Annotated in this window: 40 protein-coding genes and 1 pseudogene (2 of these 41 cut by a window edge); 35 read left to right on the top strand and 6 right to left on the bottom strand. The window is 50.5% G+C overall.

Going from position 1 to position 57,671, the window contains the following annotated elements; all coding sequences use genetic code 11:
- Both ABEA66_RS22145 and ABEA66_RS22140 read left to right on the top strand, forming a co-directional pair.
- Window positions 1–473 carry the 3' portion of a carbohydrate ABC transporter permease gene (locus tag ABEA66_RS22145; protein WP_345590850.1) on the top strand. 409 nt of this gene lie to the left of the window's left edge, so the window shows 473 of its 882 coding nt (coding positions 410–882); the start codon falls outside the window, past its left edge; its stop codon occupies window positions 471–473.
- A 38-nt stretch (window positions 474–511) separates the two neighbouring features.
- Window positions 512–2,023 (top strand): extracellular solute-binding protein, encoded by a 1,512-nt coding sequence (locus ABEA66_RS22140; protein ID WP_079908885.1) that lies wholly within the window; start codon window positions 512–514, stop codon window positions 2,021–2,023.
- A 130-nt stretch (window positions 2,024–2,153) separates the two neighbouring features.
- Here ABEA66_RS22140 and ABEA66_RS22135 read toward each other — a convergent pair whose 3' ends face one another.
- A complete protein-coding gene (locus ABEA66_RS22135) occupies window positions 2,154–4,448 on the bottom strand; it encodes a helix-turn-helix domain-containing protein (protein ID WP_345590845.1) in 2,295 nt (764 codons plus the stop codon).
- Window positions 4,449–4,712: 264 nt separating this feature from the next.
- On the opposite strand from ABEA66_RS22135, the gene ABEA66_RS22130 reads away from it, so the two are divergent.
- From ABEA66_RS22130 to ABEA66_RS22090, 9 genes are all read left to right on the top strand, one after another.
- A complete protein-coding gene (locus ABEA66_RS22130; RefSeq protein ID WP_345590843.1) occupies window positions 4,713–6,596 on the top strand; it encodes a stalk domain-containing protein in 1,884 nt (627 codons plus the stop codon).
- Window positions 6,597–7,008: 412 nt separating this feature from the next.
- Window positions 7,009–8,892: a sensor histidine kinase gene (locus tag ABEA66_RS22125; protein ID WP_345590841.1), complete on the top strand. Its 1,884-nt coding sequence runs from the start codon at window positions 7,009–7,011 to the stop codon at window positions 8,890–8,892.
- Window position 8,893: 1 nt separating this feature from the next.
- On the top strand, window positions 8,894–10,417 hold the full coding sequence (locus ABEA66_RS22120) for a response regulator (protein WP_345590838.1): 1,524 nt from the start codon (window positions 8,894–8,896) through the stop codon (window positions 10,415–10,417).
- A gap of 176 nt (window positions 10,418–10,593) precedes the next feature.
- On the top strand, window positions 10,594–11,919 hold the full coding sequence (locus ABEA66_RS22115; RefSeq protein ID WP_345590837.1) for an ABC transporter substrate-binding protein: 1,326 nt from the start codon (window positions 10,594–10,596) through the stop codon (window positions 11,917–11,919).
- A gap of 24 nt (window positions 11,920–11,943) precedes the next feature.
- Complete coding sequence (locus ABEA66_RS22110; RefSeq protein WP_345590835.1) at window positions 11,944–12,099, top strand: hypothetical protein; 156 nt, start codon at window positions 11,944–11,946, stop codon at window positions 12,097–12,099.
- Window positions 12,089–12,829, top strand: coding sequence for a carbohydrate ABC transporter permease (locus ABEA66_RS22105; protein ID WP_345590833.1), 741 nt, complete (start codon window positions 12,089–12,091; stop codon window positions 12,827–12,829). The genes ABEA66_RS22110 and ABEA66_RS22105 overlap by 11 nt, the downstream gene beginning before the upstream one ends.
- Window positions 12,826–13,662, top strand: a complete 837-nt coding sequence (locus ABEA66_RS22100; RefSeq protein WP_345590831.1) for a carbohydrate ABC transporter permease — start codon at window positions 12,826–12,828, stop codon at window positions 13,660–13,662. Before ABEA66_RS22105 ends, ABEA66_RS22100 begins: the two co-directional genes overlap by 4 nt.
- A gap of 196 nt (window positions 13,663–13,858) precedes the next feature.
- Window positions 13,859–15,160, top strand: a complete 1,302-nt coding sequence (locus tag ABEA66_RS22095; protein WP_345590829.1) for an ABC transporter substrate-binding protein — start codon at window positions 13,859–13,861, stop codon at window positions 15,158–15,160.
- A gap of 119 nt (window positions 15,161–15,279) precedes the next feature.
- Complete coding sequence (locus tag ABEA66_RS22090; RefSeq protein WP_345590827.1) at window positions 15,280–18,432, top strand: beta-galactosidase; 3,153 nt, start codon at window positions 15,280–15,282, stop codon at window positions 18,430–18,432.
- Window positions 18,433–18,667: 235 nt separating this feature from the next.
- On the opposite strand, the gene manA is transcribed toward ABEA66_RS22090, so the two are convergent.
- Both manA and ABEA66_RS22080 read right to left on the bottom strand, forming a co-directional pair.
- Complete coding sequence (manA, locus tag ABEA66_RS22085; RefSeq protein WP_345590906.1) at window positions 18,668–19,621, bottom strand: mannose-6-phosphate isomerase, class I; 954 nt, start codon at window positions 19,619–19,621, stop codon at window positions 18,668–18,670.
- Window positions 19,622–19,717: 96 nt separating this feature from the next.
- A pseudogene (locus ABEA66_RS22080) lies at window positions 19,718–20,602 on the bottom strand (ROK family protein); the annotation flags it as partial.
- Between the two features lie 100 nt (window positions 20,603–20,702).
- On the opposite strand from ABEA66_RS22080, the gene ABEA66_RS22075 reads away from it, so the two are divergent.
- The 16 genes from ABEA66_RS22075 (at window position 20,703) to ABEA66_RS22000 (ending at window position 42,563) form a co-directional block, all read left to right on the top strand.
- Window positions 20,703–21,746 (top strand): LacI family DNA-binding transcriptional regulator, encoded by a 1,044-nt coding sequence (locus ABEA66_RS22075; protein WP_345590825.1) that lies wholly within the window; start codon window positions 20,703–20,705, stop codon window positions 21,744–21,746.
- Window positions 21,747–21,794: 48 nt separating this feature from the next.
- Entirely contained in the window at window positions 21,795–22,592 is a 798-nt protein-coding gene (locus ABEA66_RS22070; protein ID WP_345590822.1) for a phosphotransferase family protein, read from the top strand.
- 160 nt (window positions 22,593–22,752) lie between these two features.
- Window positions 22,753–23,133, top strand: coding sequence for a VOC family protein (locus ABEA66_RS22065; protein WP_345590820.1), 381 nt, complete (start codon window positions 22,753–22,755; stop codon window positions 23,131–23,133).
- A gap of 379 nt (window positions 23,134–23,512) precedes the next feature.
- Window positions 23,513–24,946, top strand: a complete 1,434-nt coding sequence (locus ABEA66_RS22060; protein ID WP_079908897.1) for an L-fucose/L-arabinose isomerase family protein — start codon at window positions 23,513–23,515, stop codon at window positions 24,944–24,946.
- Window positions 24,947–24,958: 12 nt separating this feature from the next.
- A complete protein-coding gene (locus tag ABEA66_RS22055) occupies window positions 24,959–25,816 on the top strand; it encodes a transketolase (RefSeq protein ID WP_079908898.1) in 858 nt (285 codons plus the stop codon).
- Window positions 25,806–26,744 (top strand): transketolase family protein, encoded by a 939-nt coding sequence (locus ABEA66_RS22050; RefSeq protein ID WP_079908899.1) that lies wholly within the window; start codon window positions 25,806–25,808, stop codon window positions 26,742–26,744. The genes ABEA66_RS22055 and ABEA66_RS22050 overlap by 11 nt, the downstream gene beginning before the upstream one ends.
- An 11-nt stretch (window positions 26,745–26,755) precedes the next feature.
- Window positions 26,756–28,255 (top strand): glycerol kinase GlpK, encoded by a 1,500-nt coding sequence (glpK, locus tag ABEA66_RS22045; RefSeq protein ID WP_079908900.1) that lies wholly within the window; start codon window positions 26,756–26,758, stop codon window positions 28,253–28,255.
- 540 nt (window positions 28,256–28,795) lie between these two features.
- Window positions 28,796–29,659, top strand: a complete 864-nt coding sequence (locus ABEA66_RS22040) for an ABC transporter permease (protein ID WP_079908989.1) — start codon at window positions 28,796–28,798, stop codon at window positions 29,657–29,659.
- Window positions 29,659–30,528, top strand: a complete 870-nt coding sequence (locus tag ABEA66_RS22035) for a carbohydrate ABC transporter permease (RefSeq protein ID WP_079908901.1) — start codon at window positions 29,659–29,661, stop codon at window positions 30,526–30,528. Before ABEA66_RS22040 ends, ABEA66_RS22035 begins: the two co-directional genes overlap by 1 nt.
- Window positions 30,529–30,596: 68 nt before the next feature.
- On the top strand, window positions 30,597–32,138 hold the full coding sequence (locus ABEA66_RS22030; RefSeq protein ID WP_079908902.1) for an extracellular solute-binding protein: 1,542 nt from the start codon (window positions 30,597–30,599) through the stop codon (window positions 32,136–32,138).
- Between the two features lie 105 nt (window positions 32,139–32,243).
- The gene (locus ABEA66_RS22025; RefSeq protein WP_345590812.1) at window positions 32,244–33,542 is read left to right on the top strand and encodes a Gfo/Idh/MocA family protein; all 1,299 of its coding nucleotides are present in this window, start codon (window positions 32,244–32,246) and stop codon (window positions 33,540–33,542) included.
- 60 nt (window positions 33,543–33,602) lie between these two features.
- Window positions 33,603–35,780: a glycoside hydrolase family 88/105 protein gene (locus ABEA66_RS22020; RefSeq protein WP_345590810.1), complete on the top strand. Its 2,178-nt coding sequence runs from the start codon at window positions 33,603–33,605 to the stop codon at window positions 35,778–35,780.
- Window positions 35,781–35,873: 93 nt separating this feature from the next.
- Window positions 35,874–38,150, top strand: a complete 2,277-nt coding sequence (locus tag ABEA66_RS22015) for a helix-turn-helix domain-containing protein (protein ID WP_345590900.1) — start codon at window positions 35,874–35,876, stop codon at window positions 38,148–38,150.
- Between the two features lie 38 nt (window positions 38,151–38,188).
- Entirely contained in the window at window positions 38,189–40,240 is a 2,052-nt protein-coding gene (locus tag ABEA66_RS22010; RefSeq protein ID WP_345590808.1) for a glycoside hydrolase family 65, read from the top strand.
- Between the two features lie 26 nt (window positions 40,241–40,266).
- The gene (locus tag ABEA66_RS22005; protein WP_345590806.1) at window positions 40,267–41,406 is read left to right on the top strand and encodes an oligogalacturonate lyase family protein; all 1,140 of its coding nucleotides are present in this window, start codon (window positions 40,267–40,269) and stop codon (window positions 41,404–41,406) included.
- Window positions 41,407–41,423: 17 nt separating this feature from the next.
- The gene (locus ABEA66_RS22000; RefSeq protein ID WP_345590804.1) at window positions 41,424–42,563 is read left to right on the top strand and encodes a glycoside hydrolase family 88/105 protein; all 1,140 of its coding nucleotides are present in this window, start codon (window positions 41,424–41,426) and stop codon (window positions 42,561–42,563) included.
- Window positions 42,564–42,766: 203 nt separating this feature from the next.
- On the opposite strand, the gene ABEA66_RS21995 is transcribed toward ABEA66_RS22000, so the two are convergent.
- Window positions 42,767–44,005: an MFS transporter gene (locus ABEA66_RS21995; protein ID WP_345590802.1), complete on the bottom strand. Its 1,239-nt coding sequence runs from the start codon at window positions 44,003–44,005 to the stop codon at window positions 42,767–42,769.
- A gap of 139 nt (window positions 44,006–44,144) precedes the next feature.
- On the opposite strand from ABEA66_RS21995, the gene ABEA66_RS21990 reads away from it, so the two are divergent.
- Window positions 44,145–44,789: a TetR/AcrR family transcriptional regulator gene (locus ABEA66_RS21990; protein ID WP_345590799.1), complete on the top strand. Its 645-nt coding sequence runs from the start codon at window positions 44,145–44,147 to the stop codon at window positions 44,787–44,789.
- Window positions 44,790–44,946: 157 nt separating this feature from the next.
- Here the strand turns inward: ABEA66_RS21990 and ABEA66_RS21985 are convergent, their stop codons facing one another.
- Complete coding sequence (locus ABEA66_RS21985; RefSeq protein WP_345590898.1) at window positions 44,947–45,897, bottom strand: DMT family transporter; 951 nt, start codon at window positions 45,895–45,897, stop codon at window positions 44,947–44,949.
- A 434-nt stretch (window positions 45,898–46,331) separates the two neighbouring features.
- On the opposite strand from ABEA66_RS21985, the gene ABEA66_RS21980 reads away from it, so the two are divergent.
- The 5 genes from ABEA66_RS21980 (at window position 46,332) to ABEA66_RS36390 (ending at window position 53,488) form a co-directional block, all read left to right on the top strand.
- A complete protein-coding gene (locus ABEA66_RS21980) occupies window positions 46,332–50,852 on the top strand; it encodes a discoidin domain-containing protein (protein WP_345590797.1) in 4,521 nt (1,506 codons plus the stop codon).
- Window positions 50,853–51,072: 220 nt separating this feature from the next.
- A complete protein-coding gene (locus tag ABEA66_RS21975; RefSeq protein WP_079908911.1) occupies window positions 51,073–51,501 on the top strand; it encodes a MarR family winged helix-turn-helix transcriptional regulator in 429 nt (142 codons plus the stop codon).
- 37 nt (window positions 51,502–51,538) lie between these two features.
- A complete protein-coding gene (locus ABEA66_RS21970) occupies window positions 51,539–52,501 on the top strand; it encodes an acetylxylan esterase (protein WP_345590794.1) in 963 nt (320 codons plus the stop codon).
- 138 nt (window positions 52,502–52,639) lie between these two features.
- Window positions 52,640–53,257 (top strand): class I SAM-dependent methyltransferase, encoded by a 618-nt coding sequence (locus tag ABEA66_RS21965; protein ID WP_345590792.1) that lies wholly within the window; start codon window positions 52,640–52,642, stop codon window positions 53,255–53,257.
- Window positions 53,258–53,269: 12 nt separating this feature from the next.
- The gene (locus tag ABEA66_RS36390; RefSeq protein WP_377740585.1) at window positions 53,270–53,488 is read left to right on the top strand and encodes a DsrE/DsrF/DrsH-like family protein; all 219 of its coding nucleotides are present in this window, start codon (window positions 53,270–53,272) and stop codon (window positions 53,486–53,488) included.
- Here the strand turns inward: ABEA66_RS36390 and ABEA66_RS21960 are convergent.
- Complete coding sequence (locus tag ABEA66_RS21960; RefSeq protein ID WP_345590790.1) at window positions 53,463–54,668, bottom strand: hypothetical protein; 1,206 nt, start codon at window positions 54,666–54,668, stop codon at window positions 53,463–53,465. The two genes, ABEA66_RS36390 and ABEA66_RS21960, sit on opposite strands and share 26 nt — an antisense overlap.
- A gap of 749 nt (window positions 54,669–55,417) precedes the next feature.
- Here ABEA66_RS21960 and ABEA66_RS21955 point away from each other — a divergent pair.
- Entirely contained in the window at window positions 55,418–56,962 is a 1,545-nt protein-coding gene (locus ABEA66_RS21955) for an ABC-F family ATP-binding cassette domain-containing protein (protein ID WP_345590788.1), read from the top strand.
- Between the two features lie 111 nt (window positions 56,963–57,073).
- Window positions 57,074–57,671 carry the 5' portion of a HEAT repeat domain-containing protein gene (locus tag ABEA66_RS21950; protein WP_345590785.1) on the top strand. 818 nt of this gene lie beyond the right edge of the window, so 598 of the gene's 1,416 nt are visible here — the first part of the coding sequence; the start codon lies at window positions 57,074–57,076; the stop codon falls past the right edge of the window.

Here is a 57,671-nt window from a genome sequence, read left to right as displayed (position 1 = left end):
TGATCAATACGTACTGGTCCTTGCTGATCCCGGGCGCTATCAGTGCATTCAACTTAATTATTATACGGAACTTTTTTCAACAGCTGCCGGATGGACTGGAGGAGTCCGCCAAAATGGACGGATGTAATGATCTGGGCATCTTTTTCCGGATCGTCCTTCCGCTGTCTATGCCTGCGATCGCAACATTCTCGCTCTTCTACGCCGTAGGTCATTGGAATACGTTCTTCAGCGCTGTGCTGTATATCAACGATAGCGCCAAATGGCCGATACAAGTGCTTCTAAGACAAATTGTTATTCTTGCCTCAGGGGGGATTGGAGACTCCGCCAGTATGGGAACAGAATATGTTACTCCTCCGGAGCAATCGGTGAAGATGGCAGTCATTGTGGTATCTACTCTTCCGATCCTGCTGGTATACCCTTTTTTACAGAAACATTTTGCCAAAGGGGTACTGCTAGGCTCGGTTAAGGGATGAAGATATAATAGGAACATGGAAAAGGGAGGATTCACAAAATGAACAGAAGACATCAGAAGACACTTGTCAAAACAGGAGCCTTGCTCGCATCCGTGACTCTGGCTCTGACCGCTTGCGGCGGGAATAATCAAGGAGCTTCCCAGGGGGGCGAAGCAGGGGGCAATCAAGGTCCGTATCAGCTGACGATGATGCTGCCGAGCTACAATCCGGAGACTATGCCTGCGGACAGCTCAGTTTTAAAGCTGCTTGAGGAGAAGACGAATACGAAGCTTACGGTATCCTGGGTGCCTTCCTCGTCCTACACAGATAAATTAAGCGCCACCGTGGCTTCCGGCGAATTGCCGAAGACCTTTGTTGCGCTGGAGCCGAAGGCTTCCTTCATCGTGAATGCCGCCCGTACCGGTATGTTCTGGGAGGTCGGACCTTACTTGAAAAGCTATCCGAATCTGAGCAAGATGTCGGATATCGTTCTGAAGAACGTATCGATTGACGGCAAAATTTACGGCGTGTATCGTGAACGGGATCTAGCCCGCTTCGGTTTGATGATCCGTCAGGATTGGTTAAATAACTTGGGCTTGCAGCAGCCGAAAAATATGGATGAGCTGTATACGGTTCTGAAAGCCTTTACGACAGGGGATCCGGATAAGAACGGAAAACAGGATACCATCGGGCTTGCCGTAGGGATGCAAGGGGGAGTTATCGCCGGTTTTAAAGACATCCTGACCTATATGGGCGGCCCGAACGAATGGGAACTGAAGGACGGCAAGCTCATTCCGGCTCATATGACGGATGCCTATATGGACACCATGAAGTTCTACAAAAAATTGTATGACGAAAAGATCATCAATCAGGATTTTGCGCTAATCCCGGACGGCAGGGCCGTTATGAATAAAGGTCAGGCCGGGCTATGGATCGATAATATGCTGGACGGCCAAAATATCGAAAATAACATCAAGAAGGTTGATCCTAATGCCAAAATCAATCTAATCAACCGCATCTCCGGTCCGAAAGGCGAGAGAACCCGTGCCGGTGCCGGATACCTGGGCATGTATATGATTCCTAAGACGAGCGTGAAGACGGAAGCTGAGCTTAAGCAAATTTTGGCTTATTTTGATAAGGTTTCCGAAAAGGATATTCAGAACCTGATGAAGTATGGTATCGAAGGAAAGCAATACACGGTCGAGAACGGCCAATACAAGCAAAATACCGATGCGAAAATAAAGGCCGAAATCACAGACGGCAATCAGTTTATGATCCTGCAAAACGAAGTTATCAACTATGGAAACGAGCTGGAGAAGCTCAGTACCAAGCTGTTCCAGGATAACGCTACCTTCGCTCTGGCCAACCCTGCAGCGCCGTTTATCTCCAACACCGAGGTCGAAAAGGGCAAGGAGCTCTCCAAAATCATTCAAGATGCCACGGTAAAATTCATCATGGGTGCATTGACAGAAGCGGATTGGAAACAGGCGGTTGATAAATGGCTGCAAAGTGGCGGAAGCAAGGTCATTGAGGAAATCAATGCAGAATACGCCAAGGTTGCGAAGCCATAAGGCTTGATAATAAATAGACAGGCAGAAGAAGGTTCCGTTCTCGCGGTCCTTCTTTTCTGCCTGTCTAACTTCAAATGAGGATTCCTGAAAGAGACTCGCCCCCCATAAAGTGGACAGCATGGTCTGTTGACTAAATGGGGGCTTTTTTTTCCTCTTCCCGGTACTGTCCCGGTGTCATACCTACGATTTTGCGAAAGGAGCGGATAAAGTTTGCTGAGTTGTTGTACTGTAACCGCTCTGCGATCTCAACAATCTTCAGATCAGACTCCTTCAGCCATTTCTTGGCCATATCAATCCGATACTGCGCTAAATATTCTCCAAAATTAACCCCTGCCTCCTGACGGAAAACACGGCTTACGTAATGGGGATGGTAGTTAATGCGGGAAGCGCATTTTTCCAGCGTCAGCTCCGAATCAAATTCCCGCTGAATCATATCGATGACGGCTTCCGATATATGCTTGAACTGGGACTCCCGGCGGTTGCCGAGCTCTTGGATGTAAGGAAGGACGAACCTCGTCCAGAACCAGTCCTCCATCTCCTTGACATTTCGAAGCTTAAATAGAGCTGGGAACAAGGAGGCTTCATCCTCTGCAACCCGGTCCATGGGAATGGAAAGCTCCTGACCGAATTTGAGCAGGTCGACAAGAAATCGCAGCAGTGACAGCTGATAGCTCTGATGCTGCGTATGAGGCCGGAACAGCTCTCCGATAAAATGCTTCAAGGCTAGCTCCGACTGCTGCGGATCCCCCGCCCGAATCGCATCGAATAAGGCCTGCTCCCCTTCGTGAGGAAACCAGTACAGATTGCTCTTCTGCGGCTGTACATCTTCAATAAACAGAATCGATTCTTGCCCCAGTCCTGCCCTATATTTCAAAGAGGTCATAGCTTCATGCAGTGCCTGCTGGGTTTCTGAGAACGAATGGAAGGTACGGCTGATTCCTATGCTTATTTTGATCCCCAAATATTGAACAACCGCTTTCTGGATCTCATCGGACAGAGCGAAAATCTGTTCTTTAAAGTCCTGCCCTTCCTCGGAGGAACCGATCAGGGTCACTTGAAAGTCTGAGGAGACTACCGGCACCAGTCTTTGCTCAGCGAGTACAAGCTCACCGACGATATTATTGATGGCAAACATGAGTAAATCCCGGTTCGTCTCTTCATACCTCGTATCCTTCAGCGTGTCGATTTGGATGGCGAGTATGCACATGGAGGACCATGGCTCGTCCAAACCGTACAAGCCTAATTTTTCTTCAAATTCGGCCGGACGAATGGTCCCGTTAAACAATTTCTGCACGAAAAATTCCTTCAGCTGAACCTGCTGTCCTTTGAGTTCATTCATGATCAAGGACTGATTTCTGATCAAATAGTCGATCCGTTCTCCGATAACATGAAGCTCGCCGTTTGAATGTGCTGCATCCTTCCCTCCGTCGGCAGCGGAAGGAATGCCGACAAGAGTGGTATAAATGGATTGAATGGGGCTGTACATCCTCTTGGAACCTATCCATGCGAGAATCAGCGTAACGACAAGTATGGCCATACATACGAGCAATGTCATCCAACCAATCACTTTATTTTGTCCGTTTACTTGCTCGTTCGAGGCTAACGAGACATAGCTCCAGCCGTTGTATGAGGATTTCCGGTAGGTTACCGTCACTGCCTCGCCATCTATCTCATCCGTATATTGGCCAAGGGCATTGTTCGCTTCGAAAAGAGGCTTCAGATAAGGCTGGTTCGACATATTGCTTCGCAGCTTCGAACGGTCTTGATGATCTATGATCCGGAACTTTTGATCCAGAATAAACGAGCTGCCGAATTTGTCATTCTGATCCGGCGCAAATTCCTTCATCACATCGGAGGAAAGCACGACGCAAATGATCCCTTTCGGATTGACGGAGTTGAAGGGATATTTCTTGACAAAGTAGATCCTTTGGGAGGAGGATGCTGAGTCATCCGTTCCGCTTGCCCAGAAAGACCCGGCCGCTTCTTGGGAGAATGCCAGAAGCTGAGGCTTAAAGTCCGGTGAGCTGTATTCGTTAACCCCGGTGCTTGAGACCATCCAGTCCTTGCTCAGACTGAGCAGAAATACATCCTTGATGCCAAGCTCATAGGTTTGAATTTGGGAAATGCCTTTAAACAGCTCGTGTACCATTTCGAAATCATGGTTGGATATATCTTTATCGAAGGCGTTGGTAACGGTAGGGGACTGCAGCAGCTGCGTCGCTGAGTTATCAATTGTCCTAAGCGTTTGCTCGACACGCATCTGCATTTGCTGCAAAAGCTGTTTATTTCCCTCGTTTACCTTCTCCTGTACAGTTCGGGATGAATTGTAATACGCAAAGGTGCCCAGCACAATGACGGGCAGGGTGCCGATCAAGATGGAAAATAACATCAGCTTCAATAAATAGGAAGGGGATCGGAATTTCATTAGGGCCTCCAGGTGGTCGTTCATACATAACATATTAATTTTACATGAAGACCCTGTATTTAGCCATACATTCGAAAGAGATGGGGCCGTTCTATGGAAAAAGGATTCCCGGCCGCTTCCCGGTTTCCTTCCTAATTTTATCCCAAGCATCTCCCGGGCCGTGTCTCATGAAATAGGAGCGCTCGCGTTGTATGCTGGATTCAGGAAGCAAATTCCACAGTATCGGGATTTATAACCTGTTTATGAAAAGGAGAACGAAAGAGAATGATTAGAAGAAAACAAGTATCGGTAATTTCACTTTTACTGGCAGGCTGCTTGGCGTTCGGCGGCACAGCCGGCGCTTTTGGCGAGACACCGCCTGCAGGTGTGCAGATTAAGGAATTCAGCTTGCTCGATACGGCGTCGGATGTTGTCGGTTCGGCAGATTTTACACCGGAGGGCAAGAAGGACGGACACTTCAAGCTGCAGCTGAAGCTTGCTCAGAAGACCGTTATTCGTTCCGTCGTATTGCGTTCAACGGATGCTTACGGGAAGGACAATGATCAAGGGGTATGGCGAACCAACCGTGTAACTACCGGATGGCTGCTCGGTATCGTGCAGGATACAACAGTTACAACGGCAAGCGGTACAACCCATGAAAGCATCGTCGTCAACCCGGGTTTTCGCAAGGATGTGAAAGAGCCTGTCGGAGAATTTGAGGGGGATCTTACCTTCGATTTATATGCGAGCGATAACGGAACAATCAAGGAGACACAGTACTACGTGCTAGAGATAGAAACACCGCAGGGCACAGTTGCCTCCAAGCCGATCCGTTTTAAAAAGCCTATGGTTTCGGAGGGGACACCGGCGACTGTGCCAAGCCCGTCACCTTCAACTGGCCCGAATCCGACACCTGGCCCAACACCGGCTCCGTTACCGAATCCAGTGCCGACAACTGACCCAACGCCTGCTCCGGCCCCCGTTCCTGCTCCTGCAGATGGATCGAAGGATATTGCCATCCAAGTGTTTTTCAAAGGAACCGAGCTTCATTTCGACGATGCGCAGCCGATAGTGAAAGATGGGCGAACACTCGTTCCATTCCGGCTGTTGTTTGAAACATTAGGCTTTACGGTGAAATGGGTGGAAGAAGGAGCTGTCCGGAAAGCGATCGGAACCAAAGACGGACTCTCCATTGAATTGACGATTCATAGTATGAATGCGATCGTAAATGGAAAAGCGGTCACTCTAGAAGTACCTGCACAAATCATTGACGGTCGCACCATGGTGCCTTTACGCTTCGTTTCGGAGAGCAGCGGCTACCGGGTCGCTTTCTCCAGCAGCGGCAATGTGTGGACGGTTCGGATTGAGGAAGCCAGCCCGGGCACGGATTCGGCACCAACACCAACACCAGCACCGGAGCCTGAGCCGACTCCAGCACCAGTCCCAACCCCGGTACCGGAACCTGCACCGACCCCGACTCCTGTACCCTCTGCAGGGGAAGTTGAGCCCTATGTTGTGAAAGGCTACCTGCTTAACAAGCAGGGGAATCCAATCGCAGGAGCTGAGATCAATGCAGATAACCAATTGTTCTACGACAGCAGCTTGGGAGCGGTGACCGATGAGAACGGATATTATCGGATTGAAATGCCCCAACTTCCTACGACCTGGATTATGTCCGCAACATTTTCCCGTGAATATAACGGCAAGGAGCAGAAGTTTTATTTAAGGTCTGACGTCGATCAACCATTCGCCGGAAGTACAGGTGCGGTTCGCAATTTTACCTTGAAGGATGTTGTGGGACATATTGAAATTCATCCCGATTTTTGGTCGTTTGACGATAGCTTGCCGCAATTCCAAATGAACGACTTGGAGGTTACCCTTACGCCGGTAGGACCATTGTTTGACGGAAGTGCCGGCAAAACGATTACGACACGTGCCGATGTACTGCCGACAGGCGGCCACGGAGTGGATAAAATACCGCTCGGCCGGTACAAAATTTCCGCCACATGGAAGCCGGAGGGCCATGCTCCAATGCCCATGCTGCTGCGAGTTACAGGGACTAGTAAATATATCCAGTCTCCCGAGTTCGATTTCCATAATCCGTTGGGGACACAATCCATCTTCCTAAACCAGTTGGATGCGAAGCTCGACAACCAAAACGGAAAATAACATCAAGGTATGCATAGCCTCTCTGACAAGGGAGGCTTAAGCTGCTTTTTGAATACAGCACTAACTATGAGTATTTAATAATGGGACAGGTTCGTGTCATTGCTAGCACGGGCTTTTTGACATGCACTGCGAAACCGAGACTCCGCTCTGTGGAGTTATCTCGCCTTATACAACAGAACAATCAAGAACAAGAAATCACAATTGAAGACATAGGAGGGACAGCTTTTACAAGGTATGATCAAGGTAACCGCTTACAGGGTGGAATGGCTTTTTCAACAGTGGAAAAATGTCCCCTATTATTACCAATAAATGGGGTTTCTGCATAGGAATTTTGAAATAGAGCTCCATGTCTTGAAGTATGATACTATATCCGTGAGACTCGCAAACAATCTATAAGAATGAGGAAGCAATCATGCGAAAATGGGCAAGCCCGGTATCGAGACGCAAACATATTCTGACCTTGGCTAGTCTCCGAATGGAAAGCAAGCTGATCTTGATTTTTATTGTGCTCATTATGATTCCAATAGCTTTGCTGCAATACGTGACCAATAGAAATTTTAACCAATCGCTCCAGGATAACACCCAAGCATATGTCATGGAGGTGTCCACGGAGATGATGCATCGGCTCGACGAGTACATTAAGGATATAGAGCAGTTGTCGACGATCCCCGCCTACGTGACAGAAATTAAGGAGAATTTGGAGCTGTCCAACCAATATTACGAAACCGAGCGTCTGCGCAGCCAAACGGGACTCAAGCAGCCGCTGCCTTTGAACCCCATTACGCCGACTTCGGTTGAAATCAGGCAGAAAGTGGAATCGAGCATCAATTTTCTGAACAATATAAAGGAAGAAACGACATCCGTATATCTTTTCGATAAGTATGGAAATGCCTACTATCGGTATAAGAATGGCTATCGGACGGACATCAATACCCGGTATCCGGAATGGAAAAGAGCCGTCGAGCAGCAAAAAGGAATTCCTGCATTAATAGGAACGGAAGAAATTATTAGCAACACCAAAGGGCGAAGCTATGTTTTTTCGGTGGTTCGGGAAGTGTTCAATGACGCCTATCAGTCGATCGGATTAATAGTCGTGGATGCAAACATGAGTACCATTGAGCGGTTCGTAAGCAGCCTGGACAAGGTCACAAGAGGCAAAACCTATATCATGGACCCCAATAATCTGGTTATTTATGATAGCGATCGTGCTTACATCACCCGCCAAATTCCGGATTCCCAATGGCTGCAAAAGGCTAGCGGTCAGCAAGGAAGCTTCGTGGATGACGTTAACGGGGTGCAGTCGCTCGTGGTGTATGTCGCCTCGGAGCGGACACAATGGAAAATGGTCATCACCGTGCCCTTGAAGGAATTAACGAAGGATGTACAGCGAAATCAAAAGCTGGCCTTTTATCCTACGATTGTTACCGTTGGCTTAGCATTAACCGCTTCCATTTTCTTATCATTCGCCGTGACGCGTTCGCTGCGCAAGCTGATTAATTTAATGAAAGTGGTCCAGCAAGGGAAATTGGAGGTCAGATACCCGATCACGGTTGACGATGAGATTGGACGGCTTGGCCATCAATTTAATAGGATGCTGGAGCGGATTCAGGATTTAATCCATGAAAATCAGGTGATCGGCGAGCGGAAAAGAGAAGCGGAGCTGGATGCGCTTCAATCCCAGATCAATCCGCATTTTATCTATAATACGCTGGAATCGATTCGAATGACGGCCGAGATCAACGACGATGAGGAAGTTGCCGATATGACGGAAATACTCGGCAAGCTGCTTCGCTACAGCATCTCCATGGGCAAAGAATTTGTAACCCTGGAGGAGGAGCTGGATCACTTAAGAAATTATATGAAGCTCCAGGAGTACCGGTATCCGAATCAATTCCGGCTTCACATTGATCCTTATGAGGATTACAGCAGCCTTCCGATGCTGAAATTGGTGCTACAGCCCATCGTAGAGAATGCCGTATTCCATGGAAAGGACGCTTCGAAGCCGATTATGATGCTTCGGGTAGCCTTTCAAGTTACCGGCTCCGATATAGTCATCCTGATCAGGGATAACGGGTTGGGAATGGAGCCGGAGGTGTTGCATAACCTGCGGGTTTCACTGATGAATCCCGCGGCAGCAGGTCGAGACAAGAATAAGCGCAGTATCGGCCTTCGCAACGTGAATGAACGGCTGAAGCTGTATTATGGAGAGCATTACGGGCTAGAAGTCGATAGTATGCCCGGTATAGGTACGGAAGTGCGTGTAAGGGTTCGAAGCTTGGAAGGAAAGGAACGTTAGTATGCTCAAAATAGCGATAGTAGATGATGAAGAACGTATTCGTTTGGGATTAAGCAAAATCATTAGGAAAGCCAGCGCCCAGTATGAAGTCGTCGGCTCATACACGAATGGCATGGAGGCGCTGCAGGCTTTGACGGATCTGGAGGTCCATGTCGTGATCACGGATATCCAGATGCCTGCACTGAACGGACTGGAGCTCATTGAGCAGCTCAAAAAAATAAAACCATCGCTCGCTTTCATCGTTTTAAGCGGCTACAGCGAATTCGAATATGCGCGGCAAGCCTTAAGATTTGGCGTCAGCGAGTATTTGCTGAAGCCGGTGAATAAGCAGGAACTGTACGGCGCCTTGGAGCGGCTGCACGAAGCGATTCGAACGGAGCAATTACGCCAACAGAACGAGCAGGCGGAATCCTTGAAGAAGCTGTTAGACATACAAGGCTCCGTTGAGGAGGCGGAGAAAGTCATTCGCCATTTACCTCAGGATTTATTGGCTAAACCTGTCACCGTACTCTGCGTAAAATCCGATCTGCCTATGGAAAGAAAGGCTGTAGAGACATGGGAGAAGGAACAGTGTGCTTCTTCGTTCTTCAAGGTTCTGATGTTTTCCGAATGGGAGGCCTGCGTTGTCTGCACGCATGAGCCGATGACCGAGCAGGAGCGGTATGAAAAGTCTGCAGGGCTTGCGGAATCGTTAATGAGTCGGCTTAGCGGTATTTTATCCGCGGGAATCGGACCTGCCGTTTCGGATTGTTTTAAGCTGAGAGATGCCTATCAGGAAGCAATTCGCGCGTGTGATTATGCCATCTATTCTCCATATCGAACACAGACCGTAGGCTCCAAGGATCTTCCCGCGGCTCCGGCTTCCATAGCCATAGGCAAGCTTGAGAAGAGGATGAAGTCGTCCCTGGACCTGCTGGATATTCATAAAATCCGCGAGGAACTGCAAGCTGCCTTTGTGGAGATGGCCCAAATGAAGGCTGAGAAGAAGCGGGTTATCGAAGCCTGCTCGAAATGGATCTACTTCATTCAGCATGAAGTGCCGGAATTCCATGAGGCTGCTGCGCTGCACTTCGGCCAGGACCTCTCTGTCGAGACGCTGTTGTTACGTCATCTTCGCTTTCATGACATTCAGAATCAAATGGTCCGTCTGGTTACGGAGACTCTAACTCTGGTCAAGGATACGCGGGACGGAAGCAAGAGCCGTGTTATCGACAAAATCAAAAGAATCATTGCCGAGCAGTACCGGAACGATATTGAGCTGCCCAGGCTTGCAGACCAGGTGTACTTGACGCCAAGCTATTTGAGCAAATATTTCAAAGCGGAAACAGGCCAGACGTTAACCGAGTATTTGATCAGCATTCGTATCGAAAAGGCCAAGGAGCTGTTAAAGCATCATGCCGAAATGAAGTCCTACGAGGTGGGGGACCTGGTGGGCTATCCGGATCCCGCCTATTTCAACAAGCTGTTCAAACGCATCGTAGGTCTAACGCCAAAAGAATATAAGGATAAGGTTAGATTGCCCTAGCGATAGGGCTATTTGCTTGTCCATTTGATCGTTTTTGTGTAAAAGAAGACAAGAAATACGAATTGAGTACATTTAACAAGCATCCGCGGCTCATTATAATGAATCCATGAAAACGATATCAAACAGCCTGCCGGGGTATGCTATGTAAAAAGAGACTAGGAGATTCCTGCTAAAAGATGAAAAAGACATTATTCCTGCTTTTCTCTGTATCGCTGCTGCTGGCATCCTGCGAAGCCGATGAGATCCATCGTCCCCCGGCTGTACCGGATTCGGTGCAGGACGTGAAGCATCCGTCCCCGGAATCCAAAGTAAAAGGGACCATCACCGTTACAACCAACCGTGTGGATTTGGTGAATGAAGGCACGTTTCAGCAATATGCCAATGCGTTCAAGGCCAAGTATCCCGATGTTGAAAGCGTTGTATTCGAGCCCATCTCCAATTACGAAAGCGATATCCGAATTCGTCTTACGACGGGCTCCGCCGGCGATGTGCTGCTGATCCCGGGCAATATCGCCCAAGATCAGCTGGGAGATTTTTTTGAGCCGATTGGAGATGTGGCCGACAGCCTGGGGAAGCTGCATTTCAAAGATTTTAAAGCTTACAACCAGGACATTTACGGCATAGTTTCCGGCGTTTCCGTCGAGGGGATCATCTATAACAAAAAAGCGTTTGCCGATGCCAAGATCACGCGGCCTCCGACGACGCTGGATGAATTTTATGAAGCCTGCAGCATGCTGAAGCGTGCCGGCAAGATCCCCCTCTATGTGAATTATGGCGATCAGTGGCCCCTGAAGCAATGGAGTGAGATCTTGGCGACGATGATGAGCGGCAAAGGCAGCTTTTTGGATGAAATGACCGGTCAAGACGCCCCTTTTCAAATCGGTAACGAATTCGGAAAGTCATTGACCATTCTTCGCACCCTGATCCAAAACCGCTATGTTGAACCGGATCTAAGGAATAGCAGCTGGGAAGCCTCCAAGATGGATCTATCCTCCGGCAAAGCGGGGATGTATTTCCTGGGCAATTGGGCTATCAATCAGTTGATCGGAGCAGGGGCGAAATCGGAGGACATCGGCTTTTTCCCGTTCCCTTATGACAATAGCGGGACATACCATGCTTTGATGAATAACGATTGGTTTTATGCCGTAAGCAAGGTCAGCAAGAATAAAGAGACCGCGAAAGCATGGATCCGCTTTATGGTGGAGGAATCGGGATACGATATCCGCTCCGGCTTTATCCCCCCTCAGATTGAGAGAGAGTGGACGCTTCCCCAACTGGATGAATTTTTCTCATACGGCCCGGAGCTGTTTGAGAATGCGCCTGCCTCACCCTTGTGGTATGCCATAGCGAATGCATCCAAAATTGATTTCTTTGAAGGAGAGTATTTGCAAAGAGCAGCCATTGCGGATGACTTAAGCAGCAGCTTTGAGGAGCTGAACAAGAAATGGAAAGAGGGCAAATTCCGTGCCCAATATGGTCAAATGGATGGACCGGCAAAGTAACGACATCAGATCGAGAGGAAAGGGATGAACCAAGGTGAATTTAAGCTACAAAACGCAAAGGACAGTCATATTGGTTTCCTTTTTGACTATCCCCTTATTGCTTTTAGCCATGTTCTCATATTATCCGGCAATCAACCTGATTTATTACAGCTTTTTAAAGTGGGATGGATTGACCGATAAAACGTTCGTAGGGCTGCAAAACTACAAGGAAATATTGACGAATATCGAGTATTTCGGGGTGCTTAAGAATAACCTGTACTACTTTGCAGGCGGTCTCCTGCAGACGATGTTTGCCTTGTACTTTGCCGTGGTGCTCAACTCGAAGCTAAGAGGACGCAATGTGTTCCGGGTTATTTTGTTTCTGCCTTATATCATGCACAGCGTGGCCATCGTGTTTATGTTTCAAGCGCTTTACAATAATCAGTACGGCACCTTAAACGCGCTGCTCGACGCGGTCGGACTGGGCAGTCTGCAGCAGGATTGGCTGGGCAACAAGAAGCTGGTGAATTACGCTTTAGCCTTCGTATCAATGTGGAAATATATGGGACTCAGTATGGTCATCTTCCTGGGTTCCCTTCAATCGATCCCCCACGACTTATACGAAGCCGCAAGAATCGACGGTGCATCGACTTTTCAGCAGTTTTGGAGAATTACACTGCCGAGCATCCGCAGGGTGATGGAGCTCTTGCTGCTGCTTACACTGACCGGTGCTTTGGAAGCGTTTGAAATTCCTTATATTATGATGCTTGGTGCCAACGGCACGGACACGTTCATAATAAAGACCGTCGAAGTCGCTTTCCAGTTCAAGGAAGTGGGCTTGGGATCAGCTATGGCTGTCATCATGCTAATCATTGTATTGATATTTGTAGGACTTCAGCGCCTATTGTTTAAGGGAGGGGAGAACGTATGAGGGGAGAGGAATCCAAATCTATTAAATCCTTTTACTACCTGACTTTGCTTATCGGAGCCTTCGTCGTATTGTTTCCTCCGTATACGATCTTTATCACATCGTTAAAGACGAAGCAGGAGTTTTTGCAAAGCCGGTTTGCGCTTCCGGAGCATTGGCTCAACCTGGATAACTACATCTATATTTTTCAGAAAACCAAAATTATCTCCACAGCGCTGCCCAATACGTTGTATATTATCTTGCTTTCCGTCGGCGGCAACATCATTCTTGGGACAATGGTTGCCTATGCGCTCGGGAGATTCGAATTCCGGCTTAAAAAATTTATCATTGGCGCTTACCTGCTGGCTTCCGTGATTCCTCTTGTGACCACACAGGTTGCCACTTACAAGCTGATGAATACACTTGGACTAATCAATAACATTCACGCGCCTATTTTATTGAATCTAGGGGCCGACGTCATTTCAATTATTATATATTTGCAGTTTAGCCGAAACATTTCTTATACGTTGGACGAGAGCGCAATGATCGAAGGGGCTTCTTTGTTCCGAATTTATTGGAATCTATTTTTCCCGCTGCTGCTTCCAGCCACAGTAACCGTTGTTATTTTGCGAACGATTTACATTTATAATGATTTTTATATCCCGTTTCTGTATATGACCAAGTCGTCCTTGCAGGTGGTTTCGACCTCGATATTCCAGTTCGTCGGCCCTAACGCGGCAAGCTGGAACTATATCTCGGCCATGATAATCGTTATCTTCATTCCGGCCATCGTCTTGTTCTTGTTTCTACAAAAATTCATTTATGCAGGTGTCACGAGCGGTTCTGTTAAAGAATAATCAACCTGCTGATAACAAGCTTTCTGCCGCTACCGGTATGGAAGCTTGTTTTTTGTTATGTTCTAAGCCTGACCCAAGGCTGCAAGAGGATAATTGAAGACAAGAATTATTAACCTAAACCAATGTAATCGTTCTCTTTTCCCTATACAATCTCCTTGTAAGCGATATCAACTTGTAGAAGGGGAGTATGTATCAAATGAAGAAAGTAGTAGGAACCATGCTGGCGGTAGCTCTTTCCGCAACGGCTCTTGCAGGATGCTCGATGGATAACACAAACGGGACGGCACCGGGAGGAGATCAAGCAAACGCAGCGGCAGGCGGCAACGCCAATATCAAAGGGAAAATTACGGTGGTAACGAACCGTACGGATCTTATTAACGACGGTACGTTCGATAAATACAAGCAAGCCTTCAAGAAAAAATACCCTGGTGTGCAGGATGTGGAGTTTGAGGGCATCACGAACTATGAGAGTGATATCCGTGTCCGCTTATCAGCGAATAACGTTGGAGACGTGCTCATGCTTCCTTCTAACATCTCCACGCAGGATCTCGGTAAGTTCTTCGCGCCGATTAATGATGTGGCGGATGCTCTCGGGAGTCTTTACTTCAACGATGTCAAAGCGTACGAGGGAAAAATATACGGTATCGTATCCGGTGTCAGCACAGAGGGGATCGTATACAACAAAAAAGCCTTCGAGAAAGCCGGCATCACTTCGATTCCAAAAACCTTGGATGAATTTTACGCAGCCTGCGAGAAGCTGAAGGCGGCAGGCATTGTCCCGATCTACATCAACAATGGCGCACAATGGCCTATGAAGCAGTGGGGCGAGGTTCTGGCTCCGTTCATGAGCGGCAAGGCTGATTATTTGAACACGATGGTTAACACGGATGAGCCGTTTAAAGTGGATAATGAATTCGGCAAAGGCTTTACGATTGTGCGAACGCTCAAAGAGAAGGGCTATGTGGAGAAAGATCTGCATTCCAACGTCTGGGAAGCATCCAAAGGAGAGCTCGCTTCAGGCAAAGCGGGCATGTACTTCTTAGGCAATTGGGTTATCAATCAGGTTATCGGTGCTGGGGCCAAATCCGAGGATATCGGCTTCTTCCCGCTCCCTTATGACAACAGCGGCAAGCTTAATGCTCCGCTCAACTATGATTACTTCTATGGCGTCAGCGTAGCGAGCAAAAATCAGGAGACGGCCAAAGCCTGGATCAAGTTCATGGTGGAAGAAGCGGGCTATGTAGAAGCTTCCGGCTATATTCCGCCGCAAAAATCCAAGGAGCCCGGTCTGGCTCAGCTAAAAGAATTCAAATCTTATAACCCTAATTTCATTGAAAATGTAGCGACCTCCTCAAAATGGAACGATATCGGCAACACCGCAAAAATTGATTTCTTCGGGGGCAAGTACATTCAAAAGGTGCTGGAAGCCAATGACCTGAAGACGGAGCTGGACGCGTTGAACAAAAGCTGGAAGGAAGCGAGAGCTTCCGTCAAATAATCCCGCAAACAAACATAGCCTTATTAGGATACACAGGACGAAGCTTGCTGCCGCGGGGCTGTAAAATTCCGTGGCAGCAACAAATACGCAGCAACTATTCACATTCTGGAGGACACACAATGAGTACGATAGTCGTCTTTTACGATTCAAGCTTTCCATATGCCGGCGAAAGGCCCGATGAAACGGCGCTCCAGGCGCTCAGGGTCAATTATAGGGTAACCGATGCGGCCGGACTGCCGGAGGCTTTGGAAGAAGCGGATGCGTTAATCCACTTGCACGGACCTTATGTTCCGAAGGCGGCCTGGAATCACGTATTATCCTTTCTGCGCAGGGGCAAAGGCTTGCTGACCGTTGGCGGCGCTCCCTTTACGACACCGGTGTACGAAGAGGATGGGAAGTGGGTCTGTGAACCGAAGCAAACGGGCTATCACCGCCAATTGCAAATTCATGAAGCTTTGCCGGTAGACCCGGCTCCGATCAAGAAGCTGGCCGCCAGCCCGGATATTCCTATATTTCATGGATGGGAGCAGCTGTTCACCGTCGCGCCCACCTATGGTCTTGTGCTTCATGTAACCCGCACGGACGATCAGCCGGGGCAGCTGGGTTCCTCAGGACCTATGGATGCACATATTTATCCATTGCTGAAGGGCATCGGCGAAGAGCCGCTTCTCCGCGAGGTTGCGGCACCTGCAGTGCTTCTGGAGAATACAAAGGGAGACTTTGCCGGCGGCCGGTGGGTTCTTATCCATCAAGAGATTTCAAGCTGTTTTTGGCAGCATGGCGGCGCGCAAGCACTAGGGGAGTGGGCTGAGTTTACGGCTCGGGGCGTGACAGAGCTCTGGTTCAAATCGAACTATGCATCCTATGAGCCCGGGGACCGTGCGACGCTAACCCTGCAAGCGCAAAAGCTTGGCAGTCAAGCCGCACAGAAAACGAAATGGACGTTCAACATTCGAGTGCTCAAGGCTAAGGAGTCGGTATGCGTTAAACCTGACCCTGCTTTTACGTATGAAGAGGCTGATTTCGACTGCCTGGAAGAGAAGGTGCTTGAGCTTCAGGCAGGCAAGGAGCTTGGGTTTGTAAAAATGCATGTTTCGGCGGCACTGGAAGCCGGACTTTATATTGCAGAATGCAAAGCGGTATCCGAAGAGGGAGAGACGAGGCTGTTGCGCCAAGGCTTCTGGGGCATGGATGAGGAGCTATTGAAGCAAGGTGACTATATCACTTGCGACCGCGATTACTTCTGGAAGAACGGGAAGCCGCTGCCGGTCGTCGGGATGACCTATATGACAAGCGATGTGGCTCGGAAGTTCCTGTTTATGCCGAACATTGCAGTATGGGATCGGGATATGGCGCAAATGAAAAGGGCCGGCATCAATCTGATCCGTACAGGCATTTGGTCGGCTTGGCGGCAGGTCATGTTCGTGGATGGCCATGCCTATGAGGAAGTGCTTCGCGCCATCGATGCCTTCATCCTGACAGCCAAGCGCTATGATCTGGAAGTGACGTTTAATTTCTTTGCCTTTACACCGGAGACTTGGGAAGGCGTCAATCCTTATCTGGACCCAAGAAGCATTGAAGCCCAGAAACGCTTTATTTCCGCCATCGTTTCCCGCCATGCTGAATCCAAGCATGTTCATTGGGATCTGATCAACGAGCCGTCGATGTTCGATCCGAAACGGATCTTTCAGCAGGGGCCGCGGTCAAGCCGTGACCGCTTTGAACGCCAATGCTATATCGAATTTCTTCGTGAACGGCACGGTTCCATCCGGCAGCTTCAAGAACGCTGGAGCATGACGCCGGAGGAGCTCCCTTCTTTTGAAGCGGCAGAGCTGCCGGAGCCGGAGCTTATCGGATTTAATACGACGGAATCATTGCCTAAAAAGAGTGGTCAATGGCTCGACTACACGCTGTTCTCTATGGAGATGCATAACCGCTGGGCAGCCCAATTAATAGAAACGATTCGTGAAATACAGCCTAAGCAGCTGGTGACCGTCGGTCAGGACGAAGGGCTTGGCGCGCAGCGGCCTTCACCGTTTTTCTATGCGGAAGCGGTTGATTATACAACCGTCCATTCGTGGTGGAAGATGGACGATCTTGTCTGGGACGGTATATTCGCCAAGGATACGGATAAGCCGAACCTGATTCAAGAAACAGGAATCATGTATGTAGAAACGCCGGACGGCCGCGCGAAGCGCAGCGAAGCCGAGCTTCGCAATATATTGGAAAGAAAATATGCCTATGCATTCTCTACAGGCGGCGCCGGTGCTGTTCAATGGATATGGAATATTAATTTTTATATGAATAATGTTAACGAGTCCAACATCGGGGCCTTGCGCGCAGATGGAACGGAGAAGCCTGAAGCGGAAGTGTCCTATGATTTCGGCGCGTTTATGGAAAGCGAGAAGGAGCTTTTTGCAGGGAGAGAGCTGGAGGAGGTTGCTGTTGTGTATCCTTATTCCAATGATTTCTCCAACCGCCCGCTTGCGGGGGAAGCAACCACCCGCACGATCCGTACGTTAGCCTATGAAATGAATGTGCACCCGCGAGGGATCGGCGAATATCACCTGGCATCGCTCTCTACGCACAAGCCGAAGCTGATTATCGTGCCGAGTGCCCATAACTTCCGAAGCTCGTCGCTGCAGGAATTGCTTCACCATATTGAAGCTCATGGGGGGACGCTTCTCTTCACGGGACCAGTAGGACTCGACGAATACTGGCGTCCGGTCGACCGGCTTGCCGATGTGCTTCCAGCAGGTACTGTGACGAATGTACTGCGTGAGGAGATGGTACAAATCGGTGATGAGCTAGTACCGGTTTCCTTCGGCGGGGCGAGAATCGCGGATACGAACAAACAGCTGGTGACTCCTGTTGAAGCGACCCGTCCAGCCGGAATTCAAAGGGTCGCGGTCGGGAAAGGAACTCTGTTATGGTGTCCGCTGCCTGTAGAGCTGAACCATCGGACGGATGCGATCAAAGCGGTCTATGCCCATGCCCTTCAGGAGGCGCATGTCCAAGAGGAGCTAGAGTGGCTGGAGGGCGGAGAGCTTGCCGGAGTCTACGGCAGGAAGCTGTCCTTCGCTCAAGGCGCGTTGTTCATCTTTGTATCGGAATACGCATATCCTTCACGAATCGCCGTTCGTGATCCGAAAACAGGAAAGGCTTATTCCTTTGAGCTGGAAAGCGAGCGCACCGTAATGTTTGCGGCGGATACGGAAGGAAATCTGAATACGGTCTACCGGCCTGGTCAAGTGACCGTTAACGTACAATAGTAATTAAATCTCTGTGAAGTGACCCGGTAGATGGATACTTTGAACAAAGTACCGTCTTATACCGGGTCACGCTTCGATTCATGACACAGGAACGGACGGCTCTCCAGCAGGAGGGCCGTCCGTTTGCGGTTGATAGTTTAAATTTCGGGGCTCCCCGCAAAGTACCGAACAAGTACCGAATCAGCCTCGAAGCCGAAGCATCACTTTGGGGGGTGTAAAATGTATGATGGCTGGATTATTTCTCGCCGGGACCGGAAACTATGAGCTCGAGCCTGCCGCTGATCCGGTAGGGACCAACGTTTCGCGGAAGCAGGAAATGGTCGCCTTTGCGCAATGCATACAACGTATCCTCGCATTCGAGGGCACCTGTACCGTCGATGACGCTGACGATTAGAAAATGGTCAGAAGGCTCCTTGAATAGGGCAGTTCCCGTAATATCCCATTTTTGAACGGTAAAAAATGCGTTGCTGATCATTGTCGTCCGCACGCAATCCCTCTGAACGGTGGAATGGATAAGAGGCTCTACCGCTTGGTGAGGTACGCTGGTCACTTCAATAGCTTTATCCAGATGCAGCTCACGCGGCTTCCCATCCTGTCCGATACGGTTATAATCATAAACCCGGTACGTAGTATCGGAGCTTTGCTGCGTTTCCAACACAACGATCCCTCTGCCGAGGGCATGAAGGGTTCCGCTCGGGATGTAATAGAAGTCCCCGGCTTTTACTTTGACTCTGGTTAGTAAGCCGGACCAATTCCCGCTGCGCACCTCTTCAACGAACTGCTCCTTGGATTGTGCCCGGTGCCCGTAAATAATTTCCGCATCAGGCTCGGCGTCGAGGATGTACCAGCACTCGGTCTTGCCAAGCTCTCCGTTCTCGTGAACGGCGGCGTAAGTATCGTCAGGATGGACTTGTACGGATAGATCGTCCGAAGCGTCGAGAATTTTGATCAATAACGGGAACGGCGCGTCGGGGCTGACCAGCGCCGGATCGCAGAATAAGGAGCGATGCCGCCTCCACAGCTCACCCAGAGGCAGTCCTTGATATTCGCCGTTGCGGACGATGCTTTGACCGTTTGGATGGGCAGAGACCGCCCAACATTCGCCTGTATTGGCATAGGGAATGTCATAACCAAACTTATCCCTCAGCTTCGTTCCGCCCCAAATTCGTTCTTGGAAGACAGGCTCCAGAAATAGAGGATGGTTTTGCTTTTCAACAGACGGGCGCTCTTGGAGCCTCTCCTCCTTCGGGCTAACCCCTGGTTCCTTGCCTATGTGAATAAGTGCTGCGGCTCCTATAAGCCCGGCATCTTGACCGAGTGCCGCCGGAATGATAGGCGTATTGCGGCCTGACGGATTCAGTGCGTGCAGAGCGACATAGTTCTGAATTTCCTGGAACAAACGTCCGCCGATTTTGGATACACCGCCGCCGATGATGATTTTCTCAGGGTCTAATACATTAATTAATGAGACACAGCCAACACCAATTTGGCGAAAAATGGTTTGAAACAGCTGTCTCATAGAGTCGTCTCCTTGCTCGGCCAATGAGAATGCCTCTTGTGCGGTAACCTGACGGCCAAGCATGGAGGATGCTTGACGTGCGATGGCCGTTCCGGAAGCTGCGAATTCCCAGCATCCGTCTTGACCGCATGAGCAGCGTCCTGCTGCAGGGTCGACGACCATATGCCCGGCATCCCCTGCATTGCCGGTTGAGCCGGTAATGAGCTTGCCGTGCAGGTAGATACCTGCGCCGATTCCCGTGCTGATCGTCAAGTAAATAAAGTGATCGCTATCCTTTCCGGCCCCGATCCATTTTTCGGCTAATGTCGCGGCTGTAGCATCGTTTTCCATAAGGACAGGGTTATCGAAATATTTGTGCAGCTCGCCTACGAGCTGAAATCCTTTCCAGTCCGGCAAGTTTGGCGGACATACGATCAAACCGCTTGCTGGGTGCAGCGGACCTGGGGCGCCAATTCCAATCCCTTGTAAATGGGCGGGTTCGACCGAAGCTTCGCTGCACAGCTCGCGGATTGCGGCAGCAATGCGCCCCACCATTGTCTCCGGTGAACCCTCTGTGGATAGAATCCGCTTGGCTTCGATATGTCCAGTGGAATCGACGAGTCCGATCGCGGTTTTGGTTCCTCCGATGTCAATGCCGATTGCATAATTCATGATATGACCTCCACAATTTACTTTACATTACTTGACAAAACATTGATAAATCAAGCAATATGTAAATGAATTGTACCATATTCTTGGGGTGGGGGAAATCATGATTCGCAGAAAAAAAGTGTCCATGCAGGATATAGCCGACTATTTGCAAATATCGAAGAATGCCGTATCGATTGCTCTCGGGAATAAGAAGGGCGTCAGTCAAGAAATGCGCGAACGGATTTGGTTAGCCGCCAAGGAGCTTGGTTATGGAAAGTACAACGAACAAGACAAGAAGCCTTTAAATATATTGGTACTCGTTCCGGAGAGGATCATCAACTATGAAGATAATGATCACTTTCTGTTCTATCACAATCTGATATGGACGCTGGAAAAAGAGATTCGTAATAATGGGTATAACGCCGTTATTGCACGCATTGACGGGCAAATGGAGGAGGAGCTGCAGCTCCCTAATCTTTTTCACGATATAGACTTCATCGGCGCCATATTATTCGGCATCGTGAGCAGCTCTTATACGGCGATGGTAGCTGAGCAGGGCAAGCCCTTCATCATGCTTGATTCGTACCACCGCGGAATTAATGCTCCATCTGTGACCTCGGCCAACATAGAAGGTGCTTACGAAGCCGTCACTTATTTGGCCGGCTGCGGTCATCGACGCATCGGCTTCATCGGGCCAACCAACCTGACGACCAGCCACGAAGAGCGCTGGATGGGGTATTGGACGGCTATGCGGGATGCGGGGCTGTCGATTGATCCTGCCATGTGCTTGACGGAGTCGAAGGGATTCAACGCCAATGAGGAGGAAATAGGCAGCTACTGGGAAAGGATGCAGACCAAGCCGACCGCAATATTTTGCGGAAATGACCGCGCGGCGATTCTGCTCATACAGCTGCTTCGCAAGGCCAATCTTCGCATCCCGGAGGACGTTTCCGTTATGGGCTACGACGATTTGCAGATGGCCGATACCTTGAACCCGGGCTTAACGACGATGCGCGTAGATGTCCACGGCATGTGCCAAGCGGCAATTAAGCTGCTGAACAAAACACTGGATTGCCAAGATGCCTTGATTAGGTGGAGTGTTCCGCCAGAGCTGGTCATTAGAGAATCGGTAAAGGCGTACGCTTCGGATTCGTCGACCGGTTAATTCCTGCCGGGCTCTAATTAGAATGAATTCCAGAGGGAGGAAAGATGAATGCCGCCAATTTCCGGGCAAGAAATCCCGTTTGAAATCAGGGCCAAGCTGGGTAACATCAACGGAGTTACTTTTCCCCGGCAGGGCTATACATCTGATGTCGGCATCATTGACGGTAGGCATGGAAAGGCCGTACTAAAGAGAGCCAAAGGAAAGCAATACAGCGAATGGCTGGAAAGAGAAGCATCCGTTTTGTCTTGTTTGACTTCAACAGGGCTTCGAGTCCCTAAAGTCTATCATTTGATGCAGACGGGGGAACAAGAAGGGATTCAATGCTGGCTGTTAATGGAATACCTGCAGGGGGAGACCTTGCGCAGCGCTCTCACATATGAGAAAGATTCTGCCCGCAGGTACGATATTATTTATGCTTATGGAAGGATTCTGCAGAAAATCCATTCGACACCTTGTCCAGATGAGCTTAAGAAAAGCGAGATCTGGCTCGACGCTATGCTTACCCAAGCCGAGTACCATTTGAAGCATTATCAGGTAGATGGTACCCCTGCTTTACTCGAGAAAATCAGGCATCAGAGGCCCAAAGAAATGGAGCCGACACTGATACATGGCGATTTTACAATCGATAATGTCCTTGTTCATGAAGGCAGCGTAGCTGGAATCATAGATTGGAGCGGAGGGGCCTACGGGGATCCGCGGTATGATGTGTCCTTAGCCGTAAGACCCAAGCCGAATATATTCCAATCCAGCAATGATCAACGTGCGTTCTTTGACGGTTATGGCACGAAAATAATAACGGATGAGGATTACGATTATTTTGTGGAGGGGCTTAACTCGTTTTTCTAAATAAAAATCGCAATCGAGAAGAAATCACTGCATTCTTCACATGCTATTCTATTTTCAGTAAGACAAGCGGAACGATTCTGCCCGATAACCTTACGCCTTATCATTGGAAGGGTTTAAGGGTACCTGAATTTTGGTAAACTTTAGACAAGGAGTGATATTCATGATTAGTAAAGTCGGTCAAATTATGCTGTATGTAAACAACCAGGACGATGCTGTGGAATTTTGGACGGAAAAAGCAGGGTTTAAAGTCGTGTCAGAGGAAAATAACGGTCAAGGCATGAGATGGATCGAAATCGCTCCGGCGGAGGGAGCCGAAACAACAATCGTGCTTCATAGTAAGGAGTTTGTTGCTAAAATGTCGCCCGAGTTAAATCTAGGGACACCTTCGTTAATGTTTTTCACGGAAAATCTGGACCAATTGCATGCCGACTTGACCAATAAAAATGTAAAAGTCGGTGACATCGTTACCATTCCTTCCGGAAGAGTATTTAACTTCGCAGACCATGAAGACAATTACTTTGCTGTCATAGAAAGAAAGTAACTCCCCTTCACAGACGCCTGGTTAACTTATGCAGGTTGTTCGATAGGACAGTGTAAAAAGAGTCAGATGATACGGATTATCGTCTGACTCTTTTTGCTGTCCTATTATTATTGTAACAAGAAAATAATCTAAACAAATTTAGTTTATTGATTTATGAGTGAAACTATACAAATATGATTATAAACTAAAATTATGCAGATTTTTAAAGTGAAAACGACTAAACGACAACTAAAAATAGGGTTGACCATGGAAAATTTTGATGATATTTTATAGTTAAACATAAACAAATTATAGTTATTACCTGATTAATTTAGTAAAATGTTTAGTTTGTTTAGTGGTAATTTTATTCCTTATAATTTCATTGGGAGAGGGTGCAGGGATGAAGAAGCTTAAGCTGGGGTACGCGCCTACGCGCCGGTTTGTATTCAGTGCGGAGGATGCTTTTCGTTACAAAGTATTGATCAAGGAGAAAATAGAAAGCTTCGGCATGGACATTGATATTGTCGATCTCGAAGGTCTGAATGAGGAAGGGCTTCTGTACAACGACCACATTAATGCCGACCAGATTGCGGAGCGGTTCCGCCAGGAGAATGTGGACGCGGTATTTTTCCCGCATTGCAACTTTGGTACCGAGGATACGGTGGCGAGGGTCGGGAAGGCGCTCGGCAAGCCGGTGCTTTTGTGGGGGCCAAGGGACGAATCCCCGCTCGAAGATGGCATGCGTCTGCGTGACACGCAGTGTGGCCTTTTTGCCACTGGCAAAGTGCTGCGGAGGTTCAATGTACCTTTTACCTATGTGACGAACTGCAGGGTGGATGACCCTGTCTTCGAGCGCGGCTTTACCAATTTTATCGCCGCCGCCAATGTGGTTCGCCAGTTCCGCAGTCTGCGGATTCTTCAGATCGGTCCCCGTCCGTCTTCTTTCTGGACGATGATGTGCAACGAAGGTGAGCTGCTGGAGCGCTTTGGCATTGAGATTCATCCGATAACGCTGGTGGATATCCAACGTGCTTCAAAGCGCATTGAAAGCGGTAACAGCTCGGAGCTTGCCGAGGCTGTGGATCTTATTAAAGCTAAGCTGGATTGGTCGGAGGTGACGGAGGCGGATGTGAAACGGATCGCTGCCCTTAAGGTGGCCATGAAGCAGCTTGCGACGGAGACAGGCAGCTCGGCCATAGCTATCCAGTGCTGGTCCTCCTTGCAGGATGCTATGGGCATTATGCCTTGTCTCGCAAATGCGATACTGACCGATGAGCAGATTCCGGTCACCTGTGAGACCGATATTCACGGCGCAATTACCTCCGTCATGGTGCAGGCGGCGACGATGAACCAGCATCCTACCTTTTTCGCGGATCTGACGGTTCGGCATCCCGAGAATCCCAACGGGGAGCTGCTTTTCCATTGCGGCAATTTCCCGGTATCCCTGAGTGTGGAGGAGAAGCCGAAGCTTAGAAAGCATTTTCTGTTCGATGACCATTCCCCGGGAACCCATGAGGGCGAGATCAAGGGAGGCTCTATGACGCTGGCGCGATTCGACGGCGATCATGGCGAATACCAGCTGTTCCTTGGCAAGGCACGCGGGATTTCGGGTCCCTACACTAGAGGCTCCTATGTGTGGGTTGAGGTCAACGATTGGCCGTTATGGGAGGAAAAATTGGTGAAAGGGCCTTACGTCCATCATTCCGTAGGCATTCATGCGAATGCAATCCCGGCCTTATATGAGGCCTGTCAGTATATTCCGGGTCTGACGCCGGATCCGGTTGACCCGACCGAGCAGGAAATCAAGGCCTGGCTCCGCGGTTCGGGGCTGTAAAGGAGGATGGCTATGGACATAAGGGAGCTACAGGAAAAAGCCATCCAAATTCGCATGGATTTGCTTCGTATGATCCACGGGGCGCAAACCGGGCATACGGGCGGATCCCTCAGCAATACGGATATTCTTACCGCACTTTATTATCGCGTTATGAAGGTGGACCCGGCAGATCCGAAGCATCCCGACCGCGACCGTTTTGTTGCGAGCAAGGGACATTCGGTGGAGTCTATATGGTGCATTTTGGCAGACCGCGGCTTCTTTCCGAAGGAGGATTTAAGTACCTTCAGCCGTTTCGGGACCCAGCTTATCGGTCATCCCAACAATAAGGTGCCCGGCATCGAAATGAACACAGGAGCGCTGGGTCATGGACTCGCAATCTCCGTAGGCATGGCGCTGGCTGCCAAGCGGGACGGAAGGGCATATCGCGTATTCTGCCTGATGGGCGACGGGGAGCAGGCCGAGGGCTCCGTATGGGAAGCGGCAATGGCCGGGGCGCACTACAGGCTCGATAATTTGGTAGGCATTGTAGACCGCAACCGGCTCCAGATCAGCGGCTCAACAGAGGAGGTTATGGGACTCGACCCGCTCGATGAGAAATGGGTGGCCTTCGGGTGGAACGTCGTCTCTCTTGACGGCAATCATATGGGGGAGCTGGTTGAGGCTTTGGAAGCAGCTCCGTCCGCAGCAGGCAAGCCGACGCTGATCCTGGCGAACACCGTAAAGGGAAAAGGCGTATCGTTCGCCGAGAATGTGCCGTATTGGCACCATCATGTGCCCAATGACGAGGAGCTGGAGAAGGCGCTGGCTGAGCTGACTGCTCAGTTGGACAGCTTGAAGCAGGAAGGGAAGGTGCAGAGCCATGGCCAATAAAATACCTAATCGGCAAGCTCTATGCGAGACCTTGCTTGAACTGGCCCGGCAGGACCGGGACATTATGGTGCTTGCCAGCGATTCCCGGGGCTCTGCCGCCATGGCGCCATTTGCGAGCGCCTATCCGGAGCAATTTGTCGAGGTTGGCATCGCCGAGCAAAACATCGTCGGCATTGCCGCCGGTCTCGCACACAGCGGCAAGAAGCCGTTCGTCACCTCACCGGCATGCTTTCTCAGTATGCGCAGCATCGAGCAGATCAAAGTGGATGTGGCTTACTCGGCAACGAATGTGAAGCTTATAGGGATTAGCGGCGGCATCAGCTACGGCGCTCTCGGAATGTCGCACCATTCGGTGCAGGATCTTGCGGTCACCCGCGCCATTCCGGGGCTTGCCGTGCTCATGCCGGCCGACAGGCATGAGATGAAACGAATGACGGAGGCGCTTGTCGGCTACAAGGGAGGCGCATATATCCGAATCGGGAGGAATCCGGTAGAGGATGTATACGAATCGGACGATTACGAGTTCACGATCGGCAAGGCCGTCACACTGCAAGAGGGCACGGATCTGACCCTCATCGCTTCAGGGGAGACGGTTCGCGTAGCCCTGGATACGGCGGCGGCTTTGAAGGAATCAGGGATTTCCTGCCGCGTTCTAAACATGCATACGATCAAGCCGCTTGATGAGGAAGCGGTTCTTCGGGCAGCCCGGGAGACAGGACGCATCTTATCGGTCGAGGAGCATAGCATTCATGGAGGTCTCGGCGCTGCCGTGGCTGAAGTGGTTATTCAGAACCATCCGGTGCCGATGCGGATCATCGGCATTCCCGACGAGCCCGCTATTGCCGGCAAAACCTCGGAGGTATTCGAGCATTACGGAATCAGCGTGCAGGGCCTCAAGAAGGCGGCGCTTGAGCTTATGGAACGGTAAGGTGACCCCCAATGGACAACTACATTCTGGCTATTGATCAAAGCACGTCCGGCACCAAAGCATTGATCGTGGACCGGGAGGGCTGTATCGCAGCTGTTAGCACCTCCCAGCACACACAATATTATCCTGCACCAGGATGGGTGGAGCATGACGTGCTGGAAATCTACGATCAGGTGCTGAAATGCTCGGCGGACGTACTGTGCAAAGTAGGCATCGGGCCCGAACGGATAGCGGCGGTCACGATAACGAATCAGCGTGAAACGGCTGTTGTATGGGATAAACGGACGGGGATGCCGATTTCCCGAGCCATCGTATGGCAATGCCAGCGAACGGCAGCGATTTGTGAACGTCTAACCTTGGAAGGGCATGAAAGCATCGTGATGGAACGGACCGGGCTTATGCTGGATCCCTATTTTTCCGCGACGAAATGGCACTGGATATTGAAGCATACGGAAGGCGCGCAGGAGAAGCTGGCCGCCGGGGATTTGCTTGCGGGAACCATCGACAGCTGGCTGCTGTGGAAGCTTACAGGCGGGGCGGCTCACGCAACGGATTATACGAATGCGAGCCGAACGTCGCTTTTTAACATTCATACTTTGCAGTGGGATGAAGATTTGTGCAGGCTGTTCGGTGTGCCTGCCAGCCTGTTACCGGCCGTGAGGCCATCAGACGTCATTTTCGGTTATACGAGCGGGGCAGGATCGCTTGCAGACGGCATTCCTATTGCCGGCTTAATCGGCGATTCACAAGCTGCGTTGTTCGGCAACCTGTGCTTTGAGAAGGGAATGGCCAAGGCCACCTACGGGACCGGAACGTCGGTGCTGATGAATGTAGGTCCGACGCCTGCACCGGCAAGCGACGGCCTGGTGCAAGCCATTGCCTGGGGACAGGGAGGCGGCGTGACGTATGCTCTGGAGGCCGTTATCCGGACATCGGGCGACAGCATCAAGTGGATCCGGGATAATCTGGGGTTGTTCCAAACCTTTGATGAAATGGAACAGCTACTGGCCGAAACCCCCGCTAACGATGGTGTGTATCTGGTTCCCGCTTTTGTTGGATTGGGGGCGCCTCATTGGAAGCCGCATGCAAGAGCCGCCATTACAGGAATGAATCGCGGAACGGGTAAGGGCCATATGATTCGCGCGGCGCTGGAGAGCATCGCCTATCAGGTGTGCGATGCCGTCGAGCTGCTCCAGACGAAATCAGGCATGGATCTTCGCGAGCTGCGTGCGGACGGGGGCGCCTCGAATAATGGTACGCTGATGCAGTTTCAAGCGGATATGCTGGGGAAACGAGTGCGGAAGTCCGGTATTGCCGAGCTCTCCGCGCTGGGCTCTGCCTACATGGGAGGGCTTGCTGTAGGCTACTGGACCTCACTGGAGGATATAGTAAGAAACCGAAGGGATTCCCGAACCTACGAACCGCAAATGGAGCAGAACGAGCGGACCCGTTACTACGATGGCTGGAAGCGTGCTGTCGCTTCCGTTATAAGCGGCACGGCTGCGATATAATTTTTTGAATATGAATCTATACGATGTATCCTTCTTTATCAACCAAAGAGGTAAAGAGGAGTGATCTCATCTTTGATCATTAAGCAAGCGGCTCAGATTCAGCATAACGGCTGCCCTTCGACACCAATCGGGGGCGGTCGTTTTGTTTTGCACTTTTTTGCACTCCAACAGAAGGCTAATTCCCCATATCGATTCACCAAAATGCAACCAACCAATCCGCCACGCAACCAACCGCTCCTCCATTGGAAAGCGGTATTTCCTTGTTTTATGCGCTTTTTGGCCCCATGACTCATCAATGATTCCGACATGCCGCACACGAATTGGACAATGGCTTGAGGATAGCGGATTTGTGCATGCGATAGAGGAATGAACGATTGTCCCCCCAGGCATGGGACGGTATGATGTCGGTAACGACTAACGAAGGAGGTTGTGGTGGTGGCAGAAGCATATACTCAAACGAATACCAGATCCACCAAAGCGCCAGCAAACAGGATATATCATTATTTGAATCTTTTCCTGACCAATGTAAAAAGACATTGGATGCTGTATTTGATGGTTCTTCCCGGCGTGCTCTTTTACATTGTATTTAAATACGTGCCGCTGACGGGAAGTGTGATAGCGTTCCAAAACTATCAGATATTAAAAGGAATAACAGGCAGCACTTGGGTAGGGTTGGACAACTTTAAGTTTATTTTTACGTATCAGGATTTCTACCTTGTATTAAGAAACACGGCAACCATCGCATTCTATCAATTGCTGTTCAGTTTTCCGGCACCGATCATCCTGGCGCTGCTCTTGAATGAACTAAGAATTATGATGGCCAAAAGGGTGATTCAAAGCTTGTTCTATCTCCCGCATTTTCTGTCGTGGGTTGTTGTGGGAGGGATTGTATTTGAACTGCTGTCCTCCCAGGGCGTAGTCAATATGATTCGTGGTTGGTTCGGCTTTGAACCGATTCTGTTCATGCAGCAGCAAGCTTACTTCCGCACTATCGTCGTCATATCCGGTATATGGAAGGAAATAGGGTGGGGGACGATCATTTATCTGGCCGCGATCGCAGGGATTAACCCGAACTTGTATGAAGCGGCGGTCATGGACGGAGCGAACCGCTGGAAGCAAACCATTCATATTACGCTTCCGGTCATGTTCCCGACCATCCTGGTCCTCTTCCTGCTGCATATCGGTAACTTCCTGGAGCTTGGCTTCGATCAGATGTACAACCTGTTAACGCCAATGACCTATTCGGTCGGTGATATCATTGAAACGTATGTGTACCGGGCCGGGGTTCTGCAGGGGCAATATAGCGTAACGACCGCCATTGGATTATTTCAATCCGTCATCGGGTTTGTGCTGCTGTGGATTTTTAACCGGATGGCGCGAAAAACAGAACAGGGGTTATGGTAATGAAACAAACCTTAGGAGAAAAAATATTTCAAGTATTCAACTATTTGCTGCTTACAGCCGCTGCGGCGACGATGCTGTTTCCTTTATTGAATCTGTTGGCTGTATCCTTCAGCTCGCCCATTGCCGCAGATTCCAAGCAGGTGTTTTTACTTCCTGTCGAGTTCACAACGGCATCCTGGAGCCATATTTTGCAAAATAAAGGGTTATGGACGGCCTTTGGCATCACCATATATATAACCGTCGTGGGTACGCTGCTCAGTATGCTGTTCTCCGTGCTCATGGCCTACCCGTTGTCCCATAAGGAGTTTCTTATCCGCAAGCCGATCATGCTGGGCATCATAATTACTATGATTTTCAACGCGCCGCTCATTCCGTTTTTCATTACGGTACGGGAGCTAGGCATGATGAATTCGCTCTGGTCTTTGATTCTTCCGGGTTTGATAGGAACCTTCAATATGATTATCATACGAACCTTCTTTATGGGGCTTCCCGCGGAGCTGTATGATTCGGCCCGGATTGACGGCTGTAATGACGGAGGGGTATTATTCCGGATTTATTTGCCTCTGTCCAAGCCCGTCCTGGCGACAGTAAGCTTATTCTATGCCGTCGGGTATTGGAATACGTTCCAGCGTGCCGTTCTGTTCATTCGAAACCCGGACAAGTGGCCGCTTCAGGTGAAGCTACGCGCTTATCTGACCTCTCCCGAGGAATTGGCTGCCGTCAACATGTTCCTGGGTGACTATGATTTCAATACAACTACCTTGAAGGCCGCCACTATATTGTTCGCGACGATTCCTATCGTCCTGGTATATCCTTATTTGCAGAAGTACTTTGTCAAAGGCTCCATGCTGGGGTCGCTCAAAGAGTAACACAATGCGATATTAAGCTTCATGCTCAGCTTGATATATAGAACATAAAGAAAAGGGAGGACAACAGCATGGCCAAACATGTGCTGAAGAAAACGACGACATGGTCCGCGTTGATCGCGCTCGTCACGGCAGCCGCGCTCAGCGGATGCTCCAATGCAGGGGAGAAATCATCTGCTTCACAATCTAAGGACGGCAAGCCCGTACAAGTCAAAGTGTTCAAAAGTCATATGGGGGTCGGGACCATCCCGGACAGCAACAACGCTCATGTGAAATATGTCGCCGAGAAGACAGGCGTGGAGTATAAGCTGATCACTACGCCTCCAGGCTCGGAGCCTACGGAGTTTCTGAATCTGCTGATAGCATCGGATGACCTGCCGGATATTCTTCGTCCGATCGGCGGTGTCGAGCAGACGCTGATTCAGCAGGGCGGCGCTTTGCCTCTGGATGACTTGCTGCCGAAATACGCCCCGAATGTATGGAAGAACATTCCGAAGGAAGCTTGGGATATCGTACGCTCGGCTTCGCCGGATGGACATATTTATTACGTGCCGAAGGTATTCCTGGTGCCGGAGCGCGCTCCGATGATTCGCAAGGACTGGCTGGACAAGGTAGGCTTACCGATGCCGAAGACGGTGGAGGAATACAAAGAGGTTCTGAAAGCCTTCCGTGACAAGGACCCGAACGGGAACGGCCAGAAGGACGAGCTCCCGACCTCCGGACGTGAATTCGGCAAATGGATGGATCATCTCTTCGGAATGTATGGCGTTGCGATGTGGGAAGGAAGTCCGGAATGGGATATTTATGACGGTAAAATTCAATATGCCGGCGTGACACCGAACATGAAGGCTGCTATTGCCTTTATTCGCGACCTTTATAAGGAGAAGCTCCTCGACAACGAGACTTTCTTGAACAAAGGTGACGTTTGGCAGGCTAAAATCAATAACAACCTGGTCGGCAGCTGGTATCATCTTCCAGCCAACGTACGCGATCGTTACACCGCTATGCTGAAAGGGGCACCGGATGCGTATATCGTGGGAATGCCGGTGCCTAAAGCCGAAGGCTTCCAAGGCTTTGTTACCCAGAAGAGCATGGGGGAACCGGAGTGGATTATCCCGGCGGCGGCCAAAGGCAAAGCAGAGGCTTCCCTGAAGCTGCTTGACTTCTTCTATGATGAGAAGAATGACGATTTCGTCCGGTTCGGTATCGAGGGCTTACAGCATAAAGTGGAGAACGGCAAGAAGGTGCTTCTTCCTCCTGAGGACAGCCGGCCGCTCGCACTCGGCATGAAGAATTTGACGACAAAAGCAGATATGGATATCCGTATTAAGGAAACGGTTCCGGAGAATATGCAGAAGATGGTTCAGGATATCTTTGTTGTCAATACGGCTGACGCCCGCCGCATCGCGGGAGACGGACTTCCGAACACCGTCTATGAAGGCTATCCGGATATTCAATCCCACAAGCTGTTCCAGGAATATTTGACCAAAATCGTCATCGGCGACTGGCCTCTGGACAAGTTCGACGAATTCGTGGACCGCTGGAATAAATCAGGCGGCGAAGCCGTTACGAAGCGCGTTCAGGAATGGTATGCGAAGGTGAACAAAAAATAGGGAATCATCAGCAGGTGACCTGCCGGCTATCTTCAACCCGGCACCGGCACCTGCTGCTCATTCCCAAGCACATCTGGCTGATAGGAAGAAAGGACTGTACAAATAATGAAAAAACGATATGCAATCTGCGGAGTTAGCGGAAGGGCGCTCGGCATGTTCGCCAAGCCGATCTTAACGACGTTTGCAGGCACCTGTGAGCTTGTAGGTCTGCTCGATCGGGACCCGATGCGTTTTGACCTGTACCGGTCAAGGTTTCCCGAGCATGCGGACGTGAAAACGTACAACGAGCAGGAGTTCGACCGGATGGTTGATGAAACGCGCCCGGATGTCATCATCGTCGCCGGCCGGGACGATACGCACGCGCAGTATTTGATTCAAGCGCTGCAGCGCGATTTGGATGTCATCACGGAGAAGCCGATGGTGACGACAGGAGAAGATAGCCGGCGCGTGATGGAAGCGGAGCAGCAAAGCAAGGGGTCTGTCACGGTAACGTTTAATTACCGGTACGCTCCCATCCATACCCGGATCAAGGAGATGATACTGGAAGGAAAGCTGGGACGGATTACCTCGATCGATCTGAACTGGTATTTGGATACCTTCCACGGCTCCAGCTATTTCAAGCGCTGGAACCGGGTTCGCGAGCTGTCCGGAGGCTTGTCGATTCACAAATGCACACACCATTTTGATTTGGTAAACTGGTGGATCGGACAAAAGCCGGTGGAAGTGTTCGCTTATGGGGCGCTGAATTACTACGGCGCAGAAGGAGAGCTGAATCCTAAGAAGGAGGATGGCCGGTTCTGCAGCACCTGTGAATATACAAGCGATTGCGCCTACTATTCACGCTGGAACACCCGCAGCAAAAACATCCGGGTACCCGATGATCATCTGGGCTCGCTGGATTCGGGAACGTCGTCGTCCTTCCCTTATTCCGATTATCGGCCGGACCAGTGCATCTTCGACTCGCAAATTGATATCGAGGACACCTATTCCGCTTCGATCAAATATAACGAAGGGGCGCTGCTCAGCTATTCGGTGAATTTCTCGCTGCCGTACGAGGGCTATCGTCTTGCTATCAACGGAACCAAAGGTCGGCTGGAAACGTTGGAATATCATATGCCGGGCAGAACGCCGTTTCCGACGCCGGTTCAAACCATCGATTATTTCCCGCTCTTCGGCTCCAAGGAAACGATTCATGTGGTTCACCGGGAAGGGGGACATGGCGGAGGCGATCCGCTGCTCCTGGAGGATCTGTTCATGGGAGAAGACCCGAGGCGGCCTTACCGGATTTTATCCGGCGCTGTAGACGGAGCTTATTCCGTGGCGGCGGGAGAAGCCGTATGGCGTTCCGTCAAGGAGCACCGTCCGGTTACCATTGAGGAAGTGCTCAAGGGTGTTCGCGGATAGACATGAATAGGCTGCATAGCCTATCCAATAGTAAAGGGAAATGAAGGAGGAACCATAGCAGTGAGCAGCTACTTTCACCCAATCGAAAGCATGGGTTCACAAACAGCCGGATGCGATATTCCGCATGTTCTGGCTGTCATGGCCCAGCGGTACATCGGAGCCAATCCGCCTCACGAGCCCGTCTACCGGGTTACAAGAACTAATGAAATCCGCAAGCAGGATCATCATCTGTATCAATTTCCTGTAAGCAGCATGTTCCCCGAAATGAACGAAACCGAGCGTGTTTATGCTTGGGGCAAGCTGTGGAGTGAACAGCCGGAGGACTTTATTTTCCACTTGCGCTGTTATGGGCCTGTGCGGCTTTATCATAATGGCGTCAAACGGTTCGGCTCCGCGCCGGAGGAGGAGAAGGGAGATTCCGGTACCCTGCCGATTAAGCTGAAAATATCTCTTACTCGCGGGTGGAATCACTTCGTGTTTGAGTTAGGGAAAAATGCCGGCGGAGGCTGCGGAGCGGAATTCGGCACGGGTAACAGGAAGAACAAGCCTTTTCATTTCCTGGCTCCTTCAGCCGAGCGTGACGGGGAAGAAGGATGGATTTATACGGCCCCATTGAGCTTCGCTATCCGGTCAATCCCCGGCGGAAACCAATCCGAGGAGGAAACCGGAGCGAAATGGCTTCCTGAGCGGGAAACGCCGCATTTACAGGCTGGAAGGCTGGAGCAAATGTACGGGCTGCGTCCGGGTGCGACGGCCTATGCATGGACGGCAATTTCTAATGCCGCCTCCTCTGTCCAACGAATAACAGTTGAGGGCACAGCCTATGGCCCTGTATCCTTCACGCTTAATGGCGGAAAAGTGCTTGGCGTACCGCAGAGCGGTGATTTTGTCCTGCAATTCGATGCGGGTCCAGGCAAAGCGGATTTGGTGGCTCAATGTATCGCGGGTGAAGACGGCTGGGGATTCGAGATCCGCAGCTTGTCCGCTGGAGCGTCGTTAACGGCCCCGCGCAGAATCCATGGTTATCGTGGCAGCTGGCTCTATTTGGGTCCGTTTGCTCCCGGTACACAAGTGAATGTATCTGATTATTTGGCATTGGATACGGTAGCTTATGGAGAAGAGGGCTCTCTTTTCTGGACCACCGAGCAGCCGGGTGCCAATATTCGGCCTTTTCTTGAGAACGAGCTGTTTGGCCGCTGGAATTACCCGCTTGGCGTCACACTGTTTGGCTTGCTGGAAACGAGCCATGTCCTGCAGCGGACAGACTTGTCCGATTATGTCCTGAAGCATGTCGAGTTTGCTACTTCGACGTACGCCTACTCGCTGTGGGACCGGGAGCGTTACGGAGCAGCAGGCTTGAACAACCAGCTCTCGCACATCGACAGCCTCGATGATTGCGGATCGTTCGGCGCACTTGCTATTCTTGCGAATCGGCTGCGTCCGCTGAAGGGAGCGCCAGCCGTATTTGACGACATCGCCCACTACATTATGGACGTACAGGATCGTATGCCGGACGGCGCTCTGTATAGGCACATCGGGGTTTCGCCAAGCATGCACAACACTATGTGGTGCGACGATATGTATATGAGCGTGCCGTTCCTATGCAGATACGCAGAGCACACCAGAGATATACGTTATATCGATGAAGCGGCGCGGCAGCTATTACTTTATAAGAACTATTTGTTTATGCCGGAACAAAGCATTATGTCCCACGTGTATGATGTGAATCTGGGCAAACGTTCGCAGACCGCCTGGGGCAGAGGGAATGGCTGGGTATTCTTTTCGCTGGCGGTTTTGCTGGCGGTACTGCCTCAAGATCATGCAGCCTACCCTGATATTCTCTCGTTTTACCGTGAGCTGGCAGAGGGATACCGGAGGCTCCAGGGTGTTCATGGATTATGGCATCAGGTGCTGACCGATCCCGAATCCTACGAAGAGGCTTCCTGCACTTCCATGTTTATGTATGGCTTCGCGCTTGGCGTTCGGCACGGGTGGTTGGAGCAGCCTGAGCCATATATCCAGGCTGTGTTGTCCGGATGGCAGGGCTTGTGCGAGCGAGCCATCGATAAGCAGGGCAACCTGTATGGTGTCTGCAAGGGCTCCAGTTGGTCCTATCACCATGCTTATTATAAGCATGATTTGGGCTGGAACCTCAACGATACGCACGGCATCGGCATTGTGCTTCTTGCTGGTATCGAAACGCAGCGAATGAAGGAGCAATTAGGCATCACAGGCTGAAACAAGAGGAAAGCCAGGTCAAAATGGGTATCTTGGGGGGAGAAATCGCGTTATAATGAAACATATTCGACATAAGGTGGGAAGGAACCCGTGATGCAATCCCTCAAGAAATGGCTGAAGTACAACTGGGCCCATACGCAGATCCGGCTTGTCTTGATTTTGACCGTATCGGTTTTCCTCATTATTCTGGCTGTCAGCTTAACCTCTTATTACACGTCCAAGGCGGTGCTGCAGGAGGAGCTGAGCGAGCCCCAACGGCAAATGCTTCAGCTCAATATGAATGTGATTGACGAATCCATCAAGGAAAGTGATCAGGCTGCGATTCAAGTCACGTTAAGCGCCAATGTATATCAATTCTTGACGAGCGAGAACCAGAATTCATTCAGTAATATCACGGAAATCTATCAGCTGTTGACCACTTTGGTTAACAATTCGAAATATGTGAAAAGCATTTATGTCTATGATCTTAAACGAGAAAGCTTCGTGGCCATTCCCCAGGGGTACAGCTCCAGCAAGCTGACATTCGGTGATTCGGATTGGGTCAGCGTGGCCGATGAATTCGGGGACAAGCCGACCGTGATCAAGAAGCGGGAGGTGCCGGAGGGTGCCAGCCGGGGCGGCTCGGATGTGACGCTGTTTCGAAAGATCAAGATTCAAGGCGAGTTTAGAGGCATTGTGGCTGTGAACCTCAAGGATGAAGAGCTGTTCGCCCGGCTGGACTCCAGCTTTAACAACATTAACAGGATGCGGTATATCATCGATGAGCATGACGATGTCTTATATTCGGTTTCGAATTATGAATTCGATCAAGACGCGATCCGGCAGGCACTTGCCGTAGTGAAGGAAGATAATACAGGTGATATCACCTACCAGAACCGTAAGCTGCTGGTGAATCAGCTGACATCGCCAGTCACCGGTTGGAGGTATGTCTCTATTGTTGTACAGGACAGCCTGTTGGCCAAGTCCAAGAAGGTACGGGATACCGTATTGCTGGTATCGATCGCCGCATTGGCGCTTGGCGGAGCGACCATCTTCTATATCAATGCGGCGGCTTTCCGTCCCGTGAGGCGGCTGAGGCAATTGTTCAGCGCTTATGAACGCAAGGAGAGCGGCGCCGGGGGAATTGATCTGGAGAAGCTGACCGATGAACTGCTGAGCAACCATGCCCATCTGTCCCAGCTCGTCAGGGAGACGATGTCGGAGGCATCCTCCAAGCTGCTAAGCGATATTTATTCCGGTCATTTAACCGGCAAAAGGGATATTCAGGACAAATGGAACCGTTATTTTGGCGATTGGCAAGAGCAGGCTCCGGTTACCGTAGCCATACTTTCCATCGACCGTTATAAGGAATGGTCGGCTTCTTATTCCGACTCGGACCGGTCGCTCTTGAAATTCGCCCTTGCCAATATTATGGCGGAGCTGTTCGAGCCGCAGTGGAGAATCGTATGCGCCGATTTCGGCAAGGACAAGACGGCTATCCTGATGCAGCCGAGGGAGCCTGGCGCCTCGCCGGAAAAAAAGCTGAAGGAATCGACGAATGTGGTGCTAGAATTGCTCAAATTCAGCGTTACGGCAGGCATCAGCACGCCCCAGACGGACATCACCCGTTTGAAGCAAGCGATGCTGGAGGCGGAGAATGCGCTTGCTTATCGTGTATATCAGGGCTATGGCCAAGTGATTCCGTTCCATAAAGTATCCGAGCACGAGGTCAAAGAGCCGCTGCCCGGCGGACGTGCGGTAGAAGAGCTGCTGCATGCCATCCAGGCGGGGGATGAGCCCGCCATATCAAAGGCTGCGGACCAGATTTTCGAGCAATTGCGTATCCAGTACGAATATCCTTCGGCTGTGGTCAGTTTTCTGCAGGAGCTTGTCGAGCGGATTGGACAGCTGCAGCCCGGGGAGCAGCAGGAAACGGAGGTTGCATATGAACGGTTCGAAACCCTGCATTTGGATGACATGAGGCAGGAGCTGGACTCCAGAATCGCTCCTATTGTGGAGCAGTACCGCCGTCTGGCCGACAGCAAGGATTTCATGATGTGCCAACGGATGATCGACTATATGAAGCAGCATCTCGGCGAACCGATCGGCATTCCGGAGATTGCCGATTCCATAGGGATCAGCAGCAGTCTCGCCAGCCAGGTCTTCAAGCAAGAGACAGGCGAGACCATATATAACTACTTGACTCAACTGCGCATGGACCGGGCGGCCGAGCTGCTGCTCAAAACGGACTCCCGAATTTCGGACATCGCCGTCATGGTGGGATATCAGCATGAGAACAGCTTCATCCGTATCTTCCGCAAATATAAAGATATCACCCCGGGCAAGTACCGGGATATGATGAAAACCCGGATGGATTTTCAGATCGAATAGCCGACTGTGCCCTCCGGGTTCATTCCAAGGAGGAACCCATGAACAGACGACAAATTGTTGAGCGGCACCATCCAGAATTGAACAAATTAGACCCGCTGTCGCCCTTCTCGGTAGGCAATTCGGAATTTGCCTTCAGCAGCGACATTACCGGCTTGCAAACCTTCCCGGATCAATATGAGGTGCCGCTTGGCACCCAATCCAACTGGGGATGGCATTACACAGGAGGGCGTCACCGATTTACGGAGAAGGACGCCGAGCATCAAATGTTCGATACCTACGGGCGGCTTGTAGGCTATCCTATGAAGCCAGGAGAGAAGGCTGAAGCCTATCACTGGCTGCGGCAAAATCCTCATCGACTGCAGCTTGGCCGAATTTCCTTCCGGTTTCTGCTCGAATCCGGCGAGGAAGCTACGGCAAGCGATATAACGAATATACGCCAGCGGCTGAACTTGTGGACAGGCGTGCTAACGAGCGAATATGACGTACAAGGCGTGCCTGTAAGAGTAACAACCGCTTGCCACGGCGAAGCCGATACGATCGGCGTCCGTGTGGAGTCGCCACTGATTTCCCAAGGACGGCTTCAGGTGTTCATGCGGTTTCCTGCGCCCGATATGGTTCATACGGCATGGGCGAAAGCGGTGTTTCCCGATTGGGACCATGATGACAGACACCGAACAGAGCTGCTTCAACAGGAAGCTTGCAGGGCGTTGTTGGAAAGAACCATGGATGAGGACCGATACGAGGTAGGCTGGGAATGGACTCAGGGACGGCTGGAAAGAACCGGCCCGCATGAGATCACATTAGTGCCTGAAGTGCAAGGTGAATTGTTTGAATTTTCTGTCTCATTTGCTCCGGAAGCACCAAGAACGGCATCCGTCGATAGCATCATCCATTCCAGCGAACGCCGCTGGGAGGACTTTTGGATGAGCGGAGCGGCCATAGATTTTGCCGGCAGCTCCGACCCACGAGCCTTCGAGCTGGAGCGCCGTGTGGTCTTGTCCCAGTTCCTGTGCGCCATGCACAGCGGGGGTTCCATACCGCCTCAGGAAACCGGGCTGATGTACAACAGCTGGTTCGGAAAGGCGCATTTGGAGATGCATTGGTGGCATGCGGCGCATTTTCCATTGTGGGGTAGAGAAGCCTACCTGCTTAAGAGCATGGGCTGGTACCGTGATATCCTTCCTGCCGCGCGTGACTTGGCAGCGTCACAAGGCTACGAGGGCGCCCGCTGGCCTAAAATGGTCGGGTTCGACGGCAAACCGTGCCCTTCCCCGGTTGCTCCCGGACTGATATGGCAGCAGCCGCATCCGATGGTGCTTGCCGAGATGTGCTACCAGGCGAATCCGACACGCGAAACGCTGGAGCAATACCGCGACATCGTATTCGAGGCTGCCGATTTCATGGTATCCTACGCGCATCTGGATGCAGAAAAGCGCGTGTACGATCTAGGACCTCCGCTGATTCCGGCACAAGAATGCCACCATCTGCAGAGCAGCAAAAATCCTCCGTATGAGCTGGAGTATTGGAAGCAGGGACTGGAGATCGCAGTTCAATGGGCCGAGAGATTGCAGGCGCCCGTCAACCCGCGGTGGGTTGAAGTAGCGGCATCCATGGCACCGCCTCCGCAGGAGGATGGGGTCTATCTCGCTCACGAGCTGTGCCCGGATACCTTTACCGGTAAAAACCGGGACCATCCTTCCATGCTGGGCGCTCTCGGCATACTGCCCGGAACGCTCATCAATCGCGAAGTGATGCGGAATACCTTGCTGAAGGTCAAGGAGGTATGGATGTGGGATTCCGCCTGGGGCTGGGATTTCCCGATGTGCGCCATGACCGCGGCAAGGCTCGGAGAGCCGGAGCTTGCCGTTGATTTCCTGCTGATGGATGCGACCAAGAACACCTATTTGACTAACGGGCATAATTATCAGCGCCCAGGCTTAACAGCCTATTTGCCGGGGAACGGAGGCTTGTTGACCGCCGTTGCCATGATGGCCTGCGGCTGGAAAGGCAATGAGCAGGCGAACAATCCGGGCTTTCCGAAGGATGGGAGCTGGAAGGTAGCATGGGAGGGGCTTAATCCCTGGCTGTAATAAACCTTCATGAAAGGAGCACGCAAATGGCTAAAGGCACCATCTGGCCGTCAGAGCGGAAGACGTATGTCGACCAGCTGACAGGGCTTGAGGTTACGCAATTGACGGATTATAAGGCACACAGCCATCATCTATATTTTACCGAAAACGGCTGGTACGACGGGGGAGAGCGTCTGTTGATGGTCTCCGACAGGGCAAACAGTACGAACCTGTACAGCCTGCACCTGACGAGCGGGCTCATTACCCAGCTTACGGACTATTCTGCAAACGATCATTTGGATGCATGCTTGCAGCCCGACGGAAGCGCGGCCTTTGTCAAAAAAGACCGCTGCCTATTCCGGCTGGACTTATCGACGCTGGAAGAAAAGCTCCTGTACGAAGCGCCCGAGGGCTATCATCTCGGAAACGCAAGCGCGACCGCAGATGGCAAATTCGTCTTGACCTGCGTGCAGGAGGACCTCTCTTCCCGCATCCGCCTGGACCTCGGGAACGGTTACGTCGGTCACCGCGAGCTTATGGAAGCGGCTCCCCACAGTATGATCGTCCGGATTGACTCTTTGCGTGGTACGTCGGAGACGGTTTATGAGGCCCGGCGCTTCATCACCCACATCAATGCTTCACCTGTCGAGCCCTGGCTTTTGACCTTTTGCCATGAAGGGCCATGGCATCTTGTAGACCACCGGATTTGGGGGCTGGACCTGCGGACCGGGGAAGCGTGGCAAATCAGACAGCGGCTTGAACCGGATGAAAAGGTAGGACACGAGTTCTTTTATCCGGACGGGCTGACGATCGGGTATCACGGCTTCCGCACAAACGGCACCAACTTCTTCGGCTCCATCCGTTATGATAATACGGGGATGGAGGAGACGGAATTCGCTTTCGATACGTGGCATGCCTATGCGGACGGGCGGGGTCAAGCGATCGTGGACGGCAAGGGTGCCGTGAAGTCGCTTACGATGTGGCGTAAAATCAACGGGGTCTATGATGGCCCCCGAACGCTCTGCGAGCTCCGCTGCAGCTTTCATTCCCAGAAGGTGCATGCTCACCCGCGCTTCAGCGCCGACGGAAAGCAAGTCTTATTTACAAGCGATAAGAACGGGTACGGCAATCTGTATCTGGTCCAGGTTCCGGACGATTTCAACAGCTTGCCATTATGTACGCCCTAATCCAGGAGGTATCCATTATGCAGGCAACTGCTCAAACACAGACGGAACAGCGCATGTCCGTCAAAATTGCTGAGACGATTCTATCCCGCTGCGTGGACGGATATCATCCCAACATCAGCAACAAATGGGGATATGTCGCCGGCATGGCGTTAACCGCGATAAGCCGTCTTGGCGACTGGACGAAAGATTCCCGTTATCACGAGTTCGTAAAGCGTCAAATGGATGTGTTCATCCAGGAGGACGGCTCCATCCAAGGCGGCTTTAGGCTGGAGGATTACAATCTCGATCATATCAATAAAGGCAAGCATTTGATGTGGCTGTGGAAGGAAACAGGCGAGAACAAGTACGAGAAGGCGGCACGAGAGCTGGAAACGCAGCTGATCGGTCAGCCGCGCACGGAAGAAGGCGGATTCTGGCACAAGAAGATTTATCCTTTCCAGATGTGGCTGGACGGGTTGTATATGTCATCGCCCTTCATGGCGGAATTTGCCGCTACGTTTGGGGAGCACGGCTGGTTCGATGAAGCGGCTCACCAGCTGCTGCTTGTCGAACGCCATACGCGTAACCCTGAGACCGGCCTGCTTCACCATGCCTGGGACGAGAGCAAGGAGCAGCGCTGGTGCGACGGCGCTACCGGACGTTCGCGCCATGTTTGGGGGAGAGCGATGGGCTGGTATGCAATGGCTATCGTCGACGCGCTGGAGCACTTTCCTGCCCGTCATCCGAAGCGCGGACAGCTGCTAGGCATCTTTGAACGCATGGCAAATGCCGTCGTGCGCGTACAGGACCAGGAGAGCGGCCTCTGGTATCAGGTGATGGATTGCAACGGACGCGAGGGCAACTATCTGGAGGCATCGGGCTCGTGCATGCTCACCTATGCCTTGGCAAAGGGGATTCGACTTCATTATTTATCCGAGATTGACCGCAAGGTCGTGGAGCGTGCTTACGTAGGAATCCTCACCCGATTCGTCTCTGAGGACGAACAGGGAGTGCACTTGCACAGCATTTGTCAAGGTGCAGGGCTTGGAGGGCGCAAATACCGCGATGGCTCGTATGAATATTATTTGAGCGAACCTGTTGTTAGCGACGTGCTTATGGGTGTCGCACCTTTGCTTCTCGCAAGTACCGAGATCGAGCGGTTAAGTGAGGAGCTCTAAACCCAAAAGGGATATTTCCCTCTATATGGATGTTTAGGAGTAAAATATAAGCAAGCAGCACCCGGACGGATTTTTGAAGTCCTGTGCTGCTTGTTTTTGCTTTTTCGACTAGGAACAGATGGATGATACCTGCCGGTTCCCATCCGTTTCATGAGGTCCGGATTCACGAAGGAGAATCGGATACTGCCCTATGTAATGGCTCTTTAACCCGCTTGATACAGCTCTCTTTTTCCTTGGCTAAACGGGTGAAGCTTCAGAATCATATATCCAGCTGCCGCTATTACGCAGAGTACGGCGTCTATGCCAACCAAGATCTGATAGCTATCGAACATATCATAAGCAATGCCTCCGACCAAAGCGCCAAGGATGCCGCCGGCTTGATGAAAGAGTATTAAATTGCCGATCAACGTCCCTTTTCTGCTCGTAAGCTCGTTCGCAATGACCATTCCTCCCGGAACAGCGCTTAAGTAGGTCAAGCCGAAGGTCACGGCAAATGCGACGGGGGACCAGGAGGGATGCCACAGCAGAATCAAAAAGCTGAGTACACGAATCCCGTATAACAGAGCCATGGCCAATCGCTTGTTGATAGCATCCATGGTGAATCCGAACACCAGCGACCCGGCTATCTCCATAACTCCAAGAACCCCCATCGATAGGGCGATCATCCCCGCCGATACCTCAGCCTGCTGATGGATGGCAACCAGATTCATCTCCACTGTCCCCATGTTGATCCCACACGTAAAGAGTGCGAAGGCGACGATCAGGAAAGGCAAGCGAACAAGCCTGCCGGCAGTCTCCTTTACCGCAGGAGCGGACTCCTCAACAGGACGGGATTGCTCGGCAGCATCCTCGATGTCGACGTCCATTTCTGCGGGCCGTATTACAAACAAAATGAGGGGTAAGGTTATCGCCAATCCCAGTAATGCTGAAATCAAAAATGCATATTCCCATGTCAGCTGACTGTTGGTTACGAACAAGGGGGTGCAGACGGCAAGACCGACGGAGGATGCGCTGCTCAATAGGCCCGCCGCTTTAGCTTTATGACGGCCAAACCATTTGAATACCAGCACATAAGCTGTCGAGGCTCCAAGACCGGTCAATCCGGATAAAATACCGTAGCCGGCAAAGAAGAAGGCCGGATGATGTCCCAGAAAAACAAGAGCAGTGCCAGCAATGCCGAACAGGCTGCTGATGAACATGATCCTCTTAGGTCCATACCGATCGACGAGCCGGCCGCCTATTGGAGCGCATAAAGCGGCAATAAATAAATTTGTCGACCAAGCTGCGGATATAAATCCTCTGCCCACTTGCAAGTCCTCTGCCATTTGGACCTGGTAGGAGGTCATAATGAAGCGGGAAATCGTCCCAATAAATCCGATAACCCATAGGGCTATTAGTCCAATCCATGCATAGTGCCGCGAATACCATCGAGCTTGCGTCAACTCTATCCCGCCTTTATAATAAATTCATAAAAGATACCGATCGGTATCTTTTATTGTAGCACATATCAGGCGGTTGGCAAGAGGCAATGCCGTAAATGTTTGGTATAATGAGGGCAGACTACACGCGTACGGAGGGCTCATGAAAAAAGGGGATAAAACACGGGAGCATATTATCATGAAATCGGCAGAGCTGTTTAATCAGCAGGGCTATGCGGGTTCGTCGTTAAACGATATCATTGCCGCAACTGGGATCAAGAAGGGTGGCATTTATCGTCATTTTAACAGCAAAGATGAAATCGCCCTGGAAGCGTATCAATATGCGGCAAGCAGGGTCGGCAGCAAGTTTTCGGAGGCTATAGAACAGGAGGAGTCTGCAGCAGGCAGGCTGCTCGCCTACTTCCGCGTTTATGAGGACGTCGTGAACAATCCACCGTTTATCGGCGGGTGCCCTCTGCAGAATACAGCCGTAGAGAGTGATGACACTCATCCTGTCCTGCGTGACAGAGCCAGGCGAGGACTCCATTCGACCTTGGACGAAATGAAAAGCATTATCCAGGAGGGGATTCGAATGGGGGAATTCAAGGAAGATTTGAATGCGAACGCCTTGGCTACTTTTGCCTTTTCCTTATTGGAGGGGGGCATCATGCTTAGCAAGCTGGAGGGCAGCAACAGGCACATGCAGATGAATATGACGAGCTTCGCAGCCTATTTGCAGCAGTGCTGCCTGCATCCTCAGCGGACGATGCCGGAGAGATCCCTTGGCGAAACAGACGCGGCTGGGTAAATATACGAAGAGAGGCGAAACGGTTGTTGTTACAATAAAGAGCCAAGGGTCTGGACATCCATGGGATATTCCAGTTCTTGGCTCTTTCGGTTGACCTGTTATTCCACCTATATCCCAGCAGACAGAACATGAATGGCACGAATGCTTACCTAACGATCTATACGTCTACTGATGAGGGCTGTTTCACCGTACCTGCGCTTTTTTTTCGCCCCAGAAGATTCGTCCCTAGAACCCCCGCAATAATCAAGAGAGAGCCGATGAGATGATACACCGTAACGTCCTCCCCAAGAAAAATTGCCCCTGCCGCGATAGAGACTATGGTCGCTAAATTGTTGAACACGCTCATCCTGGATGCTTCGATTTTGGACAAAGCGTAGTTGGATGTTAAAGCCGTGACTAGCGAGGACATAATCCCCAGATAAAGCACTGAGAGGATAAAAGAACCGTCGGACAGCGGTTCTAGAAGAACGTCAACTGTCCCGGACGACGTATGATCCGCTAAGGAAATGACCAGAAACGAGACGAACCCGACACCCAGCATGAAGTAGCTGATCTCCGCAGGAGTATAAGCCTTCATAAGCGAACGGGCCAGTACGCTGTATCCGGCAGAAGCCAGGCTCGAGAGAATCAATAGCAGAATCCCCAGCGTGCTGGACAACTCGAAGCCGCCCCCTTTCATCACAAAAATGAACGCTACACCGAATACCGACAGGAAGATCGACAGCTTTTGCAGGCCGGTTGTTGTTTCCTTTAAAAAGATAGAGGCGAGCGCTGCCGTCATGACGGGAGTGAATGCAAACAGGATGCCCCCCTCGGCGGAGGTGGCGTGCTGCAGCCCGAAGGCTTGAAATGCAAAGAAGCCTAACGGATACATCGCTGCAAGCAGCAGCGCTTTATATATCGGTTTCCCGCGGTAGTTCAGCTTAACCCATCCGAACACAACCGGGATCGACATGACCCCGAACGAAGCGGCGAATCGAAACGCCAGTGTGTCTATAGGGCTCGCTTGCGCCAGCGCCATTTTGGTAAACAAGAAGGAGAAGCCAATAATTACTGCGTTTAAAATCATGCATACATAAGCTAGTCTTAAGCTTTTGTCAGTATTCATCATAACCACCTTATCCGCTCAAAGCTCGGTTTATTGTCCGTGAACATGTTCCATTAACTGCATGGTATAGCAAAGGACCGACCCAAACAACATTCATTTACTGAACTGTATCGGTACAGTAGCGGCCATAAGGAGCAGTGTGCTTGATTGATTCCTTGAGGTCGGCATCTTGTGTAATGAAATGTTAATTTTAAACAAGTAGTGGTTAATTTGTTCCATAGTCATCCTACAGGTTTGTTTCTATAATGAGAACACATCGAAACGACAGGGAACCTTTGGCGGCTTCCCGGCGCTTCGGGCACTCTCGACTTTTGCCGGACCATTGCAGCAAATAAAAGAGAATGGGGGGATTTTTTGAATAGCGGTTAGTTCAGTTCGGTCATTGACCATCCACTTACCAAATCCATCCGTAAGAAAGTGAGTTGATTTTCATAATGAAACACCGTTCAACGATGGCAAGCTTGATTTTATTATTTCAAATGTTTGCAGTCACGGATGCAGGCGGCGCTTCAGCCGCAGCGGTGAACCCTGCTGATGCCAGCCCGACCGTCTCGGCTGCTTCGGCGCCGGCTCATCCCTATTACCCGCCAAGTGCCTCCGAGCTGCAGGCGTCGATCGCAACTGCTGATAGATTGCTTAGCCAGTACACGGAAGAGCAATGGCTGAATCTCGTGCCCAAGCAGTCCCCGCGTTCGGTATTGAACGAGCCGTTCGATGGAAGCGATGGCTGGGTATGGAGCCCCGCAACCCCCGATAAGATTCAAACGACGAAAGGCCTTGCCTTCCCAAACTCCCAGTATCCTTATCAGTATACATCCGTAAAAGTCATGAGCGGGAAGACGGTGGAGGTCCCCTATGTGCAATACAACGGGAAGAAATACCTCATCCAGGCGCGCATTGATTATGAAAAAACCAGCTTCATGTCGAGCAACCTCCCGATTTTGGCAAACGCTTACTTGGCGACCGGAGATGAGAAATACGCCCGCAGAGCCGCTATCGCTTTGGATGCGTGGGCTACCGCTGTGCCGGATTTCTACATGACCAGCAAAAATGTGGCTAATCTCATCAGCGCCGATGAGGTTGCCAAATATTACAATACGGATATCCAACGGGTCAGCGACCATAACGGGATCGCGCACGAAATGCATTCCGGCGAGATCTTCGCTTTCGACCGGATCTATGATAGTGCGGCGCTCCAAGAGTTGTCCCAAAGCAAGGGATACGATGTGCGGGAGCATATCCGCAATGACTTTTTTCTCAATGTCGTAAACTGGCTGACCACCTATCAGTCGATGAAGGTCCATACATCCACTAACCTCTCCGGAGCTGTTGAGGCCATTGCCCGCGTGGCTACGGTTCTTCACCAGCCGCAGCTGTTGGATTGGCTGAGCCAATACATGGATATCACCGTCGGAGAAAATTTCAAGCGGGATGGGATGTTTCCTGAATCGTTCTCCTACCACGCCGGCTATGCCAACTCCAACTACACGATTTCGCAATTGATCCAAACCTATTTCCAGGCGCATCAGCCGGAATCGCCTGCTCAGCAAGCGTTGAAAGAGAAGATCGTCAGACAATCCGATTTCCTGGCGAATGCCAAGGAGGCCCAGAAGATCGTTGCGTTTCCGGATGGGGATTTGCCTCCGTTCGGCGATACGACCAAGGGAGGAGCCTCCAAACGCAATGCGACGCAGTCCCGGCTGCTTCCCGCATACGGTCATCTCATGCTGGGTGACGGGACAGGGAGATTGCAAACGCAGTACAACCTCAACTTCAACGACATGGCGAATCATGTTCATCCGAATGTGCTCTCTGCGACCTTATTCGGCTTCGGGAAGGAATTGATCGGGGGGATACGTTATTCCCACACCGCGGCACGCGATTTTACCAGCGACACGCTGGCTATGAACACGGTTGTCGTGAATCAATCGAATCAATTTCGCGGGAATAAGCAGGGTGCCGGTAACGTCGGCCATGCGTTTACAGGCGGCAATCTTGCCCTGTATGAGCCCGGCATCGACGGCATCGAGGCGTCCGAGGTGTACAGCAACTGGGCTTACCCCGGCACAGCATCAAGATATCAGCGCGTGAACGTGATGAATACTATCGATCCGGAGCATCCCTATCTGATCGACTTGTTCAAGGTTACGGGCGGAAGCACGCATGAATATTTCCTTCATGGCTCCACCCAGTTTGACGAAACGGCGGAAGCCAGCTTTCCGCTGCAAAACATAAATAAGCCTTATCCGCTCCTCCCGGATAACGAAACATGGACCGATCCGGTAAAGGAAGGAGACGTGCGGAACTGGTACGGCATGTTCAGGGACGTCAGCACAGGCCAATCTCCGGGTCAATGGGACGTTACCTTCCGCGATGCGGAGGATGGGGGAATCGGAACACGGATTATGATGGTAGATGATGGCAAGAATCAGGTCTACCTTGGCAAGAGCCCTCATTCCTACCGGGATAAGCAGTATGATGACATCTATCAATTCTGGCGTCCGTCGCTGATGGTTAAGCGGCAGGCTCCGGGCCAAGACAATCTGGACAGCTTGTTTATCAGTGTCATGGAGCCGTTGAACGGTGAATCGGCCATAGCAAGCATCAGCCGGGTACCGCTTAACGATAACGACCCGGAGCATGTGGCGCTCTCCGTCAGATTCAACAACGGCCGCGAGGACGTCGTGCTGGTGAACTTGAACCATCCGGATATCACTGGAAGCAACCCAGTGGACCAATCCGTTACAACCGCCGACGGGCAATATTCCTTGAACGGCAAGATCGGAATTATGTATGAACGAAGCGGCTTCACAAAGCCTTATCTGATTTCCGGAAGCAAATTCCAATACGGAGATAAGGCGCTGACTATCGGGCCTGCCTCTTATCAAGGGACCGTGACAGGAGCAGTTCGAATCGCGGACGGCTCGGATGTCAACGCGCTAATTACGGACGCGAACCTTCCGGAAGGCGATGCATGGAAAGGAAAATGGGTGTCCCTGCAATTCGGCACCTACAAGGTCATTCCCGACGCAAACGGCTCGTACCCGAACGGGATTAGCGAGCAGAAGGGCTTTAGTGAAATGTTCCTGGTGGATCATGTTGAGAAGAGGAACGGACTTACCTATATCGTCACAGCGGATGACCATGCCCTGGCCATCGACAGCAATACGGCGGAGCAATTAAGGCCGCAGCGCACATTCGAAGGGCATCCGTCCTTCCGAATGGAATTCAGCGCAACGGCCAATGGCACGCCGCCCGTCTTTCCATCCCCCAAGCTGGATGGCATTCAGGTGAATGGGCAGCCAATTGCGGGATTCGATCCGGCGGTATTCAGCTATAAATTCGCCATGCCGGCAGGAACCGCTGTCATTCCTGTCGTCAGCGCGACCGGATCGAATGGGATTGAGGTGGCTCAGGCCCAGGAACCGTTCGGCACCGCGATTATTACAGTCAAGGACCGTCAGGATCCGAGATCGCAAACCCAGTATTCCGTTCGATTCACTCCGATACCGATTTACGGGGATGAGCCGTCAGGGTTGGTTCCTTACCACATTAATGGTGTTACGGCGAGCCCTGGTTATAACTCCGGCTTTCCTCCGTCCAATGCGATTGATGGTAATTTGGCTACGCGCTATGCTGCCAAAGGTGAGCATTGGATTACCTTCGACCTGGGGGAGAGCAAGGGGATCGATACCTTCATCGCATCATTTTTAAATGGCGACAAGGATACTTATTTCTTTGATCTGGACATCTCCGTGGACGGGACCGATTGGAAACGGGTGTACAGCGGTCAAAGCAATGGAAAGACTGCAGGACTACAGCTATTCTCATTTGAGCCGTCTCAAGCCCGTTATGTGAAGTACAGCGGCCACGGCAACACCAAGGATGCCTGGAACAATCTCAATGAAGTGTTTGCAGCAGGTCATACGTCCGCGACCAAGCTGAGCCTATCGGTTAGCGACGCCGTCTACAGCTACAGTGATACGGCATCCCTTCATGCGTACCTAACAGACAAGGACGGGAAGCCGCTGCAGGGGCAAGCAGTCTCATTTTTCCTGAATGAGGCACATATTGGGGAGGCCGTAACGGACGCTTCGGGAGAAGCACTGCTGAATTACCGTGTCCAGGCAGGTGTGCCGTCAGGCTCTTCTGCACCATATGACTTGAAGGCGGTATTCGCGGGATCTGCCGATCAGGCACTACAGCCTAGCTCAGCCTCCGGGAAGCTGGCCGTGCAGAAGGAGGAGGCGACCCTCGCTCTGTCCACCCCTTTGAACTGGGATCGGACGAATGTGACGCTTTTTGCCATTATTCAGCAGCAGGATGATGGAGAGCCGGGGGCGGTAAACGATCTTCCAGTTGTTTTTGATCTGAGAGCATTGCGGGCTGACGGCACTTCTGTGCCCGTTCTGTCCTCGACGGTGCAGACGAACGTATACGGTCAAGCGAATCTCACGGAAACATTGCCAGCCGGATTGTACGAGGTGAAAGCGGCGATCGGAGCCAATCCTTATTATACGGAGCATTCCGCATCGGCTGTAATGACGGTGAATGCGGCCACCTACGGCTCCGTTCAGGTGAACGGACATACGAATACTCCTGTTCCTTCCGGGCTATTCGGCGCCAAAGCGAATAAGGTTCATTTGGAAAGCAAGTGGGAACGTAATGCGGGCAAAGTGAGCGGATCCGCAACCATTCACGCAGAACCGCAAGGACTTCGTCTGACGATGAACGACGCAGATTGGATCGCGGCATCGGATTCAAGCGCTTTTATCCAAGGCGGTGCTGTAGATGAGCAGGGAGCTAGCTATACCGTACGAATCATGGTAGAAAACGGGCGCCGCAGCTCTTCCTCCTTGATCAGCATCCTGATTTGGAAAGGGAATGCCGCGGAAGGAACGCCTGCTGCCGAGATCCGGGGGCAAAGTTTCAGCGGCAGTATTCAAATCCGCTAAGCGCTGCAAGTAACATGCAGGACCGTGATTTAAAAATAACTATTCCATTGCAGCCAGGCTGCCGGGCGGGACCGGCGGTCTGGTTGTTTTTTTATGTTGTATCAGGTTCGGCATTTCTTCAATATAAAGCGCTTCAAGAAGGAGCCTGACCTGTTATAATGAGACTAGTACATATATTTAGTAAGGGGAGTTAACAAAACATTAGAAAGGAGGTTGAGGGATGAGCGATTTGAGCTCCTACGCTCTCCGTATACGGATTGCGATGCACAAGACACAGAGGGAAATTGCAAACGCGATGCAAAGCCAGTTCCAGCTGGAGCTGACAAGGGCGCAATTTTACATTCTAAAATTGATATCGGAGGACGGACCCTGCACGATTACAGAGTTGGCCAGAAAATTCGGGATCCATACGAGCTCGGTTTCGACGATGCTGAATAAACTGGTTCAGGACAACCTGATCTCCCGAGAATACAGTCACGATGACCGTAGAAAAGTGTTCGTCTCCATCACGGAATATGGAAGCGACGTGCTCAAGCAGGAGCTGCAGCATTACAGCCGAATTCTGGAGAGATACCTGTCCCCTTTAAACGAGGAGGAGCTGGAGACCTTCGTACATATTTTTGAAAAAATCTCATCGGTACATAAATAATGCGTGCCTGGAGGTTTCAGGCGGGGAGGCAGTCCTTATGGGTTATTTGGATCGAAAAATAAAGGAATTATATCAATATACTCCGGAGCTGACGGCTCCCGCAGATCTGCATCTTTATTGGAGCAAGACCTTGGAAGAATGGGCTACTCAGGGGAAGGTCGAAGCCGAACGAGTGCAGGTTTCCACCACGATGCGCGGTGTACAAGCCTACCAAGTACACTATAAAGGCTATGACGATACGAGAGTATCCGGGTGGTACCTTGTCCCGAGCATGTGGCAGGAGGCAGCCTATCCTTGTGTCGTAATGTTTCACGGTTATTCCGGGAGCAGCGGACTTCCTGAAAGCTACGCTTCATGGCTATTGGCCGGCATGGCGGTGTTTGCGATCGACCTTAGGGGCCAAACGGGAGGAACGGGCGATTTGCTGCCTCAAGAAGGGGGCATGGCGAAGGGCTGGATAACCAAAGGCATTGACGATAAGGATACCTGCTACTATAAGGCTTTGGTTATAGATTGCCTGCGTGCGGTAGATTGGGTTAGCGAGCAGCCGGAGGTCGACCCGAACCGCATAGGAGTAGCTGGAGCAAGCCAGGGAGGCGGGCTGGCTATGATCTTAAGCGCGCTTAGCCGGAAGCCTTCCTTTGCCATTGCGGATATTCCGAACATGTGCCATATGGACTGGGGAATTTTTCATTCGACAGGCTCATTAACCGAAGCGGCCGAATATGTATCCCGCTATCCTGAACGTTGGCAGAAGGTTATGCGGACGCTAAGTTATTTTGACAACATGAACCTGGCTGACCGGATTGAGATACCCATTATGGTATCCGTCAGCATGAAGGACCCCGTCTGCATGCCGGAGACGGTGTTTGCTGCCTACAACCACATCCAGTCGGAGAAGGAGCTGCACATCTACCCGTTCCGAGGGCATTCTACAGGGGAACAACATTTGCGAAAAGTATTGGAGTTCGCTCAGCGGCAGATTGCACGTACAAGCTAGGTATAAGCTTATCCACTAAGACACAACGGGATATGAAGAACAAGGCGTACCACGGTCATACGACTGCGGTACGCCTTGTTGGTAAGAGGTGGTTTGAAGTAATCCGTTTAGAATCCGTATGAAAAAAGGGGACGGACAATGAGATCATTTTTTCACAAAACCTATGACCTGTGGATGCGGCCTTTGGAGCATTACGCCTTTGGTGCGATCCGTAAGCGGCTGATCGGACAAGCCAGGGGAAAGGTACTGGAGATTGGATCGGGTACGGGAGCCAACTTCAAGTACTATAAATCCGCGAACCAGGTTGTTGCGGTCGAGCCCGACGAAGTGATGCTTAAGAAATCCCTGCCGCTTGCCGAGGCATCTGCGGTTCCCATTCATGTGGTTCGAGCAGGGGCGGAGAGCCTGCCCTTTGAGGAGGATACATTTGATTGTGTAGCAGGTACTTTGGTATTTTGTACGATACCTGATCCTATGGCGGCATGGCGCGAAATAACAAGGGTATGTAAACCAGGGGGACATATCATCTTAATGGAGCACGTTCGAATCTCTCATCCGGTTTGGGGAACGCTTCAGGACTGGCTGACACCCTGGTGGAAGCGGTGCTGCGGCGGCTGCCATCTGAACAGAACCACTTTGGATGATTTGCAGCAGGCGGGACTGCACATTATAGAGCTGGAGCAGATGTTTAATGTGCTATTCGTTATTGCGAAGGCTGTGAATAACAAAGCTTGCGCCATGTCCGGTACGCCCTAGAGACATGACTTAATGGAGGATTCCGGTTGCTCCAATGTCTCTTCCGTCCAAATACTGATGGGTATCGCCAAAGGTCCCGGTGTTCCGCTGAAAGGCTGCCAAATGACCATTGACGTCATGGGCCTGCAGCAGGAGCATTTCAAAAAGAACATAAAAATAAGCCCTGAAAACAGGGCTTTATTTATATTCTGGAGCTCCAATTGTCTCAATTTTTATTTTCATATTCACTAACTTCAAAAGTCAATATTTTATCAAAAATAATATAGTCTTTACGACTTTTAAACGGCCCTTTGTTATTATCGTGCTTATCAATAGCAAAGGAAGCCGTACCAGATCCAGCATTCTTGGCCTCGTACCAAGCAATAAATTCATTTACTTCTTGCATGGAAAGATCGAATTCTTTTTCTTGGCCTGTTAACAAAGTTATCGTCAGAATGGCCCTCCCATTCTGAACAGGTTCAATTGGCGGGGTAGTATCTTCAAATGACCCGAATACTTCAACTTCGTAAACCTTAGTAGATCCAATATAAGTACTGCTGGCTAATTCTACTTTTGCAACCCCAGTTACAGGTGTTTCAAGGCTGATTACATGACCCGACATTGTCGGGAGTGGCACTTTCGTGATCAATTCTCCTTTTACATTATAAAAATTCAATTCGACGGAAGATAAATTAAAAAATGGTTCACTTGGATAAGTAGTAATATCCGACTTAAGCTGATAAGCGTTTATTTTTGCAGTCGATGGAAAATTTATGTATACACCTGAATTACTCGAGCCTTTCTTACCAAATGTCATATAAGTGTTTAATTGTTTGTCAGTTAAACCTGTTGTTGATGTGACGGTTCCAGCAGGTGAAATGATATTCATAGATTTATTAACCAACAATCCGCTGGAATATTCTGGTGTATCAAATGTTTTATTATATGTCTCGAACTCATATACTTTTGTCGAATAAGCAGTCTGATTGTTTACAAGGGTCACTTTACTAACATTATTGACAGGAGTTCCGAGTATGAAAAGCGAACCATAGAACGATGGGTTTGTAACCTTTGTAATAAGTACATTCGATGAATCGTAAAAATTAATTACAAATAGGGGAGTTTGAGCAGTTCCAGAGTCATATGACAACACGAAAGCTTTAAATGCCGTTATAGTTTGTGGTTGGTCAAATGAGAATGATAAAACACTTTGAGAACCACTGGTCATTTTCGGTAGTTCATAAAAAGTAGTATCATTGCCATCTGTAACTTTATCGGTATTTGTCATTACAGTCCCCTTCGAGTCCAGGACACTAATAATTTGATCACGAAGTAACCCCGCATCATGGGACGATGCTGCATTTGATGGGATAACATGAAAGCTCAAAAGTGCAATAAACATTGAGATAAATATGATTACTGTTTTTTTCAAAATTCTATCTCCTCTCTATATTACTTCGTATCTTATCAGAGAAAATTTTAAACTAACAGCCTAGGATGATGATTTTTTTTACAAAATTATGAAAACTTTTGATTTCATATATTTCTTACACCTTTTTCTTGTTACGATTTATTTAAAAAATCACTATTTATGAAGCTCTCATTTGATATAGATGATTCCTGGCAAGATAACTATGATAGGACAAGAAAGGTTGTGATCACTTAGACAAAGAACCATCCTCATTTTTGACACCTAAGTGATTTGTAGAATAATCACGATGCCGAGAGCCTAAACCTCGAAGATGAATATGACTTGACAAAAGAAAGCAACCATAATAAACTGTGACCAAATGAAAGGAAGGTTTCAAATGGAACGCTTGAAAACGGTTAAACGCATTGCCAAAGGCCGCTCCGTACAAACGGATAAAAACGATGAAACGTTGTCCGGAGCTTAATCAAAAAAGCGAATTGCTTTTTATTTCATCGACCGATAGCCCGAAAAAAAGAGTGTGTTCATCATGCTTATTTTGTCGTGCCGTCGGTTGGTGATAGAGATTAAGAGGCTGCAGACAAGGTTTTGTCTGCGGCCTTTTGTGTATAACCGTTCAGCTTCCATCGCTGAAGTTATATTCCCGGTACACGGCTTGCTGTGTACAGAGAAGCAGAAGGCTTGCACCTGAGGGTGCAGTTGCCTTCTGCTTTTTTTGTTTTTCACATATTTAAGGAAAAGAGGAATGCAAAATGAGTTTGCTTGAAGTGTACGATATGTCCCATGCTTACGGGGATAAAGTTTTATACAGAAACGTTCAGCTGGAGCTTTATAAGGGAGAGCATTTGGGAGTCGTCGGCCAAAACGGGACGGGGAAAAGCACCCTGATCCGTATTTTGACGGGCGAGATCATCCCGGATAGCGGAACTATTAAATGGCAGCCCCATTGTAAAATCGGCCATCTTGATCAATACGCCGAAATCAGCGGAAGCAAGTCGATTCTGCAGTACCTCCAAGCCGCTTTTGCGGAGGCTTACGAGCTGGAAGCGGAGCTGAACCGATTATATGAACAGAGCGCAGCCATGGGCGATGAAGCGCTGCTGCTGAAAGCCGCAGAGGTACAAGAGCGCCTTGACGCTCTCGATTATTTTTCTATCGATAGCCTTATCAACAAAGTAGTGCACGGTTTAGGAATCGATGCGATAGGGATTGACCGGTCCATTGAGAGCTTAAGCGGCGGTCAGAGAGCTAAAGTCATCCTGGCAAAGCTATTGCTCGAGAAGCCGGACGTGCTGCTGCTGGACGAACCGACGAATTTCCTCGATAAGGAGCACGTTGACTGGCTGGCCGAGTATTTATCCCTTAGCAAGCAGGCCTTCATTGTGGTAACCCACCATTATGCGTTCCTGGAAGCCGTGGCTACGAGCATCTGCGATATTGAAGGCCAAACCGTAAGGAAATATTACGGCACCTTCAAGCAATTTTTGAAGCAGAAGGCTCACTTGCGGGAGGACCATATTCGTCAATACCATGCCCAGCAGAAGAAGATCGAGCAGACCGAAGCCTATATCCGTAAAAATAAAGCGGGTGTCAATTCCCGAATCGCAAGAGGCCGGCAAAAACAGCTTGACCGGTTGGAACGAATCGCCCCTCCGACTTTCGTCTCTAAGCCGTCCATTACATTCAGGGAGCTGCCGCTTACCTCGCATGCGGTGCTTGAGGTCAGTCATTTGGAGGTAGGCTACGGGAAGCCGCTGCTGCCTAAATTGAATTTTTCCATGGCCGGCGGGGAGAAGCTGGTTATTACCGGCTTTAACGGCATAGGCAAGTCCACTCTGCTGAAGACCTTGGTAGGAAAGCTCCCCCATCTTTCCGGCACATTCAAATTTGCGGAGCAAGCAAGGCTCGGCTATTTTGAGCAGGATTTGCGCTGGGAGGACGACGGAATGACACCGGTCCAGATTATAGCCGAGGCCTTCCCGCAAATGAATGGGAAGGATATACGCCGGCATCTGTCCCGATGCGGTATCAAGGAAGCTCATGTCATGCAATCCATCCGAACACTGAGCGGCGGAGAGCAATCCAAGGTGAAGCTGTGCCGAATGCTGCTTAAGGGTTCCAACGTCCTGATTCTGGATGAGCCGACCAATCATCTGGATGCCGAGACCAAAGATGCGCTGAAGAGTGCTTTAATCAAATTTACGGGTAGTATCCTGCTCGTATCTCATGAACAGTCGTTTTACCAGGAGTGGGCGGACCGTGTTCTCGACATGGAGGACCTTGGTTTGTTCGAATAATCCTTACTTTTGTGCAAATTTGAATTAGCATTCTGTATGTGAAGCCTCCAGCCCGATGACTATAATTTGATTCAAGAACACAATATGAACCAAATTTAAGGAGGCAATGTCATGGGCCGCGAAGTACCTGTACTATTAAATGATGAGCAAATGAGAAGGTTTATCACGGAAGGGTTTTTGATCCTTAAGACAGATTTTCCAGAGGAATTTCATCAAAGGCTCACAGAGCAGCTGAATCAGGTATACGAGGAAGAGGGGAATCCGGGCAATAACCTGCTGCCGCGTCTCCGCGATTTGCAGAAGGTGTTTGACCACCCTATCGTGACAGGGGCTTTAACGAGTGTGCTTGGACCGAACTACCTGATGCATACGCACCGTCACGGTCATTTCAATGCCTCTCCTAAAGCGGGAGGGTGGCACAAGGACAGCTACTGGGGCTACAAAAAAATGCGCAATCACCATCCTTGGTGGGCAATGGTCATGTATTTCCCTCAGGATACTCCGGTGGAGCTGGGACCTACCGGCGTCCTGCCGGGAACTCAAAATTACGAGACCCGTACATTTGAATCGGATGATGTGGAGGGAGAAGCCGTTGCAAGCGGCAAGGCAGGGACCTTTGCTTTGATCCATTACGATATTTGGCATCGCTCGACACCGAACATTCTTGGCAAGCCAAGATATATGCTCAAGTTCGAATTCATGAGAACAG

It is taken from the genome of Paenibacillus vulneris (assembly GCF_039543185.1).
In the GTDB taxonomy this organism is placed as follows: domain Bacteria; phylum Bacillota; class Bacilli; order Paenibacillales; family NBRC-103111; genus Paenibacillus_S; species Paenibacillus_S vulneris.
Note: the sequence above shows the minus strand (reverse complement) of the source record. Positions and strands in the feature narration are given on the sequence as shown.

Coding starts and splice junctions, on each gene's coding strand:
- ABEA66_RS22140 (WP_079908885.1), top strand. CDS start 512: ATGAACAGAAGACATCAGAAGACACTTGTCAAAACAGGAGCCTTGCTC.
- ABEA66_RS22135 (WP_345590845.1), bottom strand. CDS start 4,448: ATGAAATTCCGATCCCCTTCCTATTTATTGAAGCTGATGTTATTTTCC.
- ABEA66_RS22130 (WP_345590843.1), top strand. CDS start 4,713: ATGATTAGAAGAAAACAAGTATCGGTAATTTCACTTTTACTGGCAGGC.
- ABEA66_RS22125 (WP_345590841.1), top strand. CDS start 7,009: ATGCGAAAATGGGCAAGCCCGGTATCGAGACGCAAACATATTCTGACC.
- ABEA66_RS22120 (WP_345590838.1), top strand. CDS start 8,894: ATGCTCAAAATAGCGATAGTAGATGATGAAGAACGTATTCGTTTGGGA.
- ABEA66_RS22115 (WP_345590837.1), top strand. CDS start 10,594: ATGAAAAAGACATTATTCCTGCTTTTCTCTGTATCGCTGCTGCTGGCA.
- ABEA66_RS22110 (WP_345590835.1), top strand. CDS start 11,944: ATGAACCAAGGTGAATTTAAGCTACAAAACGCAAAGGACAGTCATATT.
- ABEA66_RS22100 (WP_345590831.1), top strand. CDS start 12,826: ATGAGGGGAGAGGAATCCAAATCTATTAAATCCTTTTACTACCTGACT.
- ABEA66_RS22095 (WP_345590829.1), top strand. CDS start 13,859: ATGAAGAAAGTAGTAGGAACCATGCTGGCGGTAGCTCTTTCCGCAACG.
- ABEA66_RS22090 (WP_345590827.1), top strand. CDS start 15,280: ATGAGTACGATAGTCGTCTTTTACGATTCAAGCTTTCCATATGCCGGC.
- ABEA66_RS22075 (WP_345590825.1), top strand. CDS start 20,703: ATGATTCGCAGAAAAAAAGTGTCCATGCAGGATATAGCCGACTATTTG.
- ABEA66_RS22070 (WP_345590822.1), top strand. CDS start 21,795: ATGCCGCCAATTTCCGGGCAAGAAATCCCGTTTGAAATCAGGGCCAAG.
- ABEA66_RS22065 (WP_345590820.1), top strand. CDS start 22,753: ATGATTAGTAAAGTCGGTCAAATTATGCTGTATGTAAACAACCAGGAC.
- ABEA66_RS22060 (WP_079908897.1), top strand. CDS start 23,513: ATGAAGAAGCTTAAGCTGGGGTACGCGCCTACGCGCCGGTTTGTATTC.
- ABEA66_RS22055 (WP_079908898.1), top strand. CDS start 24,959: ATGGACATAAGGGAGCTACAGGAAAAAGCCATCCAAATTCGCATGGAT.
- ABEA66_RS22050 (WP_079908899.1), top strand. CDS start 25,806: ATGGCCAATAAAATACCTAATCGGCAAGCTCTATGCGAGACCTTGCTT.
- glpK (WP_079908900.1), top strand. CDS start 26,756: ATGGACAACTACATTCTGGCTATTGATCAAAGCACGTCCGGCACCAAA.
- ABEA66_RS22040 (WP_079908989.1), top strand. CDS start 28,796: ATGCTGTATTTGATGGTTCTTCCCGGCGTGCTCTTTTACATTGTATTT.
- ABEA66_RS22035 (WP_079908901.1), top strand. CDS start 29,659: ATGAAACAAACCTTAGGAGAAAAAATATTTCAAGTATTCAACTATTTG.
- ABEA66_RS22030 (WP_079908902.1), top strand. CDS start 30,597: ATGGCCAAACATGTGCTGAAGAAAACGACGACATGGTCCGCGTTGATC.
- ABEA66_RS22025 (WP_345590812.1), top strand. CDS start 32,244: ATGAAAAAACGATATGCAATCTGCGGAGTTAGCGGAAGGGCGCTCGGC.
- ABEA66_RS22015 (WP_345590900.1), top strand. CDS start 35,874: ATGCAATCCCTCAAGAAATGGCTGAAGTACAACTGGGCCCATACGCAG.
- ABEA66_RS22010 (WP_345590808.1), top strand. CDS start 38,189: ATGAACAGACGACAAATTGTTGAGCGGCACCATCCAGAATTGAACAAA.
- ABEA66_RS22005 (WP_345590806.1), top strand. CDS start 40,267: ATGGCTAAAGGCACCATCTGGCCGTCAGAGCGGAAGACGTATGTCGAC.
- ABEA66_RS22000 (WP_345590804.1), top strand. CDS start 41,424: ATGCAGGCAACTGCTCAAACACAGACGGAACAGCGCATGTCCGTCAAA.
- ABEA66_RS21990 (WP_345590799.1), top strand. CDS start 44,145: ATGAAAAAAGGGGATAAAACACGGGAGCATATTATCATGAAATCGGCA.
- ABEA66_RS21985 (WP_345590898.1), bottom strand. CDS start 45,897: ATGAATACTGACAAAAGCTTAAGACTAGCTTATGTATGCATGATTTTA.
- ABEA66_RS21980 (WP_345590797.1), top strand. CDS start 46,332: ATGAAACACCGTTCAACGATGGCAAGCTTGATTTTATTATTTCAAATG.
- ABEA66_RS21975 (WP_079908911.1), top strand. CDS start 51,073: ATGAGCGATTTGAGCTCCTACGCTCTCCGTATACGGATTGCGATGCAC.
- ABEA66_RS21970 (WP_345590794.1), top strand. CDS start 51,539: ATGGGTTATTTGGATCGAAAAATAAAGGAATTATATCAATATACTCCG.
- ABEA66_RS21965 (WP_345590792.1), top strand. CDS start 52,640: ATGAGATCATTTTTTCACAAAACCTATGACCTGTGGATGCGGCCTTTG.
- ABEA66_RS36390 (WP_377740585.1), top strand. CDS start 53,270: ATGGAGGATTCCGGTTGCTCCAATGTCTCTTCCGTCCAAATACTGATG.
- ABEA66_RS21955 (WP_345590788.1), top strand. CDS start 55,418: ATGAGTTTGCTTGAAGTGTACGATATGTCCCATGCTTACGGGGATAAA.